General features: G+C 59.2%; 47 protein-coding genes and 1 pseudogene (1 of these 48 running past the window's edge). 22 read left to right on the plus strand and 26 right to left on the minus strand.

Going from position 1 to position 57671, the window contains the following annotated elements; translation table 11 throughout:
* The 7 genes and pseudogenes from EHO01S_RS19020 to gstA all read left to right on the plus strand — a co-directional run.
* Nucleotides 1-275, plus strand: a pseudogene (locus tag EHO01S_RS19020) (electron transport complex subunit RsxC); the annotation flags it as partial.
* Nucleotides 276-1313: an electron transport complex subunit RsxD gene (rsxD, locus tag EHO01S_RS00010; RefSeq protein WP_024522022.1), complete on the plus strand. Its 1038-nt coding sequence runs from the start codon at nt 276-278 to the stop codon at nt 1311-1313.
* 9 nt (nt 1314-1322) lie between these two features.
* A complete protein-coding gene (gene rsxG / locus EHO01S_RS00015) occupies nt 1323-1958 on the plus strand; it encodes an electron transport complex subunit RsxG (RefSeq protein ID WP_024522023.1) in 636 nt (211 codons plus the stop codon).
* Nucleotides 1955-2671 (plus strand): electron transport complex subunit E, encoded by a 717-nt coding sequence (locus EHO01S_RS00020; protein ID WP_024522024.1) that lies wholly within the window; start codon nt 1955-1957, stop codon nt 2669-2671. Before rsxG ends, EHO01S_RS00020 begins: the two co-directional genes overlap by 4 nt.
* Complete coding sequence (gene nth, locus EHO01S_RS00025; protein ID WP_024522025.1) at nt 2671-3312, plus strand: endonuclease III; 642 nt, start codon at nt 2671-2673, stop codon at nt 3310-3312. The genes EHO01S_RS00020 and nth overlap by 1 nt, the downstream gene beginning before the upstream one ends.
* 594 nt (nt 3313-3906) lie before the next feature.
* A complete protein-coding gene (gene dtpA / locus EHO01S_RS00035; RefSeq protein ID WP_024522026.1) occupies nt 3907-5373 on the plus strand; it encodes a dipeptide/tripeptide permease DtpA in 1467 nt (488 codons plus the stop codon).
* Between the two features lie 163 nt (nt 5374-5536).
* Nucleotides 5537-6142 (plus strand): glutathione transferase GstA, encoded by a 606-nt coding sequence (gene gstA / locus EHO01S_RS00040; RefSeq protein ID WP_024522027.1) that lies wholly within the window; start codon nt 5537-5539, stop codon nt 6140-6142.
* 81 nt (nt 6143-6223) lie between these two features.
* Here the strand turns inward: gstA and pdxY are convergent, their stop codons facing one another.
* The 5 genes from pdxY to anmK form a co-directional block, all read right to left on the minus strand.
* Nucleotides 6224-7090, minus strand: a complete 867-nt coding sequence (gene pdxY, locus EHO01S_RS00045; protein WP_024522028.1) for a pyridoxal kinase PdxY — start codon at nt 7088-7090, stop codon at nt 6224-6226.
* A 69-nt stretch (nt 7091-7159) separates the two neighbouring features.
* Nucleotides 7160-8434 (minus strand): tyrosine--tRNA ligase, encoded by a 1275-nt coding sequence (tyrS, locus tag EHO01S_RS00050; protein WP_035370125.1) that lies wholly within the window; start codon nt 8432-8434, stop codon nt 7160-7162.
* Nucleotides 8435-8572: 138 nt separating this feature from the next.
* Nucleotides 8573-9226, minus strand: coding sequence for a pyridoxamine 5'-phosphate oxidase (pdxH, locus tag EHO01S_RS00055; RefSeq protein ID WP_024522030.1), 654 nt, complete (start codon nt 9224-9226; stop codon nt 8573-8575).
* Nucleotides 9227-9460: 234 nt separating this feature from the next.
* Nucleotides 9461-9778, minus strand: coding sequence for an MliC family protein (locus EHO01S_RS00060; RefSeq protein ID WP_081702218.1), 318 nt, complete (start codon nt 9776-9778; stop codon nt 9461-9463).
* 3 nt (nt 9779-9781) lie between these two features.
* On the minus strand, nt 9782-10918 hold the full coding sequence (gene anmK / locus EHO01S_RS00065) for an anhydro-N-acetylmuramic acid kinase (RefSeq protein ID WP_024522032.1): 1137 nt from the start codon (nt 10916-10918) through the stop codon (nt 9782-9784).
* Between the two features lie 382 nt (nt 10919-11300).
* Here anmK and EHO01S_RS00070 point away from each other — a divergent pair, with 382 nt between their 5' ends.
* Nucleotides 11301-11768, plus strand: a complete 468-nt coding sequence (locus EHO01S_RS00070; protein WP_024522033.1) for an outer membrane lipoprotein — start codon at nt 11301-11303, stop codon at nt 11766-11768.
* A gap of 72 nt (nt 11769-11840) precedes the next feature.
* Here EHO01S_RS00070 and slyA read toward each other — a convergent pair whose 3' ends face one another.
* Entirely contained in the window at nt 11841-12272 is a 432-nt protein-coding gene (gene slyA / locus EHO01S_RS00075; RefSeq protein WP_024522034.1) for a transcriptional regulator SlyA, read from the minus strand.
* A 784-nt stretch (nt 12273-13056) separates the two neighbouring features.
* Between slyA and gloA the strand changes: the two genes are divergently transcribed.
* The 3 genes from gloA (at nt 13057) to EHO01S_RS00090 (ending at nt 15770) form a co-directional block, all read left to right on the plus strand.
* The gene (gene gloA / locus EHO01S_RS00080) at nt 13057-13464 is read left to right on the plus strand and encodes a lactoylglutathione lyase (protein WP_024522035.1); all 408 of its coding nucleotides are present in this window, start codon (nt 13057-13059) and stop codon (nt 13462-13464) included.
* Nucleotides 13465-13596: 132 nt separating this feature from the next.
* A complete protein-coding gene (gene rnt / locus EHO01S_RS00085) occupies nt 13597-14262 on the plus strand; it encodes a ribonuclease T (RefSeq protein WP_024522036.1) in 666 nt (221 codons plus the stop codon).
* Nucleotides 14263-14447: 185 nt separating this feature from the next.
* Nucleotides 14448-15770, plus strand: a complete 1323-nt coding sequence (locus EHO01S_RS00090; RefSeq protein WP_024522037.1) for a Na+/H+ antiporter family protein — start codon at nt 14448-14450, stop codon at nt 15768-15770.
* 99 nt (nt 15771-15869) lie between these two features.
* Here the strand turns inward: EHO01S_RS00090 and EHO01S_RS00095 are convergent, their stop codons facing one another.
* Nucleotides 15870-16214, minus strand: a complete 345-nt coding sequence (locus EHO01S_RS00095) for a Grx4 family monothiol glutaredoxin (protein WP_024522038.1) — start codon at nt 16212-16214, stop codon at nt 15870-15872.
* A gap of 510 nt (nt 16215-16724) precedes the next feature.
* Between EHO01S_RS00095 and EHO01S_RS00100 the strand changes: the two genes are divergently transcribed.
* Both EHO01S_RS00100 and sodB read left to right on the plus strand, forming a co-directional pair.
* Nucleotides 16725-17573 carry a C40 family peptidase gene (locus tag EHO01S_RS00100; RefSeq protein WP_024522039.1) on the plus strand — a complete coding sequence of 283 codons (849 nt, stop codon included), beginning with the start codon at nt 16725-16727 and terminating at the stop codon, nt 17571-17573.
* A 340-nt stretch (nt 17574-17913) separates the two neighbouring features.
* A complete protein-coding gene (sodB, locus tag EHO01S_RS00105) occupies nt 17914-18492 on the plus strand; it encodes a superoxide dismutase [Fe] (RefSeq protein ID WP_024522040.1) in 579 nt (192 codons plus the stop codon).
* A gap of 86 nt (nt 18493-18578) precedes the next feature.
* Here sodB and cydH read toward each other — a convergent pair whose 3' ends face one another.
* On the minus strand, nt 18579-18668 hold the full coding sequence (gene cydH, locus EHO01S_RS18765; protein ID WP_115314492.1) for a cytochrome bd-I oxidase subunit CydH: 90 nt from the start codon (nt 18666-18668) through the stop codon (nt 18579-18581).
* 355 nt (nt 18669-19023) lie between these two features.
* Here cydH and purR point away from each other — a divergent pair, with 355 nt between their 5' ends.
* Genes purR through EHO01S_RS00125 form a run of 3 tightly spaced genes read left to right on the plus strand, consistent with a single transcriptional unit; the run spans nt 19024 to nt 22281 of the window.
* Complete coding sequence (gene purR, locus EHO01S_RS00115; protein WP_024522041.1) at nt 19024-20049, plus strand: HTH-type transcriptional repressor PurR; 1026 nt, start codon at nt 19024-19026, stop codon at nt 20047-20049.
* A 2-nt stretch (nt 20050-20051) separates the two neighbouring features.
* Nucleotides 20052-21671 (plus strand): ABC transporter permease family protein, encoded by a 1620-nt coding sequence (locus tag EHO01S_RS00120; protein WP_024522042.1) that lies wholly within the window; start codon nt 20052-20054, stop codon nt 21669-21671.
* Nucleotides 21658-22281, plus strand: coding sequence for an ATP-binding cassette domain-containing protein (locus tag EHO01S_RS00125; RefSeq protein ID WP_024522043.1), 624 nt, complete (start codon nt 21658-21660; stop codon nt 22279-22281). The genes EHO01S_RS00120 and EHO01S_RS00125 overlap by 14 nt, the downstream gene beginning before the upstream one ends.
* Here the strand turns inward: EHO01S_RS00125 and punR are convergent.
* Complete coding sequence (punR, locus tag EHO01S_RS00130) at nt 22262-23176, minus strand: DNA-binding transcriptional activator PunR (RefSeq protein ID WP_024522044.1); 915 nt, start codon at nt 23174-23176, stop codon at nt 22262-22264. The genes EHO01S_RS00125 and punR overlap by 20 nt on opposite strands.
* A gap of 139 nt (nt 23177-23315) precedes the next feature.
* Between punR and punC the strand changes: the two genes are divergently transcribed.
* Together punC and cfa are read left to right on the plus strand one after the other, a co-directional pair.
* On the plus strand, nt 23316-24533 hold the full coding sequence (gene punC / locus EHO01S_RS00140; RefSeq protein WP_024522045.1) for a purine nucleoside transporter PunC: 1218 nt from the start codon (nt 23316-23318) through the stop codon (nt 24531-24533).
* A gap of 300 nt (nt 24534-24833) precedes the next feature.
* On the plus strand, nt 24834-25985 hold the full coding sequence (gene cfa / locus EHO01S_RS00145; protein WP_024522046.1) for a cyclopropane fatty acyl phospholipid synthase: 1152 nt from the start codon (nt 24834-24836) through the stop codon (nt 25983-25985).
* 67 nt (nt 25986-26052) lie between these two features.
* Here the strand turns inward: cfa and EHO01S_RS00150 are convergent, their stop codons facing one another.
* From EHO01S_RS00150 to EHO01S_RS00165, 4 genes are all read right to left on the minus strand, one after another.
* Nucleotides 26053-29208: a CusA/CzcA family heavy metal efflux RND transporter gene (locus EHO01S_RS00150; RefSeq protein ID WP_024522047.1), complete on the minus strand. Its 3156-nt coding sequence runs from the start codon at nt 29206-29208 to the stop codon at nt 26053-26055.
* Nucleotides 29209-29218: 10 nt separating this feature from the next.
* Nucleotides 29219-30508 carry an efflux RND transporter periplasmic adaptor subunit gene (locus tag EHO01S_RS00155; protein ID WP_024522048.1) on the minus strand — a complete coding sequence of 430 codons (1290 nt, stop codon included), beginning with the start codon at nt 30506-30508 and terminating at the stop codon, nt 29219-29221.
* A 98-nt stretch (nt 30509-30606) separates the two neighbouring features.
* On the minus strand, nt 30607-30954 hold the full coding sequence (locus EHO01S_RS00160; RefSeq protein ID WP_024522049.1) for a copper-binding protein: 348 nt from the start codon (nt 30952-30954) through the stop codon (nt 30607-30609).
* Between the two features lie 33 nt (nt 30955-30987).
* Complete coding sequence (locus EHO01S_RS00165) at nt 30988-32370, minus strand: Cu(I)/Ag(I) efflux RND transporter outer membrane protein (RefSeq protein WP_024522050.1); 1383 nt, start codon at nt 32368-32370, stop codon at nt 30988-30990.
* A 193-nt stretch (nt 32371-32563) separates the two neighbouring features.
* Here EHO01S_RS00165 and EHO01S_RS00170 point away from each other — a divergent pair, with 193 nt between their 5' ends.
* The 3 genes from EHO01S_RS00170 to EHO01S_RS00180 all read left to right on the plus strand — a co-directional run bounded on the left by EHO01S_RS00170 (nt 32564) and on the right by EHO01S_RS00180 (nt 35400).
* Nucleotides 32564-33247: a copper/silver response regulator transcription factor gene (locus EHO01S_RS00170; RefSeq protein WP_024522051.1), complete on the plus strand. Its 684-nt coding sequence runs from the start codon at nt 32564-32566 to the stop codon at nt 33245-33247.
* On the plus strand, nt 33237-34667 hold the full coding sequence (locus tag EHO01S_RS00175) for a Cu(+)/Ag(+) sensor histidine kinase (RefSeq protein ID WP_024522052.1): 1431 nt from the start codon (nt 33237-33239) through the stop codon (nt 34665-34667). The genes EHO01S_RS00170 and EHO01S_RS00175 overlap by 11 nt, the downstream gene beginning before the upstream one ends.
* Nucleotides 34668-35097: 430 nt before the next feature.
* Nucleotides 35098-35400: a PcoE/SilE family metal-binding protein gene (locus EHO01S_RS00180; protein WP_024522053.1), complete on the plus strand. Its 303-nt coding sequence runs from the start codon at nt 35098-35100 to the stop codon at nt 35398-35400.
* Between the two features lie 80 nt (nt 35401-35480).
* Here EHO01S_RS00180 and putP read toward each other — a convergent pair whose 3' ends face one another.
* Nucleotides 35481-36995, minus strand: coding sequence for a sodium/proline symporter PutP (putP, locus tag EHO01S_RS00185; protein WP_024522054.1), 1515 nt, complete (start codon nt 36993-36995; stop codon nt 35481-35483).
* Nucleotides 36996-37544: 549 nt separating this feature from the next.
* Here putP and putA point away from each other — a divergent pair.
* Nucleotides 37545-41492, plus strand: a complete 3948-nt coding sequence (gene putA, locus EHO01S_RS00190; protein WP_024522055.1) for a trifunctional transcriptional regulator/proline dehydrogenase/L-glutamate gamma-semialdehyde dehydrogenase — start codon at nt 37545-37547, stop codon at nt 41490-41492.
* A gap of 291 nt (nt 41493-41783) precedes the next feature.
* Here the strand turns inward: putA and htpX are convergent, their stop codons facing one another.
* The 12 genes from htpX to EHO01S_RS00250 all read right to left on the minus strand — a co-directional run.
* Nucleotides 41784-42671 (minus strand): protease HtpX, encoded by an 888-nt coding sequence (htpX, locus tag EHO01S_RS00195; RefSeq protein ID WP_024522056.1) that lies wholly within the window; start codon nt 42669-42671, stop codon nt 41784-41786.
* Nucleotides 42672-42895: 224 nt separating this feature from the next.
* Nucleotides 42896-44923, minus strand: coding sequence for an alpha-amylase (locus EHO01S_RS00200; RefSeq protein ID WP_024522057.1), 2028 nt, complete (start codon nt 44921-44923; stop codon nt 42896-42898).
* A gap of 341 nt (nt 44924-45264) precedes the next feature.
* A complete protein-coding gene (gene iolB, locus EHO01S_RS00205) occupies nt 45265-46080 on the minus strand; it encodes a 5-deoxy-glucuronate isomerase (RefSeq protein WP_024522058.1) in 816 nt (271 codons plus the stop codon).
* A 9-nt stretch (nt 46081-46089) separates the two neighbouring features.
* Nucleotides 46090-46980 carry a myo-inosose-2 dehydratase gene (gene iolE, locus EHO01S_RS00210; RefSeq protein ID WP_024522059.1) on the minus strand — a complete coding sequence of 297 codons (891 nt, stop codon included), beginning with the start codon at nt 46978-46980 and terminating at the stop codon, nt 46090-46092.
* 14 nt (nt 46981-46994) lie between these two features.
* Nucleotides 46995-48899 (minus strand): bifunctional 5-dehydro-2-deoxygluconokinase/5-dehydro-2-deoxyphosphogluconate aldolase, encoded by a 1905-nt coding sequence (locus EHO01S_RS00215; RefSeq protein WP_035370127.1) that lies wholly within the window; start codon nt 48897-48899, stop codon nt 46995-46997.
* Between the two features lie 12 nt (nt 48900-48911).
* Nucleotides 48912-50045, minus strand: a complete 1134-nt coding sequence (locus tag EHO01S_RS00220) for a Gfo/Idh/MocA family protein (protein ID WP_024522061.1) — start codon at nt 50043-50045, stop codon at nt 48912-48914.
* An 11-nt stretch (nt 50046-50056) separates the two neighbouring features.
* On the minus strand, nt 50057-51085 hold the full coding sequence (locus EHO01S_RS00225; RefSeq protein WP_024522062.1) for an ABC transporter permease: 1029 nt from the start codon (nt 51083-51085) through the stop codon (nt 50057-50059).
* Nucleotides 51082-52644, minus strand: a complete 1563-nt coding sequence (locus EHO01S_RS00230; protein WP_024522063.1) for a sugar ABC transporter ATP-binding protein — start codon at nt 52642-52644, stop codon at nt 51082-51084. The genes EHO01S_RS00225 and EHO01S_RS00230 overlap by 4 nt, the downstream gene beginning before the upstream one ends.
* A gap of 56 nt (nt 52645-52700) precedes the next feature.
* On the minus strand, nt 52701-53630 hold the full coding sequence (locus EHO01S_RS00235; protein ID WP_024522064.1) for a substrate-binding domain-containing protein: 930 nt from the start codon (nt 53628-53630) through the stop codon (nt 52701-52703).
* A 33-nt stretch (nt 53631-53663) separates the two neighbouring features.
* Nucleotides 53664-54650, minus strand: coding sequence for an inositol 2-dehydrogenase (iolG, locus tag EHO01S_RS00240; protein ID WP_024522065.1), 987 nt, complete (start codon nt 54648-54650; stop codon nt 53664-53666).
* A 278-nt stretch (nt 54651-54928) separates the two neighbouring features.
* Nucleotides 54929-56854: a 3D-(3,5/4)-trihydroxycyclohexane-1,2-dione acylhydrolase (decyclizing) gene (gene iolD / locus EHO01S_RS00245; RefSeq protein WP_024522066.1), complete on the minus strand. Its 1926-nt coding sequence runs from the start codon at nt 56852-56854 to the stop codon at nt 54929-54931.
* Nucleotides 56855-56865: 11 nt separating this feature from the next.
* Nucleotides 56866-57671: the 3' portion of a CoA-acylating methylmalonate-semialdehyde dehydrogenase gene (locus EHO01S_RS00250; RefSeq protein WP_024522067.1), read on the minus strand. 700 nt of this gene lie beyond the right edge of the window; the window shows 806 of its 1506 coding nt (coding positions 701-1506); its start codon lies beyond the right edge, outside the window; its stop codon occupies nt 56866-56868.

A 57671-nucleotide genomic window follows, 5' to 3' on the forward strand; every position in this document is an offset into this window, starting at 1 on the left:
CGGCGGCGCAAACCTCACGGACCGCAGAGCGGCTACAGGCCGCCTATGGCCAGGCACAGCCAGCGGCGGCTACTCCCGCCCAAGAGACGACCGAGCAAGCACGTCAGGCGGCCATCGCTACGGCAGTGGCACAGGTTAAGGCACGCCAGTCATTGAGCACCGCCGCGCCAACGACATCATCATCATCACCGACGGAGGCACAGAAAGCCGCCGTCGCGGCCGCCATCGCCCGCATTAAGGCACGGCAGTCGTCCGCAGCAGCCAGCGAGGAATAAATGGCCTTTAGAATCGCCAGTTCACCCTTTACCCATAATCGCCAGAATACGGCTCGTATCATGTTCTGGGTGGTGGCCGCAGCCCTACCCGGCATCGTGGCGCAGATCTACTTCTTTGGCTATGGCACCTTAATCCAGTTAACGCTGGCCATCATCACCGCCTGGTTGTGCGAGGCGTTGGTGTTACGCCTACGACGCCGCCCGCTCGCCACTCTCGGCGATAATTCGGCCTTGCTGACCGGCCTGCTGCTGGGAATCAGCCTGCCGCCTCTCGCCCCGTGGTGGCTGGCGGTGCTGGGTAGTGCCTTCGCCATCATCATCGCTAAGCAGCTGTATGGCGGCTTGGGACAGAACCCCTTTAATCCGGCGATGGTCGGCTATGTCATGCTGCTGATCGCCTTCCCGGTACCGATGACCAGCTGGCTACCGCCGCAGAGCTTGCTGGTGCAACCGATCGATATCAGCCACGCGCTCACGCAAATCTTCACCGGTCACGCCGCCGATCTGCATGCCTTATTCGCGGTCGATGGCATCAGCTCCGCCACCCCGCTCGATAGTGTCAAGACTGGGCTGCGTAGTGGCTTGAGCATGACAGCCATCTTCCAACAACCCATCTGGCAGGGCGAGCTGGCTGGCCTCGGTTGGCAGTGGGTCAACGCCGGCTTCCTGCTCGGTGGCTTAGTGCTGCTATTACGCGGCATCATCCATTGGCAGATCCCGTTGGGCTTTCTGGCTGCCATGGCGTTGTGCGCCGCCATCGGCCATACACTGGCACCGGGCAGCATCACGCCGCCGCTGATCACCCTATTCTCTGGTGCCACCATGCTGGGCGCCTTCTTCATCGCCACCGATCCGGTCACCGCCGCGACCACGCCACGCGGGCGGCTGATCTTCGGCCTCTTGTGCGGCCTGCTGGTCTGGCTGATCCGCAGTTACGGCGGCTATCCCGATGGGGTGGCATTCGCGGTGTTGCTGGCCAACATCTGCGTCCCGCTGATCGATCACTACACCCAGCCACGCGTCTATGGCCATCGCTAAGGAGTCGCTATGCTAACCACGATGCGCCGCCACGGCATCCGCCTGGCTCTGTTCGCGGTACTCGCCACCGCCCTGACCGCTGTCGTTCACCAGTTGACGAGCCGTACTATCGCGCAACAGGCCATGCGACAACAACAGCAGTTGTTCGATCAGGTGATCGCCCCCGGCGACTACGATAATGACTTGCAGGGGAGTTGCCGCCTGATCCGCGATCCCCGCCTCGGTGATGAGCGGCCACACCGTCTCTATCTGGCACAGCGCCAGGGACAGCCGGTCGCCGCGCTGGTCGAGGCCACCGCTCCCGACGGTTACGCCGGTGCCATTCGCCTCTTGGTCGGTGCCGATTTTGCCGGTAAGGTTCTTGGTGTGCGCGTCATCGAGCAGCATGAAACCCCAGGTCTCGGCGACAAGATCGAGCGCCGGGTTTCCGATTGGATCGACAGTTTCCGCAATAAGGTGGTGCATGGTGCCGCCGATCCGGCGTTCCGGGTGAAAAAGGATGGTGGCGAGTTCGACCAGTTCACAGGGGCCACCATTACCCCGCGCGCGGTGGTCAATGCCGTGCGCCGTTCGACCCTGGTCATCCAGGATAGCCGTCCTCAGTTGGCGAGCCTGCCCGCCTGTGGAGAAAGAGAAAGCGAATGAGTGAAGCAAAAAACCTGCTGATCAATGGGCTATGGAAGAACAACTCGGCCTTAGTGCAATTGCTCGGCCTATGCCCACTGCTGGCCGTCTCTTCGACGGCGACCAACGCCCTCGGGCTCGGTCTGGCCACCACCCTGGTGCTGGTACTGACCAATAGCGCCGTCTCGGCATTACGCCGTTGGGTGCCGAGTGAGATCCGCATCCCTATCTACGTCATGATCATCGCCTCGGTGGTCAGCGCGGTACAGATGCTAATCAATGCTTATGCTTTCGGCCTCTATCAATCCTTGGGGATCTTCATTCCCTTGATCGTCACCAACTGTATCGTCATTGGCCGGGCCGAGGCCTACGCCGCGCACCAGCCGATCGGGCTGGCGGCGCTGGACGGATTAGCGACCGGACTGGGCGCCAGCGCGGCGTTGCTGGTCTTGGGTGCCCTACGCGAGATCTTGGGCAATGGCACCCTCTTTGACGGCGCCGATCAGTTACTCGGCTCTTGGGCCAGCGTATTGCGACTCCAACTCTTCCAGAGTGACACCCCGTTCCTGCTGGCGATGTTACCACCGGGCGCATTCCTTGGCCTTGGATTTATGCTGGCAGGCAAATATGTTATCGATCAGAAGATGCGCCGCCGCCAGGCACTGCGCGCCGCCCAACACGCACGCCGTAGCGAAATCAGCGATGCGGCACAGCCAAACCACGAGCAGGCATAATGAATCAGGCAAAACGTATTGCGATCCTGCGGCGACTACAAGCCGCCAATCCGCATCCCACTACCGAATTGCGCTATACCTCGACCTTCGAACTGTTGATCGCCGTACTGCTATCGGCGCAAGCGACCGATGTCAGCGTCAACAAGGCGACGGCGACCCTCTTTCCGCAGGCCAATACTCCGCAGGCCCTGCTGGATCTCGGTGTCGAGGGGATCAAGCAACACATCAAGACCATCGGGCTGTATAACAGCAAGGCCGAAAATATCGTCAAGACCTGCCGCCTACTGCTGGAGTTGCATGGCGGCGAGGTCCCGGAAGATCGTCAAGCCTTGGAAGCCTTGCCCGGCGTCGGGCGCAAAACGGCCAACGTGGTGCTCAATACCGCCTTCGGTTGGCCGACCATCGCCGTCGATACTCATATCTTCCGCGTCTGCAACCGCACTCGCTTCGCCCCAGGTGATACGGTGAACGACGTCGAAGCACGCTTGCTCAAGGTGGTGCCGGCGGAGTTCGCGCTCAATTGTCACCACTGGCTGATCCTACACGGCCGTTACACCTGTATCGCGCGCCGTCCACGCTGCGGCTCCTGCCTGATCGAAGATCTGTGCGAGTATCGCGACAAGGTCTATCCTGAATCCTAATCTCCCTCGCTCAGGCCCCTGGCGGCCTGAGCGTCACGCCACCGGTGAACTGCCTATTGCCGCGCGTCTGACTGTGATCATGCTCGCCTTTTTACCTCTGCTCACCCTATTGCACGCCTCTTGCAGCGACGCAAGTTGTTTCGTTCGCATTATTTTGAACTAGATCACATTTAAGCGGTTAAATTCATTTCTCGAATGATACACCCTTGTTACTTAATTGGATGATTTTGGCAAAATATCATTATTTAGAGGAATAAAAGGCATTTTTAGCAATTAGCCAGATGATAACTCTATTTTTCACCAAAATAGAAAAATATATAACGAAAGACGTTTTGTGCAGCAATTCGGCAAAATTTTACATCGTAAAACCCATTTTATGCGCGAGTTCCCTCTGATTAACATTTGTAACATTATCGGATTATTCCAGAAGCCGTTTATGTAACAGGATATTACAAAGCTATTGTCATCCCATAAAATATCGTGAAGAGTACCTCTCTTCTCGTCACGTATAACAATGTAAATAGTGTGTTTTTTGAACATCACGCCGTGACTATTACCCGCTGCGCAGCGGGCGTGAATAACCAGAGGTAACTTGTGTCAAACGCAAACAACAACCCCGAAAGCGTCAGCCTAAACGCTTTCAAGCAACCCCGAGCCTTCTATCTCATCTTCTCCATCGAGCTGTGGGAACGTTTCGGTTACTACGGCCTGCAAGGCATCATGGCCGTCTACCTGGTCAAGATGCTCGGCATGAGCGAGGCCGACTCGATTACCTTATTCTCCTCCTTCAGCGCCCTGGTGTACGGCTTTGTCGCCATCGGCGGCTGGCTGGGTGACAAGGTACTCGGCGCCAAGCGCGTCATCATGCTCGGCGCCCTGGTCTTGGCCATCGGTTACGCTTTTGTCGCCTACTCTGGCCACGACTTGGCGCTGGTCTACGTAGGGATGGCAACCATCGCGGTCGGTAATGGTCTGTTTAAGGCTAACCCGTCTTCACTACTCTCAACCTGCTATGAGAAGAATGACCCGCGTTTAGACGGCGCTTTCACCATGTACTATATGTCGGTGAACATTGGCTCCTTCTTCTCGATGCTGGCCACCCCGTGGCTGGCCGCCCGTTTCGGTTGGAGCGTCGCCTTCTCCCTGAGTGTGGTCGGTATGCTGATCACCCTGGTCAACTTTATGATGTGCCGCCGTTGGGTCAAAGATCAGGGGTCTAAGCCTGACTTCGCCCCGCTGCAAGTCGGCAAACTGGTGATGACCCTGATCGGGGTCGTGATCCTGGTCGCTATCTCCACCTGGCTGCTGCATAACCAGACCATCGCGCGCTGGGCGCTGGCCATCATCTCTGCCTGTATCGTACTGATCTTCGCCAAAGAGACCTTCGCCCTGCAAGGCGGCGCGCGTCGCAAGATGATCGTCGCCTTCCTGCTGATGCTGGAGGCCGTGGTGTTCTTCGTGCTGTACAGCCAGATGCCGACCTCGCTGAACTTCTTCGCTATCCATAACGTCGAGCACAGCATCTTCGGTATCGCCTTCGAGCCGGAGCAGTACCAGGCGCTGAACCCGTTCTGGATCATGGTCGCCAGCCCGATCCTGGCGGCCATCTATAACAAGATGGGCGACCGTCTGCCGATGCCGCATAAGTTTGCCATCGGTATGGTGCTGTGTTCCTGCGCCTTCCTGGTCCTGCCGTGGGGCGCTTCCTTCGCCAACGACGCGGGCATCGTCTCCGTTCATTGGCTGGTGTTGAGCTACGCCTTGCAGAGTATCGGCGAGCTGATGATCTCCGGCTTGGGCCTGGCGATGGTGGCGCAGTTGGTGCCGCAACGTCTGATGGGCTTCATCATGGGCTCCTGGTTCCTGACCACCGCCGCGGCGGCACTGATCGCCGGTAAAGTCGCCGCGCTGACCGCCGTCCCGGGTGACGTCGCCGATCCGCACGCCTCACTGGCTATCTATAGCCACGTCTTTATGCAGATCGGTATCGCCACCGCGGTGATCGCCGTGCTGATGATGCTGACGGCGCCGAAACTGAACCGCATGACCCAGGGCGACTGATCGTCCCCCAACGCTTCGCCTAAGGCGCCCACCCGGGCGCCTTTTTTGTGCCCTGCTCACTCGCCTAACAAGAAATTATACCGTTTGCACAGACAGTGCCGAGGCGAGTGACTACGCTAAAAGGTGTTCTTTCTTCCCATAGGAAACGTCCAAGGAGCGAGCGATGAAGTTATTCTATAAATCAGGGGCCTGTTCACTCTCGCCACATATCGTACTGCGCGAGGCTGGGCTAGACTTCACCATCGAAAGCGTCGATCTGGCCAATAAGCGTACCGAGCATGGCGGAGACTATCTGCGCATCAACCCCAAAGGACAAGTGCCGGCATTGCTGCTGGATGATGGCACCGTGTTAACCGAGGGGGTCGCCATCGTGCAGTATCTCGCCGATCGTGTGCCGGATCGAAAGCTGATCCCGCCTGCCGAGAGTCTGGCGCGTTATCACGCCATCGAATGGCTCAACTATATCGCCACCGAACTCCACAAGGGATTCAGCCCGTTATTCAATCCCCGTCTGTCAGAGGAAAACAAGGCGGCGGCTCGAGCCGGACTGGAGAAACAGTTTCGCTACCTCGATACGACCCTCGGCGAACGCCCCTACCTGCTCGGTCAGGACTTTAGCGTCGCCGATGCCTACCTGTTCACCATCCTCTGTTGGGCCAAGGCGATGCATTTCGATCTGAACCAATGGCCGACGTTGGCGGCCTATATGGCGCGTATCGCCGCCCGGCCGGCGGTGGTGGCGACGCTGAATGCCGAAGGATTGGCGTAGATAGGCCAACAGTCGGTTACGCAAAATGCCAACAGGCCTCCCGCTGGGGAGGCCTGTTGATCATATGACTCGGCACGCGGCTTAACGGTGTAATGCCCGCGCGGGATAATGATGTTGCGGCTGAGCGATGCGATCCTGGGCGGCCACCAGCTGAAGCTCATATTCGCCCATCGCCTGCGTCGTCAGCATCACCTCGTAGACCGCCGCGGTGACATGCTCCAGTGCGCTCTGCAACGACTCGCCTTTCAGCAGATTGACCAGCAACAGGCCGCTGGTCAAATCGCCGACGCCCACCGGCTGGCGGGCCCCAAAGTCCACCAGCGGACGGGCGATATGCCAGGCTTCCTGGGCGGTGACCAGCAGCATTTCGAAACGGTCATGATCGTAACCGGCATTATGCAGGTGTTTAACCAATACGATGCGCGGCCCACGGGCGATCAGCTCACGCGAAGCCGCCAAGGCCTCATCGACGCTGGTGATGCGACGATCCGTCAACGTCTCCAGCTCCAACAGGTTCGGCGCCATGATGTCGCTACATGCTACCGCCTGTTGGCAGAAAAACTCCGCGACGCCCGGTGCCACGATACAGCCCTTCTCCGGATGCCCCATCACCGGATCGCAAAAATACCATGCTGCGGGGTTGCTCTGTTTCACCTGACGCACGATCTGTAGGATATGCTCGCCCTGTTGCGGTGAACCGATATAACCGCTCAGCACCGCGTCGCAGCGCTGAAGCTCCCCGATATCGGCAATCCCTTGCACAATCTCGGTCAAATGCGTCGCCGGCATCACGCTGCCAGTCCAGTGACCGTACTGAGTATGATTGGAGAACTGAACGGTATTCAGCGGCCAGACATTCGCCCCCATGCGGCGCATCGGGAAGACGGCGGCGCTGTTACCGGCGTGGCCAAACACCACGTGAGATTGTATGGAAAGGATATTCTTCATCGTATTTTTACTTATCTGCCCGGAGGCAGCCGTTGATTTGAGTGGGGGCCGGAGCCCCCTTTGCTGTGATTACTTCCAGCAGATCAGGCAATAGTTCTTCTTGCCACGACGCAGCAGCGTGTAGCGGCCGAACAGACGATCGCTGTCGCTGAAAGTGTATTCGGGATCGGCTTGTTTCTCGCCGTTAACGCTAACCGCATTGGAGGCGATGGTCTTCCGCGCCTGCCCACGGGACGGTTGCAGTTCGGCATCGACCAGCGCCTGCTGGAGATCGGCGCCAATCGTCAGCTCGACCATCGGCATGCCATCTTGTGCCAGTTGCGCGAAGTCGGCCTCGGTCATCTCGTCTAGGCTGCCGGAAAACAGACTGTGGGTGATACGTTGCGCCGCCTGCAACCCTTCTGCACCGTGCACCAGGCGCGTCACCTCTTCCGCCAGCACATATTGGGCACGCGGCGCCTTGCCACTGGTCTTGTCCTCCTCTTCCAGCGCATCGATCTCATCGAGGCTCATAAAGGTGAAGAACTTGAGGAAACGATACACATCGGCATCGGAAGTGTTGATCCAGAACTGATAGAACTTGTACGGGCTGGTCTTCTTCGGATCCAGCCATACCGCCCCGCCTTCGGTTTTGCCGAACTTGGTTCCGTCAGCCTTGGTGATCAGCGGAACCGTCAACCCCCAGACTTGCTGCTGGTTTAGCCGACGAGTCAGATCGATACCGGAGGTGATGTTGCCCCATTGATCGGAACCGCCGATCTGCAACTCGACGCCATGCATACGGTTCAGGCTGGCAAAGTCGTAACCCTGCAACAAGTTATAGGAGAACTCGGTGAAGGAGATGCCAACATCGTCGCGATTCAAACGCTGCTTCACCGCTTCCTTGTTAATCATCTGGTTAACGGAGAAGTGCTTACCGATATCGCGCAGGAAGGTCAGCACGTTCATGCTGCCAAACCAATCATAGTTATTGGCGGCGATGGCGCTGTTAGCGCCACAATCGAAATCCAAGAACGGTGCCACCTGATGGCGGATCTTCTCAACCCAGCCCTGCACCGTCTCTTCCGTATTCAGCTTACGCTCGCTCGCCTTGAAGCTCGGATCGCCGATCAGCCCCGTCGCCCCACCGACCAACGCCACCGGCTTGTGTCCGGCCAGTTGGAAACGCTTCAGACACAGCAGGGGAACCAGATGGCCCAAATGCAAGCTGTCTGCGGTCGGATCGAATCCGCAATACAGTGCGATCGGCCCCTGCGCCAGTCGCTCTGCCAACGCCTCTTCGTCCGTAACCTGGGCCACAAGGCCCCGCTCTTGCAATTGTTTAATCAGGTTGCTGCTTGCCATTAATAACTCCATTAATTTTACACACACCGTAACCCATGCCGAACGCTGCCGACAGGCCGATGCCAGGGCGGATTATAAACGCTATAGGATAAAGCGCCGGACGCCGTCACGCCAGCCTTTAACCGGGAAATTACGCCACTAGGGCGCTAAGCGATCGATCTGCCAGCCATCCTCGGCACGCTGGTACAGAAAACGGTCATGCAGGCGGTTTTCTCGCCCCTGCCAGAACTCCATGCTGTCGATAGCCACGCGATAGCCTCCCCAGAAACTGGGCAGCGGCACCTCGCCCTGTAAAAACTTCTGCTTCAGTTCGAGAAACTTGCCTTCCAGAATGCCACGCGTCGAGATGCGCGCCGACTGATGTGAAACCCAGGCGGCGATCTGGCTATCCTTAGGACGACTATGGAAATATTTCATCACTTCCAGCGTGGAGAGACGACGGGCGCACCCGGTCACGCTGACCTGACGATCCAGCATATGCCAGGGAAAGTGCAGGCTAATACGGGGGTTATCCTGCAACTGCTGTGCCTTATTGCTCCCCAGGTTGGTATAGAACACCATCCCTTGTTCATCATAATGTTTCAGCAACACGATACGCTGGTGAGGCTGCCCCGACTTATCCACTGTCGCCACACACATGGCGGTGGGATCGGCCAGACGGGCATCACAGGCCTGACGCAACCAACGCGCAAACAGATCCAACGGATCGGCGGTCAAATCCTGGCGCCGCAGACCACCACGCACATACTCGCGGCGCAGGTCGGCAATATCAAACTCGTTGTTTTCACTCATATTCAACCCCCTGACAGCGTAACTATCGTTATTCTGCCCCTTGGCCGTCACAATCTCAATCGCCGCCCGCCGTCAGCCCGGCTCGGCAACGCGTCCCACGTCGGTTCAGACGGATAAACGCCGCCCTTACCCAGATGTTCTCCGTGGGATGTTCTATTTTATCCATTTGATTTATATTAAAATAAAAACACCGTCCTCCACTGATTCGCGAGGACGGTGACAGCGGGACGGAAACTATAGGGACAGTGTAGCGGCAGGCTGAAGGAGGCAGTCATTTACGATGACATGACCGTCGCGCTCGATAATGGCCTCGTTCCCCGTCGACCAAAAGGTGTAGCGCCCATCACTGTAACGCACACCCGAAGCCGACAACGTTTGGCGCAGGGTCAAGGCCGAACCGTCCAGCACCATACGCACCAGGCGCAGTTTATTATCCTGTAGCACAGTCAAGGGAAGCGTGCCACAGCGGTAGTGCAGCGTTTGCCCTCCCTGAGCAAACAACTGGCAGCCCGCCAGCAGCAGCGCTGCACCAGCTAGCATCAGGTTACGCATCACTCACCTCCCTAGAGGCAACGGAGCTTCGGCGGAATTCGCCGGATAGATGGCGCCTAGCAAGGTCTGGCGATCGGCGCCGGTCACCGCCGGCAGGTTTCCCGGCAAACCAGAGAGCGTCCGGTAGGCCAACCAGGCGAAGGCCAAAGCCTCCATATCATCCGCGCTGACCCCGTACTTGTCGCTGAGCGCCACCTCGCACCCTGGTAACAGCGCGGCCAGGCGCGCCATCACCAGCGGATTATGGGCGCCGCCGCCACAGACCAGCAACCGCTCGCAGCCACCGGCTAACACGACTTGATCGGCGATGCTGCGGGCCGTCAGCTCGGCCAGCGTCGCCTGCACATCCTGCGCCGCGACCTCCGGCCAATGGCGAAGCTGGCGCTCCAGCCAGGCTAGGTTAAACCATTCACGCCCGGTACTCTTCGGCGCCGGACGCGCAAAATAGGGATCGGCCAACATCTGCGCCAACAGCGCCGCATGCACCCGCCCGCCACGTCCCCAAGCCGCGTCGGCGTCATAGGGGCGACCACATTGACGGCCGATCCAGGCATCCATCAACATGTTGCCCGGCCCGGTGTCGAAGCCACGTACCGCCTGCCCCGGCAGCAACAGCGACAAATTAGCTATCCCCCCGATATTCAGCACCATGCGGCGCTCCTCGGGGTGGGCCAACAGCGCCTGGTGAAAGGCCGGCACCAACGGGGCCCCCTGACCGCCATAGGCCATGTCTCGTCGGCGGAAATCGCCCACGGTGGTGATCCCGGTCAATGCCGCGACTCGGTTATTGTCGCCCAGTTGTAGCGTAAAAGCCGCCGGGCCGTCGGGCTGGTGCCAGACCGTCTGCCCATGACAGCCGATGGCCATGATCTCCTCGGGCGCTAGGCGCTGTTGCGCAAGCAGTTGATTAACCGCCTCGGCATACAGCGTACCCAAGGCGCGATCCAACTCCCCCACCGCTGCCAGCGTGGTCGCTTGTCCCTGGCACATCGCTAAGATCGCTGCCTTCACCGCCGCAGGCATCGGGTGGGTATAGCGCCCTTGGCGCGCTACCAGCGTCTCGTCGATAGCGGCCAATACCACATCGATCCCATCTAAGCTGGTACCGGACATGATGCCAATATAGCGTCCCGTTTTCATTTTCCGTTCCCCCAACTCTATTTCGTCACCCCGTGCTGTTACTGCGACAGCCTAACACTCAACCTATGGATTGCCTTAAGTTTTCGCAGAATCACTGCCTGATTGCCGCCAATTGCAGACAAATCCGACACACGCAAAAAATGGCAACACAATTTCCCGTTTCCGGCTTCTTAAGCCATCGATTTATCACTAGAATATCATCATACATGTCAAAGGCGTGGGCGGCGCTAACATCACCGTTTTAACACCGTTCAGTCATTTTGACATACACTGAAACAGTCACCAGCAACAACCGGTGTTCTACCCCGTGTGCGCGACGACGAGATTAGCGCGCACGCGCACGGGGAAGAACACGGGTAATGGTAATAAAAGGAATCCAATCATGATGAAGCGTCTTATTATTGTCGCCATGGCTACCGCCACCCTGGCTGGGTGTGCCAATACCAGCACCCTGTCTGGCGACGTGTACAGCGCCAACCAGGCGAAACAGGTGCAACAGGTTAGTTACGGAACCATCGTCTCCATTGAACCGGTGCGCATTCAGGCAGGTAATGAGGCTAACCTCATCGGAACCATCGGCGGCGCCGTTATCGGTGGTCTGTTAGGAAATACCATCGGTGGCGGAAGCGGCCGTAGCCTGGCGACCGCCGCCGGGGCCGTCGCTGGCGGCGTAGCTGGCAGCAGCATTGAAGGGGCGGTGAATCGGACCGATGGGGTGCAGTTGGTGATCAAGATGGATAGCGGCAAGACCATCGCCGTCGTCCAAAAGGCCGACCGGCAAGCCTTTCGCGTTAATCAACGCGTGATGCTGCTGAGCAACGGTAGCAGCGTCAACGTCTCACCGATGTAAGCATCGGCCAAAAAACAAAAAAACCGGAGGGATAGCTTCCGGTTTTTCTATTGTCGTTTGAGTTAAAATTAGTTACTTATTCTGTAAATGAATAATATTTTGCTCTAAACGCTCCACCAAATTGGTCAATAACGCGATCTCATCCGATGAGATACCGTCTAAGATTTCACTGCGCGTCAGCGAAATCACGCCGGTCACTTCTTTAATCACAGGCTCGGCATCGTCCGTCAGCTTAATACGTTTAGCACGACGGTCATTTGCACAGATATGCCGGGTAATCAGCCCTTTATCTTCCAGCTGATCCAGCGTTCTCACCAAGGACGGCTGTTCGATGCCGATCGCTTTGGCCAGTTGGATCTGTGATTGATCCGGCGGTAAGCGGTGAATGTTATACAACGTCACCCAATGTGTCTGCGTCAGCTCCAACGGCTTCAGTCGCTGATCGATCAACGCACGCCACACTCGTACCAACCGTGATAAATCCGAGCCCAATGTCGATTCCAATTTAATCTCCTTATAATGAGTGTGCTAATCCATAACCCCGATACACCTTTTCCAGATGCTCGCCGCATGGCCGGGCATGTTAGCCTGGCCGGCAAGGCGTGCGACTCGGTGTTCACGAGGCGCGTTAACGACAGAAAACTCGCCAGCGCGCTCAGGCGGTACAGCACAACACGCCAGTGCGACGTTGCCCTTCTCCTCGTGCCGGGTACATATCGGCCTATTCCTTTTTGTTGCAATCATCTCGGTAACTTACACAACCAACAAAGGCGTGAATAAACCAACGATTGCATGCGAATAATATTAACCAGTTAGCTAAACAATATAAAGCGAAATAATAAAAAAAGTCTTATTTATTTACGTGGTTCGTCTATTAAAAAACATACATATTGCAAATAAAGCCTGCATTCTGCGCATCATATGGTGAAAACATCACCACGCCTCGTTGCGGGTCCTCTAGAGGTATCTTAGAGCCATCCTGAGATGCGTTGACAATGGTGACGGTTCCCCCGGCAATAGTCGCAATGATTTATTGCTTTAATATACAATATAAACAATCAACATATATTTTTATCACATAAATTTGCGATGCATATAAAGAAATCGCCGAATGCTACTTAAAGCAACATTATAATGATTAACAAATATAACTAATAAAGATATGCTTATCTTTCCGCTTCAACGTCCGCGCGGCTTGAATGGCCGCGCAACGGTTAACCATTGCCAAGACGGCGGACGCTATGACACTATTGAAACGTCTTTTTAATCAGCCAGTGTTGAGGATACTATGCGCGTACTTCATACCATGCTGCGGGTCGGTGATCTGAAGCGTTCCGTCGATTTTTATACTCAGGTACTGGGCATGCGTCTGCTGCGTACCAGCGAAAACGAAGCCTATAAGTACTCCTTGGCCTTCGTCGGCTATGGCGATGAGAGCCAAGGCGCGGTGATCGAGCTGACCTATAACTGGGGCGTCGAGCACTATGAGATGGGGACCGCCTTCGGTCACATCGCACTGGGCGTCGACGACGTCGCCGCGACCGTCGAGCAGATCCGCCAAGCTGGCGGCAAAGTGACCCGCGAGGCCGGCCCGGTCAAAGGCGGCCATACGGTAATCGCCTTCGTCGAAGATCCCGACGGTTACAAGATTGAGCTGATCGAGAATCGCGCCGCCAGCCAGGGATTAGGCCGCTAATCCTCGCGTGAAGGATGGGCAGTTTTCCCACCAGCCGCCCATCCGCCGCCCTCCCCCGGTCACCCGGTGTAAATCTCGGTGAAATTTGCCATAATAGGCACTGCATTCAAAAATAAAGACACCAACGAACTCATGGCTGACACCTCTAACCTCAACGCGCTGAGCGCGCGTTTCCGTGGCTTTTATCCCGTGGTTATCGATGTAGAAACCGCCGGCTTCGACGCCAACCGCAACGCCCTGCTAGAAATCGCCGCCGTTACTCTGCGCATGAATGACGCCGGCTGGCTGGAAACCGACCAGTGCTTGCACTTTCACATCGAGCCGTTTGACGGGGCGATCCTCTCTCCCGAGGCATTGGCCTTCAATGGCATAGATCCGCATAACCCGCTGCGTGGTGCCGTGAGCGAATACGAGGCGCTGCACGCCATCTTTAAACTGGTGCGTAAGGGGATTAAGGAACAGGCCTGCAATCGTGCGGTCATTGTGGCGCATAACGCCCATTTCGATCACTCCTTCCTGATGGCCGCCGCCGAACGCGCCGGGCTGAAACGTAACCCCTTCCACCCCTTCGCCACCTTCGACACCGCCGCACTCAGTGGACTGGTGTTAGGGCAGACGGTACTGGCCAAGGCTTGCATCAGTGCCGAGATCCCCTTCGACAGCGATCAGGCGCACTCCGCCCTGTATGACACGCAGCAAACCGCCTTGCTGTTCTGTGAGCTGGTCAACCGTTGGAAACGCCTCGGCGGCTGGCCGCCGGCACACCTGACGCCTACGCCGGAAACCGATGACGCATAACCGACGCCTTTACACGCGATTCCTAGATGCCCGCCTACGCGGGCATTTTTGTCTTGGCCCGCCACGGCCCCCCACGCGGCAAGGGCACAAAATGTCACGACAGTGTATTTTTTTGTCGTAGCACGCACAGAAACATGCTAATAATCGTGCTACCGCCTTGAATGATTTTTAGGACATTGACGTCTATGAATGCTGTTGTTATTGCCGTTGTCGTAATGCTGGCGCTCAGTCTATTGCGCATCAATGTGGTGATCGCCCTGATCGTCGCCGCATTGGTCGCTGGAATAAGCGGGGGACTCTCATTAGAAACCACCCTAACTACCTTTAGTGGTGGATTAGGCGGCGGTGCCGAAATTGCGCTGAGCTACGCCATGCTGGGCACTTTCGCCGTGGCGATCTCCCGTTCGGGGATCACCGATGTGTTGGCTCAGAATGTGATCCGCCGTATGGGCCTGACTCCCAGCCGCCACCGTCTCTTCTGGTTTAAATATGGCCTGCTGCTGATCTTGACGCTGATTGCCATCTCGTCACAGAATCTTATTCCGATCCACATCGCCTTCATCCCGATCCTGATCCCCCCGCTGTTACATGTTTTCTCTCGTCTGCAACTCGACCGGCGTGCGGTGGCCTGTGTGCTAACCTTTGGCCTGATCACCCCCTACATGGTGCTGCCGGTCGGCTTCGGCGGTATCTTTCTGAATAATATCCTGCTGAAAAACTTAAACGAAAATGGGTTGCAGGTCAGCGCCTCACAGGTGCCGACCGCGATGCTGTTACCGGGGCTGGGGATGCTATTTGGCCTACTGCTGGCGCTGTTTTTCAGCTACCGCAAGCCACGTCGTTACAACGAGGGACGCATTCTGTCAGCCGAGCCGGAGCATAAGCGCATCAATCTCCGCGCCGTCTGGGTTGCGGTACTGGCGATCCTCGCCGCGCTCAGCGTGCAACTGGCGAGCAACTCCATCGTACTCGGCGCGTTAGTGGGGTTTGTGGTCTTTATCCTCGGCGGAGTGATCCATTGGCGCGACACGCAGGATGTCTTTACCCGCGGCGTCCACATGATGGCCATGATCGGCTTCATCATGATCACCGCCTCCGGCTTCGCCGCCGTCATCAAAGCGACCGGCAGCGTCGATACCCTGGTCAATGCCATCGAGGGTGCCATCGGCGATAACCGTGGACTGGCGGCCTTACTGATGCTGGTGGTCGGCCTGATCATCACCATGGGTATCGGCTCTTCGTTTTCGACTATCCCCATCATCGCTGCCATCTACGTCCCGTTGTGTATCGCCTTCGACTTCTCGCCGATGGCTACCATCGCCATCGTCGGTGTCTCCGGCGCGCTGGGTGATGCCGGTTCACCGGCCTCCGACTCCACCTTGGGGCCGACATCTGGCTTGAATATGGATGGACAACACGACCATATCTGGGACTCGGTCGTGCCGACCTTTCTGCACTACAATCTGCCGCTGCTCGCCTTCGGCTGGGCTGCCGCGATGATCCTCTGACAGCGGCTTAATGCGAAACAGTGTCAGCCCCCATGAAGCCGCATGCAGAAACCATGAAGGCGCCGTTAGGCGCCTTCATGGTAACCGTGGAAACCAGGGTTAGCCGTTATCTTGACCGTCTGCACCATGTCGTGCCGCGGCTTCTTTGATCAGGCTCTGCAACTCGCCGCGCTGATACATCTCCATCATGATATCGCAGCCGCCGATCAGTTCGCCTTCTACCCACAGTTGCGGGAAGGTCGGCCAGTTAGCGAACTTGGGTAACTCGGCGCGGATATCCGGGTTTTGCAGGATATCCACATAAGCAAAACGTTCGCCGCAGGCCGACAACGCCTGCACCGCCTGAGCAGAGAAACCGCAACTCGGCAGCTTCGGCGACCCTTTCATATATAAGAGGATCGGGTTTTCGGCGATCTGACGCTGGATCTTTTCGATGGTGGTCATTGTCTCTACTTCCTTTATTCAGTGTTAGGCCTGTCAGGTTATCATTATCGCCCAAGCGTATCCCCTGGGACAAGGCGCTAGGCACTGTGCGCCCCCCTTTCCCGCTATTGACTCCCTAGACGATCTCGCCCACAACGCGCTGGGCTGAGGTTATTGTAACGGCGGCGGGCGGTGGAAAAAAACACGCTATTTGTGGGGTTTCTGCGCCATCTAGCCGCCGACGCTGACGCTGACGCCCTCGACTCCCCATCCTCTCCCTACGGACACGGACACGGACACGGACACGGACACGGACACGGACACGGACACGGACACGGACACGGACAGAGCGAGGATGGGCGGTTTTTCCTCCAGAAAAAAGACCAGCTGACGCGAAATGCGCCAATTGAAATATTTACTCACAATTAGACGCTAATACGTAAACATCAGTACTGTTATCTTCGGCATTATTGAATTAATACTGTTGTTTCTAGGTTTTTATTTTAGTGTTTGGCTTGGAAGCGATTGATGATGCGTCTATTCGTTGCGCTTTTTGTACTGCTGTTTACCCAATGGTTTACCACCTCGGCAGCGGCCGCACCGGCCCATAAAATCACGGCCGATCAGCGGAAGTCTGCGGCGGCACACAGCCAACATGCCGATCGTAAGAAGCGTAAAAGCGAGCATAGCGCCAGCAAACAGCGAGTCACTACCCGCCACGTCCACGTTCAACGTAGCGCGCACCCACCAGCCCGCGTCGTCTCCTCTTCTCATGCCGTCCAGCCACCTCGGCACAATGCAGCGAGCCACAGTGCGCGGAGCCGCCATGCGGCGACATCACATGTAAGGCAGCGCACAGCAAAGAAACACTATGGCCGCCCCTCCGCACGGCAAATCGCGCATCATGCCACTCGGCGTCACGAGCAGGAGGATAGACACCCCCTGCGACTCAGTCAGCAACACAAGAAACGCTATCAGCACGCCAAACAAACGGCGATGAATAAGCTGATGCGCCAAATCGGTAAACCCTATCGCTGGGGAGGCAGCTCGCCCCATACCGGATTCGATTGCAGCGGCCTGATCTACTATGCCTACCAAGATCTGCTGAATATCAAGATGCCGCGGACGGCCAACGAGATGTATCATCTGCGCGACGCCGCGCCGGTCAAGCGCAACGAATTACAGCGCGGCGATCTGGTTTTCTTCCAGATCAATGGCCGCGGCGCCGCCGATCATGTCGGGGTGTATCTGGGCAACGGTAAGTTCATCCAGTCACCGCGTACCGGTGAGGAGATCCGTATCAGTTACCTCGGTGACGATTATTGGCAGAATCATTACCTCGGTGCGCGTCGAGTGATGACGCCGAAGACCATTCGCTGATCCCAGCACCCAAGCGCGCCGCGCCAGCAAAACGCGCGCGGCGATGCGGGTCTGCCGATAGATCCCCCCCGCCAAGGAACAACAGCCTCGTCTTCCCTTCGCGATACCTCATCTTTCGTCGGCACGCGCTCTGCCGGCGGCGTGCCCGCTGCTGCACATTTCGCCAGTCGATCGACTAAAATAGCGCTACCCCCTGTCTTTAACGCTAAAACTTGCTAGAATCACAAACCATAACAAGCAGACAACAAGATTTTTTCATTTTTATCTCACCGCGGGCGGACGCTCCGGCGTCGTGTCTCCGGTTCAACCGGCTTGTCACAAAAGCATTAAGGAGAGAGCTATGTCATTTGAATTACCTGCATTACCGTACGCCAAGAATGCGCTGGAGCCGCATATCTCCGCGGAAACCCTGGAGTACCATTACGGTAAGCACCACAACACCTATGTGGTTAACCTGAACAACCTGATCAAGGGCACCGAATTCGAAGGCAAATCGCTGGAAGCGATCATCAAAACCGCCAGCGGCGGGATCTTCAACAACGCCGCTCAGGTATGGAACCACACCTTCTATTGGCATTGCCTCTCTCCGAACGGCGGCGGCGAGCCGACCGGCGCGCTGGCCGAGGCGATCAATGCTGCTTTCGGCTCCTTCGCCGCTTTCCAGGAAGCGCTGACCAAGTCGGCTATCGCCAACTTCGGCTCCGGCTGGACCTGGCTGGTGAAGAAAGCGGACGGTAGCCTAGCCATCGTCAATACCTCTAACGCAGCAACCCCGCTGACTGGCGACGATAAGCCGCTGCTGACCGTCGACGTCTGGGAGCACGCCTATTACATCGACTACCGCAACGCGCGTCCGAAATACCTGGAAAACTTCTGGGCACTGGTTAACTGGGAGTTCGTAGCCCAGAATCTGGCCTGATCCCAGGCATCGGATGATAAAAAAGGCGCTCTCTGAGCGCCTTTTTTCGTGCTGCTAGCTCCTAACGCCAGCGCCTGGCATCCCGCTCAGTGCAGGGCGGCGATCAGCCCGGCGATGACGATCACCGACAGCGCCACCACCGTGGTAACCAGGGAATATTTCAGATCGCTTTCCATTTTGACACCTCTTGTTTTACGTTCTATATCAATTTTTTCCCATGGAGCAAACACACAAAATCTGTGTTAAATCATTTTTACATAAATCAGCCATTAAAACACGCGGAAAATCTTATGATTACATCCTGCGCAAATCGCCAATTAGTGCTTCCCCTTTTGCGTAAGATCGGCCAAAATTTGCGGTTTACTGCCGCGTGGCGACGTTATAATTTTAAACAAGAAACGACAGACGTCACCCTATTTGCGCAACCGTACCGGCACTATACTGCCGAGATCGCGCGTGGACGTCGTGACACGCAGGCAAACGATTAACAAACCGGCGACGCTCCGCGTACGCCCAGGAGTCATTTGTTTCATGGCAACGATTAAAGATGTGGCAAAACGCGCAGGCGTGTCGACCACCACGGTGTCTCACGTCATCAATAAAACTCGCTTTGTCGCCGACGAAACCAAAGCCGCCGTGTGGGAGGCGATCAAAGCACTACACTACTCTCCCAGCGCCGTTGCCCGCAGTCTGAAGGTTAACCATACCAAGTCTATCGGCCTGTTGGCGACCTCCAGCGAGGCACCCTACTTCGCCGAAGTTATCGAGTCGGTCGAAAACAGCTGTTACAGCCAGGGGTATACCCTGATCCTGTGTAACTCACACAACAACCTGGAAAAGCAAAAGGCCTATCTGGCGATGTTGGCGCAAAAGCGCGTCGACGGTCTGCTCGTGATGTGCTCAGAATACCCCGAAAATCTGCTGGAGATCTTGGAGGACTACCGCCATATCCCGATGGTGGTGATGGACTGGGGCACCCGGCGCAGCGACTTTACCGATGCTATCCAGGACAATGCCTTTGAAGGCGGCTATCTCGCTGGGCGTTACCTGATCGAGCGCGGCCATCGCGAGATCGGCGCCATCACCGGCCCGGGATCGCGCAACACTGGCGGCGGCCGCCTGCGTGGTTTCATCAAAGCGCTACAAGAGGCCAACATCACCCCGCAACAGGAATGGTTGGTCGAAGGTGACTTCGAGCCGGAGTCCGGTTATGCGGCGATGCAAAGCATCCTGGCGCAGAAACAGCGGCCAACCGCCGTGTTTGTCGGCGGCGATATCATGGCGATGGGCGCCATCTGCGCGGCGGATGAGATGGGGTTACGCGTGCCGCAGGATATTTCCGTCATCGGCTATGACAATGTGCGCAACGCGCGCTACTTTACCCCGGCATTGACCACGATTCATCAGCCGAAGGAGCGCCTCGGTGCTATGGCATTCGACATGCTGCTTGACCGTATCACCAGCAAGCGCGAAGACGCCAAGACCATCGAGGTCCACCCTAAACTGGTCGAGCGGCGCTCCGTCGCCGATGGGCCGTTTGTCGACTACCGCCGCTAAGCGTGTCTCGGCTGGCGCTCTTCCCGCTGCTGCTGTTGCTGGTCGGGTTATTGCCACTGGCGGCCATGGTGCCCGCTACGTGGCTGCCGTTGCAACAAGGTCATCTCGCTGACGCTTGGCAACAACTGCGACACTGGCCGGCGTTGGGCCATAGTCTAGCGCTCTCGCTGCTAAGCAGCCTCGGCGCCTCATGGGGGGCGCTGGTTCTGGGACTGGCGTTGGCCGGCCGGACGCTACAGCGCCGCCGACGCCATCGCCTGATCCCGGCGCTGCTCCTCGCCGCTCCCCACATTGCCCTGGCCACCGGTCTGTTGATGCTGCTGGCGCCGACCGGCCTACTGTGGCGCCTCTTGGCGCCGCTGTTCGCTTGGCGGCAACCGCCCGATCTCGCGCTGCCAAATGATCCCTATGCGCTAAGCCTGATGTTGCTCCTGCTGCTCAAGGAGACCCCTTTCTTCTATCTGCTTGCCCTGGCGCAGGCCGAACGCTGTGGCGCGATGCAACAGCTTGGTGTCGCCGCCGCCCTCGGTTACCCGCCGCGTCAAGGATGGTGGCGCATCGTGGTTCCCCAATTGTTACCCGGTTTACGCCTGCCGATGTTCTGTGTGTTGGCCTTCTCACTCTCGGCGCTGGATCTGGCTCTATTGCTCGGCCCGCAACGGCCCTATCTGTTTGCGCAACTGCTGTGGCAATGGATCAGCGATGGAGAGCAAGGGGGGCTGGCGGCGCTCGGCGCACTGCTATTATTGTTACTCAACGCGCTGGCCTTGCTGATCAGCTACGCCGGCGAACGCGCCTGGGTAAACGTTTGCCAACGCCCACCCCGTCGCCATGCGCGCCATACGGCAAGCCTGGTCGCCGCCTATTGGCCCGCGGCCTTCGGCCTCACGGCAAGCGCCTATCTGATGCTGCTGTTGATCTCCCTGGCACAGCGCTGGCCGTTTCCCTTACGCTGGCCGCAACACTGGCGCTATGACAGCTGGCTGTACAGCTTTCATGACTGGAGCACCCCGTTATGGCATAGCCTGTGGATCGCCCTGGTGGTCAATCTCTTGGCGCTTATCTTAGCGCTGGGCACCCTGGAGTGGTATGCCGCGCGGCAGCGGCACCCCGGTGCCTGGCTGCTGTTGCCGCTGCTACTGCCGCAGATGGGGCTGATCTTTGGCTTGCAAGTCTTCGCCGCCCGTTATCATTGGCTGGGCAGCTACCCACTGGTGATCTATGGCCAACTGCTGTTCGTCACGCCCTATTACCTGTTGACACTCTCCGGCCCCTGGCTGCGTTTCGATGTGCGCCAGATCCGCGTTGCGCTGGCTTTGGGGCAATCCCCCTGGCGAGCCTTTTACCGCGTTAAGCTGCCACAACTCATGCCGGCCCTCCTCGTGGCACTCGCCTTTGGCGTCGCGGTCAGCATCGGCATGTATCTCCCAACCCTGGGGCTGGGGGCTGGCCGCCTGCCGACCCTGGCCACCGAAACCGTCGCCTATGCCAGTGGCATCGATCGCCGTCTGGCAGCCATCGGCGCCCTGTGGCAAACCCTGTTGCCCTTACCGGCTTTCCTGTTAGCGCTCTGGCTACCAGTGCGCGGCGTACGAGGCGCCTCCCGCCATGACATCTCTTAAACTCGAAGACTTCTGCGTGACGTTGTCACATAAGCCACTGCTGCCCGCGCTCTCCCTGACGGTGGCCGCGGGAGAAGTCCTCACCCTGATGGGGCCAAGCGGCTGTGGTAAATCCACCCTCTTGGCCGGGATCGCCGGCCAGCTCCAGCCGCCGCTGCGCGCCCTAGGCGCGGTGTGGCTGGGAGAACGGCCACTCAGCCACCTCCCAGCTTGGCGTCGTGGGATCGGGCTGTTGTTTCAGGACGATCTGCTCTTCCCTCACCTGACCGTGGCGCAGAATCTCCGCTTCGCCCTCGCACCACAGGCCGCGGCGGACGCCGTCGCCCAAGCGCTCCAGCAGGCGGAAATGAGCGAGATGGCCAACGCGTATCCGGCGGCGCTCTCCGGCGGACAACGGGCGCGCATCAGCGTACTGCGTACCCTACTGGCCACCCCGCAAGCCCTGCTGCTCGATGAGCCGTTCTCACGCTTAGATGCCCCGCTGCGTCAACGTTTCCGTGCCTGGATCTATGCCCAGATCGCCCAACGCGCCATCCCCGCCATCCTGGTCACCCACGACGCGGCGGATGTCCCGGCTGGCGGGCGCGTTGTCACGCTGGCTGCGGCATGAGCCATTCCTGATTCATGGTGCGGGTGTCGCCGAGGTAGTCGAGTAACCAATCGAGCGCCGGCGAGCGGCTGTGATCTTGCCAGGTCACACAGCAGGCGCTATCGGGAAAGGATTGGCTCAGACGCAAGGCATGCAGACGTCCGGCGGCAATCAACGGATCGGCGCCGTGGGCCGGCATCAAGCCGACGCATAACCCGGCCTCTAGGCAGTCGATGGCGCAGGGCCAATCCGGCACCACGAGGCGGCGTTGATTGTCCAGCAGCCAGGTATCCCGCTTGGGTAGCGTCCGTGAGGTATCCTCAATGCTCAACGCCGGGAATGGCCGCAGCCGATCGTCGTCCAATTCGCCGTCGAAGCTCGCTAAAGGATGATCGGGACTGACCACGCAACGCCAGTGGAGGAAGCCCATGTCGCGGAAAGCATAACGTCCACCGGCGGGCACCGCCCGGGTGGCACCGATCGCCACCTCGACCCGGCCATTGATCAGCGCATCCCAGACGCCATTGAACACCTCGCTGTGGATCATCAGCTCCATGTCGGGGAAGTGACGGTAAAAATCCACCACCAGTTGCTGGCAACGTTGCGGGCGCACGATGCGATCGACGGCGACATGGAACTGACCGCGCCAACCGTTGGCGACCTGCTGACACTGGCGCCGGGTGGCATGCATTTTTTTGATAATAGCGCGTGCCTCATCGACGAAAAAGGCCCCGGCTTCGGTCAACTCCACGTCGCGATGCCGACGCTCAAATAGCGCTACCGCCAGCCAATTCTCCAATTGCCGCACGGTGTAACTCACCGCGGAGGGCACCCGGTGCAGTTCCTGCGCCGCCGCGCTAAAGCTACCGGTGCGCGCCACCGCGTCGACCACCTCCAGCGAATACTCTGACCACATGCGCTAACTCCTCAGCCACTGCTTTCAAAAATTTTCACCCATAATGCCAAATAATAGCGTTTCACAAGCGAGATGCCAGCCAATAAACTCTCAGCCGTCACATTCTCCGCCTGCAAAATATTCATAACGAGTCAAAATAATGAGAAGTAAATCAGGTTTCATGTTCTATCTGGCCGGCCTCAGTATGCTGGGATACCTGGCCACCGATATGTATCTGCCCGCCTTCGGCGCGATGCGCCAGGATCTGGGGGCCTCTGCCGGTGCCATCAGCGCCAGTCTGAGTATCTTCCTGGCCGGTTTCGCCTTCGCGCAACTGCTGTGGGGACCGCTCTCCGATCGCATCGGACGCAAGCCGGTACTGGTGCTGGGGCTGAGCATGTTCGCCCTGGCCTGCCTGGGAATGCTGTGGATCGAGAACACCAGCCAACTGCTGGTGCTGCGTTTCGTGCAAGCTATCGGCGTTTGCTCCGCCGCCGTCACCTGGCAAGCCTTGGTAATCGATCGCTACAGCAAAGGGGTCGCTAATCGCGTCTTCGCGACGGTGATGCCACTGGTTGCGCTTTCGCCGGCGCTCGCGCCGCTGCTCGGCGCTTGGCTGCTCAACCACTTCGAATGGCAGGCGATCTTCGCCATGCTGTTCCTGATCACCTTGCTGCTGCTGATCCCGACCCTGCGTCTGAAAGAGCATCGGGCGGCAGCGGCTAGCACCCGCGCGCCGAGCATCGGTTTTCTGCGTCTGATGCGCTCCAATATCTTTAGCGGTAACGTGCTGATCTACGCCGCCTGCTCCGCCGGCTTCTTCGCCTGGCTGACCGGCTCTCCCTTTATCCTCGGCGAGATGGGATACAGCCCGAATGATATCGGTCTGAGCTATGTGCCGCAGACCATCGCCTTTCTGCTGGGTGGATACGGCTGCCGCGCGCTGTTGAGCCGTATCGGCGGCTCCCTGCTGCTGCCTTGGTTACTGGTGATCTACTCGCTAAGCATGCTGGCGATGCTGGTGATGGCGCTCAGCTATCAGCCCGGTCTGCTGGCATTGTTAGTGCCGTTCTGCGTCATGGCGATGATGAACGGCGCCATCTATCCTATCGTGGTCGCCAGTGCCTTGACGCCGTTCCCGCATAACAGCGGCAAGGCCGCGGCACTGCAAAACACCCTGCAACTGGGCGTCTGCTTCCTGGCCAGCCTGCTGGTGTCGGCGCTGATCCATCTGCCACTGCTGGCGACCACCGCCATCATGGCCGCTACCATCCCGTTGGTGGTGCTAGGCTACTGGCTCAAGAGTGACAGTGTCACCACCATGCTCGAAAAACGTCGCGAACAACAGCGCGGTCAACACGCGCTCACCCGCCATTAATCTACGCCGCCGCATCGGCGGTGCATGCGGTGAAAAAGGCGGCACTTGAGCCGCTTTTCACCGCCGCCTATACTGGATGAGATATGACTTGGTTCATATTTCTTCTCTCCAGGTCACTATCATTTGCGTGTTCTGTGCGTGGCATCACATTAGCCGGAGCCCTATCGGAGCGCCAGACACGCATTTCCCTTTGTCCAGGGGTCGATCGGGCAAGGCGCCCCATCCGTTGGCACGATTCGAGTAGCTGTATGGCGTGCGTCTCGTTGCGCGCTGTTCATCAAGTTTGGCTAGGGAGCGACGATGAGTTCATCATGTATGGAAGCGGTCAGCGCACAGAATGATGCCTGGCAGCGTATCGCCAACGAGATGCTGGGCCGAGCCGGCATCACACTTAACGGCGATCACCCCTATGACATCCAGGTTATCCATCCGCACTTTTACCGCCGGGTGCTGCAACAAGGCTCACTAGGGCTGGGCGAAAGCTATATGGATGGCTGGTGGCAGTGCGAACGCTTAGACATCTTCTTTCATAAGGTGCTGCGGGCCGGGTTGGAGCGCCAACTGCCGCATCACTGGCGCGACACCCTACGCGTCGCCAGCGCTCGTCTGACCAATCTCCAATCCCGACGCCGCGCCTGGATGGTCGGACGCGAACACTATGATCTGGGTAACGATCTCTTCCGCCAGATGCTTGATCCCGCGATGCAATACTCCTGCGCCTACTGGAAACAGGCCGAAACCTTGGAGCAGGCGCAACAAGATAAGCTGCGCTTGATCTGCGAGAAACTCCAGTTGCGCCCAGGTATGAGCCTGCTGGACATCGGCTGCGGCTGGGGCGGCCTGGCGGCCTACGCCGCCCGCCACTACGGAGTCCGGGTCGATGGCGTGACCATCTCGGCCGAACAGCAGAAGCTGGCGGTCGAACGCTGCCAAGGCTTGGATGTCCGCATCCTGTTACAGGACTACCGCGATCTGAATGCACGCTACGATCGGATCGTCTCCGTCGGGATGTTCGAACATGTCGGGCCGAAGAACTACGCCACCTATTTCGCCGTCGCCCGGCGTAATCTGAAGGATGATGGGCTCTTTTTACTGCATACCATCGGTGCCAACCGCACCACGCCGGATGTCGATCCCTGGATCAATAAGTACATCTTCCCCAACGGCTGCCTCCCTTCGCTACGCCACATCGCCCAGGCCAGCGAACCGCTCTTCGTGATGGAGGATTGGCACAACATCGGCGCCGACTACGACCGAACCCTGATGGCTTGGCAGCAGCGTTTCCTCGCGGCCTGGCCGACGCTCCAGGCGCGCTACTCCGAGCGTTTCTTCCGCATGTTCAATTATTATCTGTGCGCCTGTGCCGGGGCGTTCCGCGCCCGCGATATCCAACTCTGGCAGGTGTTGTTCTCTCCGCACGGGATCGGTGGCGGCATGCGGGTCGCGCGCTAAGGGGGGCAGATACCCTCCTCATTTGTCCCAACCGGCGGCCCCGTAGGCCTCCGTTTTCTTGGCATGATCAAGGTGCCCGACGCATGGCGCGGCGCTGGCGCCGCAGCCAGATCAGCTTATAGGCCGCCGGAATGATAAACAGCGACAGCAGCGGCGCGGTGATCATTCCGCCGATCATCGGTGCAGCGATGCGGCTCATCACCTCCGAGCCGCTGCCGCTGCCCCACAGGATCGGCAACAAACCGGCGATGATCACCGCCACGGTCATCGCCTTGGGACGCACCCGCAGCACCGCGCCGTGATACAACGCTGCATCCAACGCCGCTGGGGTGAAGCGTGCGGGCTGGCTCAACGCCACATCATGCTCGATAGCTTGACGCAAATACATCAGCATCACCACGCCGAACTCGGCAGCCACGCCAGCCAAGGCGATAAAACCGGTGCCGGTGGCGACCGACAGATGAAACCCTTGCCAATAGAGGAACCAGATGCCGCCGACCAAGGCGAAAGGCAGACTCATCAGGATCAACAACGCTTCGTCTATTCGCCGGAAGGCCAGATAGAGCAACACAAAGATGATCACCAACGTCATCGGCACCATCAGCATCAGCTTACGGTTGGCCTGTTCCAACAGCTCAAATTGGCCGGAAAAGCTGACGCTGGTCCCCGGCGCCAGGGTGACTTGCTGCTGGATCGCCGTCTGCAAATCCGCCACCACCGACACCATGTCGCGACCACGCGCATCGATGTAGATCCAACTGGCCGGGCGGGCATTTTCGGTCTTCAACATCGATGGTCCGGAAACCACCCGCACCTCCGCCACGTCGCCCAAGGTGATCTGTTGCTGCAACGGTGTCAGGATCGGCAGTTGGCGCAACGCCGCGGGCGACTCCCGCCAGGCCTGGGGATAACGCAGCGCGATGGGGTAACGCGCCACCCCTTCGACGGTTTCCCCGATCATCGCCCCGCCGATGGCGGAAGAGACGAACAGTTGCACATCGGCGACTGTCATGCCGTAGCGCGCCGCCTGCTGGCGCTGGATCTGAATATCGATGTAACGCCCTCCCTCCAGACGCTCCGCCAGCGCCGAAACCACCCCGGGTACCGTCTTCGCCACCGCCTCGATACGCTGGGCCGTGGCGTCGATGTCGGCCAATACGGTCCCCGATACCTTGATGCCGATTGGACTCTTAATACCGGTCGAGAGCATGTCGATGCGGTTACGGATCGGCGGAACCCACAGGTTGGCCAACCCCGGTAAACGCACCGTAGCATCGAGTTCGGCGATGATCTTGTCCATCGTCATCCCCGCTCGCCACTGCGTTTGCGGTTTCAATTGAATGGTGGTTTCGATCATCTCCAGCGGCGCCGAGTCGGTCGCCGTCTCCGCCTTACCGCTCTTACCAAAGACGCTGGCCACCTCCGGTACCTGCTTGATCAGCTTGTCGGTCGTCTGTAGCAACTGCGCCGCCTGGCCGGGCGAGATCCCCGGCAGGGTCGAGGGCATATACAGCAGATCACCTTCGTTGATATTCGGCAAGAACTCGCCACCGACACGGTTCAGCGGCCAAATCACCGTGGCGATGGACAACGCCGCCAGCAGCAGGGTAAGGCGTGGCCAGCGCAGTACGATGAGCAACAGCGGGTGGTAGAGGCGGATCAGAAAACGATTCAAGGGATTACGGCTCTCCGGCGGGATAGTGCCGCGGATCCAGAAGCCCATCAGGATAGGGATGACGACGATCGCTAGCGCCGCCGCCCCGGCCATGGCGTAGGTCTTGGTGAAGGCTAATGGGCCAAACAGCCGCCCCTCCTGTCCTTCGAGGGTGAAGATAGGGATGAAAGAGAGCGTAATAATCAGCAGGCTGATAAACAGCGCCGGTCCGACCTCGACCGCGGCATCGGTGATCACCCGCCAGCGCGTGGCATTATCGATCGGGCTTGCGGGATGACGCTGCGACCACTCCTCCAGGCGCTTATGGGCGTTCTCGATCATCACGATCGCCGCATCGACCATCGCCCCGACCGCGATGGCGATCCCCCCCAAGGACATGATATTCGCGTTCAATCCCTGATAGCGCATGATGATAAAGGCGATGCACAGTCCCAGCGGTAAGGAGACGATCGCCACCAACGCCGAGCGCACGTGCCACAGAAACAGGGCGCAAACCAGCGCCACCACGACGAACTCCTCCAACAGCTTGAGGCTCAGGTTATCGATCGCCCGGTCGATCAGTTGGCTGCGATCATAGGTCGTCACCAACTCGACACCCGCTGGCAAACTGCTTTGCAGCGCGGCAAGTTTCGCCTTCACCGCGCTGATCACCTGGCGAGCATTCTCACCGGAGCGGAGGATCACTACCCCGCCCGCCACCTCGCCCTCGCCGTCCAGCTCGGCGATCCCCCGGCGCATCTCCGGGCCGATCTGGACACGGGCAACATCTTGCAGGTAGATCGGTACGCCATCTTGGCCACTTTGCAAGACGATGTGGTTAAAGTCATCGAGGGTACGCAGATAGCCGCTGGCTCGCACCATATACTCCGCCTCGGCCAGCTCTAGCGATGCGCCGCCCGCCTCCTGGTTAGCGGCGCCGATGGCCCGTTTCACCGCCGCCAGACTGATGCCATACTGCGTCAGCTTCAACGGGTCGACCTGAATCTGATACTGTTTTACCACCCCGCCGATCGAGGCGACCTCAGAGACGTTAGGAATGGTTTTCAACTCAAACTTCAGAAACCAATCCTGTAACGAGCGTAGCTCGGCCAGATCGTGCCCTCCGCGCTTATCCAACAGCGCATACTCGAAAATCCAACCGACCCCGGTGGCATCGGGCCCAATCTCCGCGCTCACCCCGGCTGGTAACCGCCCCTGCACCTGGTTCAGATACTCCAATACCCGTGAACGGGCCCAATAAAGATCGGTGCCATCGGCGAAGATCACGTAGACGTAGGAGGTGCCGAACTGAGAGAAGCCGCGCACCGTCTTGGCGCCCGGCACCGACAGCATGGTGGTGGTCAGCGGATAGGTTACCTGATCCTCCACCAGCTGCGGAGCCTGTCCCGGGTAACTGGTCTTGATGATCACCTGTACATCGGAGAGATCGGGCAGCGCATCCACCGGGGTGTTGGCGATCGTCCAAGCGCCCCACACGCTAAGGAATAGTACCCCCATCATCACCAAGAAACGGTTCGCTACCGAGCGTCGAATAATCCATGCAATCATGACCGTCTCCTCAATGCCCGGCGTGTTGTGCCGCGGCGTCATCCGCCGAGGCGGATGCCGCGGGACTGGCCTCCTCACTCGCCGGACGCATCCGTGCCAACGCGCCATTGATGCTGGCCTCCGAGTCGATCAGAAACAGTCCGTTAACCACCACCGACTCCCCCTCAGTCAGCCCGGCGGCGATCGCCGCCTGCTGCTGCGCCGTCTGCACCACCGCAACACGCTTCGGCAGGAAGCGTCCGTCCGCCGTCACCGTGATCACATGCTGCTCGGCACCGTTATCGACGATTGCCTGGGCGGGGATCAACAACCCGGCAGGGCTCTGCGTCTCAAGGCGTAAGGTGGCATTCATACCCGGCCTCAACCGACCGTCGGCATTGGCCACCGAGAGACGGATCTGCAAGGTACGCGTCGTCGGATCGGCGCTGGGCAGCGCACGCCAGTCGAGCACCGTGAAGCGCTGTTGCGGGTAGGCGGGCACCTCCAGTTCGAAACGGCTCTCCGCGTTCAGCTGCGCGGCCATCGCCTCGGGCAGCGCGACGCTGACCCAGACCGGATCGATGCCCTGGATCTGCGCCACCACCTTATCCTTGGAGAAGTTCATCCCGGCGCGCAGATCGAAGGCGGTGATCACCCCGTCGAGCGGGGCGCGCAGGGTGAAACGGGTCTGGATCCGGCGAGTAGTCCGTAAGCGCTGAATGTCCGCCTCTGGCATCCCACTCAGGCGTAAACGCTCCAATACCCCTTGGCGCTGCGCCTCCTGACCCGCGCCCGGCATCAGCAACAGGTATTCGCTCTGCGCCTCAACCCACGCCGGGATGGTGATGTCGACCAACGGACTGCCGCGCGTGATCCGATCGCCGTTAGTCAGCGGATAGACCTTTTCGACAAAGCCCTCCGCGCGCGCCTGCATGATCACGTATTGATACTCGTTAAAGCGAATGTTCGCCGGTAAGACACTGACGTTGGTCAACCTTCCTTGCCGCACCTTGGCCGTCTTCAGCCCCAGATTCTGTTGTTGCGCGGGATCGATGCGAACCCTCTGATCTGCGTCCTGCGGCTCCCCTTCATCGGCATATTTCGCCACCAGATCCATATCCATAAAGGGGGATTTACCCGGCTGATCAAATTTGACATCGGGCTTCATCGGGTCATACCAGAACAGGACGCGCCGCTCGGCCGGAGCCGGGGGGGGCGCTGCGGGTGGCGTCAGGTAAGCATACAGGCCGACGCTGATCAGCCCTCCCAGAATGAGGCCGCCGACAACGGCCGTGGCATATTTTATCGTTAGAGCGGGCATGACACTCCCCATTCGCTCGCCGGTCATTCACGACTGGCGCAGAGTCGAACGACCGGTTATTTCACAGGAAATAACCGGCGTAGATAACATGAAAATGTTCAGAGGGTATGGATAGCGATTAACTGCGAGCGCGCGCCTTGCTGAACAAAGGAAAACGTCACCTGATCGCCGACCTTTATCCCCGCCACTTGATTCGCCGCGCTAAAGGTAAAACGCATGGTCATCGCCGGCCACGCCAATTCGGGGATCGGTGGATGACTGATGGTGATCTTCTTATTTGGCAAATCGATCGCCTTCACCTCACCACGGGCCGTGATCTGCGCCGTCTCCGCTTGCTCGTTCGCCGCCGACTGCGCGTGCTGATGCTCGCCCGGCGTCGCCATTACCGGGACACTACCTGCCATGAGGAGCCCCGCACACAGGGCCATGTTGATCGCTGTTTTCATCACATTCACTCCATTGGATTAACGAGGCCGGCGTTATGCCTGCCAACCACCGCCGAGGGCGGCGAAAAGGGTTATTTCATTCGCTTGCTGCGCATAGCGCAGATCGAGCAGTGTCTGTTGGGTGGTAAATAACGCACGCTCGGCATCCAGTACCTCGATATAACTCAACGCGCCATGGGCATATAAGCCGCGGGCGCGCTGTAAGGTGGCCTCGAGCGCCGCCAGATAACGCTGTTGTGCCGCGAGTTGTTCGGCGAGGCTCTGGCGTGTGGAAAGGGCATCATCCACCTCCTTAAACGCCGCCTGGATCTTATTTTCATAGTTCACGATGGCCTGCTGCTGACGTAATTCGGCGAGTTGCAAATTGGCGCGATTACGCCCGGCGTTAAAGATCGGCAAGGTAACTTGGGGGACAAAACTCCACACGCCGCCGGCCGCGCTGAATAAACCGGCTAAATCGCTGCCGCTGCCATTCAATCCGCCACTCAGTGAGATCGCGGGAAAGAAGGCGGCGCGCGCCGCACCGATATTGGCATCCGCCGCTTGCAGCAGGTGCTCCGCCTCCATAATGTCAGGGCGCTGCAACAGGATGGTCGATGGCAACGGTAGCGGCAGCGCCACCGGACCGAGCGGACTGAGCAAACCACGTTGATCGCCGGGCGCACGGCCATACACGCCGACCAGACGCTGTATCGCGTGGTTGGCCTGCGCCAGCTCGCCCTCGCGGCGAGCCAAGGCCGCCTGGGTACTGTCTATCTGCCCACGCGCCTGCGCCAACGCCAGCAAGTTGTTGCTACCGACCCGTACCTGTTGCTCGATCAAGGAATAGGACTGACGATAGTTTTGCAGCGTCTCTTGGGCGATACGCAACTGAGCATAAGCCAACTGCTGCGTGAAATAGGCCTGGGCGACATTGGCGACCAACAGAATATGCAGCGCGCGTTGCGCCTGTTGACTGGCGAGGAGATTATGCCGCTCTCGCTCGCTCATCGATTGGAGACGACCGAACAGATCCAGTTCAAATCCCAACGCCCCCCCCAACTGATACTCCCGGCGACTGGCTCCTCCCTGGAGCGGCGCGCGATAATTAGCCTGTGAGGTGGCGTCAAGCTGGGGATAACGTGCCGCCTCCTGCAACGCCAGTTGCGTCCGCGCCAGACCAACATTAATCACCGCCTGCTGCAAATCGCGGTTATTACGCAATGCCTCGTCGATCAGTTGCTTCAGCTGTGCATCGTGGAAAAAATGGCGCCAACCCTGCTCTTGATAGGTCGCTGGTGCCGCGGCGCTGGCCGACGGTGGCGCAGAGAAATGTGCGCTGACCGGCGATGCCGGGCGACGATACTCCGGCGCCAAGGAGACGCATCCCGTCAACACCAATACCAGACTGACGCTTATTTGCTGTATCTTAACCATAACGCTGATGACCCAAACACGCCGATGAGGGTGGCGCCCCGCCGGCCGCCAAAGGATAAGCGCACCTTAACAAATCGATGCGCTTTGCCCGGTGACAGGCGAATGACAAAGCTGTCATTTTCCCGTTGCCCGATTGATCTCGCCTACAGGCCCTCTACAATGGCCGAGACGGCATGGCATAACGGAGCGCAGGGTGAAAATACTGATCGTCGAAGATGAGGCAAAAACCGGGAAATACCTGAGTAAAGGGTTGACGGAGGCGGGATTTGTCGTCGATCTCGCCGACAATGGCCTGACGGGATACCACCTGGCGATGACCGCCAGCTACGATCTGATCATCCTCGATATCCTACTGCCCGACGTCAATGGCTGGGATATCGTGCGCATGCTGCGCAACGCCAAGCAAGGGCTCCCGATCCTACTGTTGAGTGCCCTCGGCACCATCGAGCAGCGGGTAAAGGGATTGGAGCTCGGCGCCGACGATTACCTGGTCAAACCCTTCGCCTTCGCCGAGCTTTTGGCGCGGGTGAGAACCTTGTTACGCCGCGGCAACAGCCATATTCCCGCGAGTCAGTTTCACGTAGCCGATCTCACCCTCGATCTCCTCTCGCGGAAAGTGACGCGCAACGGCAAGCGCATCACGCTGACGAGCAAGGAGTTTACTCTGCTAGAGTTTTTCCTCCGTCACCAGGGAGAAGTGCTGCCACGCTCGCTGATCGCCTCACAGGTCTGGGATATGAACTTCGACAGCGACACCAACGCCATCGATGTGGCCGTCAAGCGTCTGCGCGCGAAGATCGATCTCGATTTCGAACCCAAGCTGATCCAAACGGTGCGTGGCGTGGGTTATCTGCTTGAGGTCGCGGATGCCTCCTAAACATGTACGGCGTCCCATCTCGCTGGCGGCGCGCCTGACCCTAGCCATCTCCCTGGCCACGTGTCTCGCCTTCGCCGTCTTCACCTGGATTATGATCTACTCTGTCGAGCGTCATTTCGCCGAACTGGATAACAGCACCCTGCAACAGGTACGCAGCAGCATCCTGCGCGTCTTGCAAGAGCCGCCCCACCCTGGCGTTCAACGCCTGGAAACGCTGAACCGCGTGCTGGCCGGTTATCAAAACATCAGCGTCGCGCTACGTGCCAGCGACCAGCGTTTTCTCTACCGCTCGGACGATGCCGCCAACCTCAATCCCGTCTGGCAGTTAGCGGCGTTACCGCGCTATCTGCAAAGCGGGCAAGTCTTTCTCTGGTCGAACGAGCGTCAACCGCGCGAAGCCTACCGACTGATCGTCAGTACCGTCGCGCCACCGGGCGAGACGCATACGCCATACACGCTGTTGATCGCCCTCTCTATCGACGTCCACCTGCACTACCTCGACCAGTTGAAGATGGATCTGATGTTCTGTGCGGCCTTGATCAGCCTGCTGATCATTTTCCTCGTGCTGCTTGCCGTGTACAACGGGCACCAGCCACTGCGCAAACTGAGCAGCAAGATCAAGACCATCACCGCGGAGAATCTCGATACCCGCCTCGAACCGGGCGCGGTGCCGATCGAGCTGCAACAACTCGTCCTCTCCTTCAACCAGATGCTCGCCCGCATTGAGGATGTGTTCACTCGGCAGGCGAATTTTTCTGCCGACATCGCCCATGAGATGCGTACCCCGATCACCAACCTGCTCACTCAGAGCGAGATCGTGTTAAGCCAGGCGCGTACGCAGCAAGAGCTGGAGGAGGTCATCTATTCGAATCTCGAAGAGTACCAGCGTATGGCGAAGATGGTGAGTGACATGCTCTTCCTGGCGCAAGCGGATAACCAACGCCTCAGCCTCGACTGCCGCGCACTCGATCTGCGCGAGGAGACCCTGAAGGTCTTCGACTTCTTCGAAGCCTGGGCGGAGGAGCGCCAGGTGACGTTGCGCTTCACGGGGAAAGCTGGCGCCGCCTGGGGCGATCCGTTAATGCTGCGGCGGGTCATCAGCAATCTGTTGTCCAACGCGATTCGCCATACTCCGCCGGGTCACAGCGTGCATGTACAACTCAGCGAGACTGACGACGCGGTGCAACTCTGCGTCGCCAATCCCGGCTCCCCCATCGCCCCGTCACATCTGCCACGCCTGTTCGACCGTTTTTACCGCGTCGATCCCGCCCGCCAGCGTAACGGCGAAGGGAGCGGCATCGGCCTGGCCATCGTCAAGTCGGTCATCGTCGCCCACCAAGGCCAGGTCTGGGTTAGTTCGGATCACGAGGCTACTCGCTTTAGCTTCTCTCTCGCCCACGCCGAGCACGGCGCGAGGTGATCCCCGTGTCGGCTCCCCTTCCCCTAAGGCGGCCCCTCCCGGTGGCGCAGATCGTCTCAGGGCAAAGATGTTGTCGGCCCAAAGGAGAGCGCTGCTCGCCCCACGCGAGATAGATGTCGACATACGCGACGCAAACCGCCGCATAGGCTTTAACGCCTTGTCTTCAGTAGCTCAACGACGCTTCGTCCCCTGTGCATGGGACATAACGGCGCACACGTAATCTCATGCCCGATGACATCATCGTCATTCTCTCGTCACGCGCGCCAGCGGCTCCCCCCGTTATACTGGGCCCCAGCGGAAGAGCATGGCTGGCCCTACGCTAGCCACCTTGCCGAACGGCGAGACGCTTTCCCGTCTCCGCCACCCTGTTGTTAGCACGCGCGATGCCGTAGGCATCGTAGGTTAATCTTACTGATATGGAGCCCTACCGATGAAACCCGTGATCTACACCACTCTACTCATGTTGGGCCTCAGCAGCGTAAGCTGGGCCAGCGACACCGTGGATATCCATCAACAGGTGGATAACGCCCAATCGGCGGCGCATCAGCGCCTCTCATCCGCCCCTAAACCGCCTGCGCCCGCGCTGGGGCACGCAATTACCGCCCTGGATGAACATCAGCGCGCCATGATCGCCCATCAGGCGATGGATAACGGCAGCGCCAGCGCACATCAACAGATCATCCAGTATCATAAAAGGCGGCATGACGCCGAAACGCAGCGATGTGGCGAGTAAGCGCGCGAGACGCGCGGGTCTCTCACACCCCCGCGCGTCGACCTCAGCGCCCGGTATCGACCGGGCGCGAGCATGGGGTGTTACTCCCACTCCGGCCGTAACCCAGGCGGTGTTGCCGAGCGGTAGTAGGCGTCCGCCTCGGCGAAACGCCGCTGTACCGCCGCCGACGGCGCACGATCTAACAGGCTAACCAGCACGATCCCCACGCCCGCAAAGAGGAAACCGGGGATAATCTCATACAGTCCCAACCAAGCATACTGCTTCCAGACGATCACCGTAAGGGCGCCGATAATCATCCCGGCCAGTGCCCCGTTTCGGGTCATGCGCCACCAGAGCACCGAACAGATCACCACCGGCCCGAAGGCCGCCCCGAAACCGGCCCAGGCATAGCTCACCAACCCCAGCACCCGGTTTTCTGGGTTAGCCGCCAACGCGATGGCAACCAGCGCCACCAGCAACACCATCGCCCGCCCGACCCATACCAGCTCCTGCTGTCCGGCCTGCTTACGCAAAAAGGCCTTATACAGATCCTCGGTAATCGCGCTGGAGCACACTAACAGCTGACAGCTTAAAGTCGACATTACCGCCGCCAAAATCGCCGACAGCAAAATGCCGGCGATCCATGGGTTAAACAACCACTGCGCCAACGCGATAAAGACCCGCTCGGCATTACGATCTACCTCGGCGGCCAGCGCAGGATGGTTATCGAAGTAGGCGATGCCGAAGAAACCGACGGCGACTGCGCCAAGCAAACAGAGGATCATCCAGGTCATACCGATACGCCGCGCATTGACCAGGCTATAGTGCGAGTCGGCCGCCATAAAACGCGCCAGGATATGGGGCTGGCCAAAGTAACCCAGCCCCCAACCAAGCAACGAAAGGATGGCGACCCAATCCAGCCCCTTCAGCATATCGACGTTCTCGATGCTTTTCTGCTGGATCACCGCCAGGGCCTCATGGAAACCGCCGACACCGATGATCACCATCACCGGCGTCAGGATCAGGGCGAAGATCATCAGACTCGCCTGCACCGTGTCGGTCCAACTGACCGCCAGGAAACCGCCGATGAAGGTATAGATGATGGTTGCCGCCGCGCCGGCCCATAGCGCCGTCGGGTAACTCATGCCGAAGGTACTCTCAAACAGACGCGCACCGGCCACGATCCCGGAGGCGCAGTAGATGGTGAAAAAGAGCAGGATCACCAGGGCGGAGATGATGCGCAACAGGCGGCTGTTATCGGCGAAACGGGCGGTAAAGTAATCCGGCAGCGTCAACGCATTATTATTCGCCTCGGTATGTACCCGCAGGCGTCCGGCTACCAGCCGCCAGTTCAACCACGCCCCGAGCGCCAGACCGATGGCGATCCAACTCTCCGAGATGCCGGCGATGAATACCGCGCCGGGCAGTCCCATCAGCAACCACCCGCTCATATCTGAGGCACCAGCCGATAGCGCCGTGACGAAGGGGCCGAGGCTACGTCCACCGAGAATGTAGTCGTCGAAATTCTTGGTCGAGCGCCACGCCAAAAAGCCGATCAGGATCATGCCCAAGATGTAGATACAAAATGTCACCAACATGGGTGTGCTCATTACCATACCCGCTCTCCCTGGAGTCTCGTCTGGCCCATCGGCGCCGCTATGGATAGCGCCGCCACGGCCTACTCAGCGCACCATTTCCGTCCGGTCTGCGCACCGTGAGTTGCTAGCGCCCAATCGTCACACTCAACCATTAAGCAACATACCATTTACATAAAAACACGGTAATGCAGAGCAAAAAGTGAAGGTAAACCGGACTAGATCACATTTATCTCGGTTGCACTTTTTTATTTTGGGATTGCGCGCACGGAAAATCGCCACAAATTATTATCCACAGTTTCTATAATGACATTATTTCCATAGAAAATTTCATTTTCAAACTTGCAAGCCAGGTCGCACTTAACAAGGTTGCACAAAGTTGCAACATGATGGATATTTTTGTGAAACAACTTGGCGTAATAAACCATCCACGCCGAATGATGGCTCCGATCCCGCTACCCCGCGTTAACGGCGGCCTATCCCGCAAACACTGACGCGAGGCCCCCGCCCCTGCGGTCGGCTTCCCGCATGTGATGAACACGCCAGACTGAGCGAAAAGGAGTGAATGAGATGGCAACGACCACCCTGGGAGTCAAACTCGATGACGCCGCCCGCGAACGTATCAAGGAGGCAGCCAAGCAGATTGACCGTACGCCGCACTGGCTGATTAAGCAGGCCATCTTCAGCTATTTGGATCGTCTGGAACAGGGTGAAGCGCCAGCGGAACTCCCAACAACCGGTCTCGAGCCCTTGCCGTCAGCAGAGACGACGACGGCAGCGCCGGAGACGTCTCAACCTTTCCTGAGCTTCGCCGAGCAGATCCTGCCGCAGTCGGTGTTGCGGGCCAATATCACCGCCGCCTACCGCCGTGCAGAAACTGATGCCGTACCGATGCTGCTCGAACAAGCCCGGCTACCGAGCCCGCTCGCCGAGCGGGCCTATCACCTGGCCTACCGCCTCGCGCAGCAATTGCGTGATCAGAAGGAGATTGGCGGACGGGCGGGGATGGTACAGAGCCTACTGCAAGAGTTCTCTCTCTCCTCACAGGAGGGCGTTGCGTTGATGTGCCTGGCCGAGGCGCTGTTGCGCATCCCCGATAAGGCGACGCGTGATGCGTTGATCCGCGACAAGATCAGCGGCGGGAACTGGCAGGCCCACCTCGGCCGTAGCCCGTCACTCTTTGTCAACGCTGCCACCTGGGGGCTCCTATTTACCGGCAAGTTGGTCGCCACGCATAACGAGACCCATCTCACCCACGCCCTGAGTCGCATCATCGGCAAGAGCGGCGAGCCGCTGATCCGCAAGGGCGTCGACATGGCGATGCGCCTGATGGGCGAACAGTTTGTCACCGGCGAAACCATCGCCGAAGCCTTGGCGAACGCAGAACGCTTAGAAGCCAAAGGCTTTAGTTACTCCTACGACATGCTGGGTGAAGCGGCGCTGACCCACGCCGATGCGCAGACCTACCTGCTCGCCTATCAACAGGCGATCCATGCCATCGGCAAGGCCGCCAATGGGCGGGGCATCTATGAAGGGCCGGGGATCTCAATCAAACTCTCCGCCCTGCACCCGCGCTACTGCCGCGCCCAATATGAGCGCGTGATGAGCGAACTCTATCCCACCCTCAAGTCACTCACCCTGTTGGCACGCCAATATGACATCGCAATCAACATCGACGCCGAGGAAGCCGACCGTCTTGAGCTGTCCCTCGATCTATTGGAGCGCTTGTGCCATGAGCCCGCGTTAGCCGGCTGGAACGGCATCGGCTTTGTGATCCAGGCCTATCAGAAGCGCTGTCCCTGGGTGATCGACTACCTGATCGATCTCGCCACACGCAGCCAACACCGGCTGATGATCCGCCTGGTTAAGGGGGCCTACTGGGACAGCGAAATCAAGCGCGCCCAAGTCGACGGGCTGGAGGGCTACCCGGTTTACACCCGTAAGATCTATACCGACGTCTCCTATCTGGCCTGCGCCAAGAAACTCTTAAGCGTACCTAATCTGATCTACCCGCAGTTCGCCACGCACAATGCCCATACCTTGGCCGCCATCTACCAGATGGCCGGTCAAAACTACTACCCAGGACAATATGAATTCCAGTGTCTGCACGGTATGGGCGAACCGTTGTACCAGCAAGTGGTCGGCAAAGTCGCCGATGGCAAGCTCAATCGCCCCTGCCGCATCTACGCCCCCGTCGGCACCCATGAGACACTCTTGGCCTACCTGGTACGCCGCCTACTGGAGAATGGCGCCAACACCTCCTTCGTCAACCGCATCGCCGATGCCAGCTTGCCATTAGACGAGTTGGTTGCCGATCCGGTCGCCGCCGTAGATGCACTAACGGCGCAAGAGGGGCGTCCCGGGCTTCCCCATCCGAAGATCCCGTTACCCCGCGATCTGTATGCGCCGGAAAGGGTTAACGCCGCGGGGCTGGATCTGAGCAATGAGCAGCGCCTCGCATCGCTCTCCTGCGCCCTACTGAACGTGGCCCATCAGCGGCTCGTAGCATTGCCACTGTTGGAGCAGCCTTGCAGCGAAGGCGAGCTGCGTCCCCTGCCGAACCCCGCCGATACGAGCGACATCGTCGGCTATACCCGCGATGCCAGCGAGCAGGAGGTTGAACAGGCCTTAGCGAATGCACAACGTCATACCCCTATCTGGAGTGCCACACCGCCACAGGTGCGCGCCGCCATCCTAGAGCGCGCCGCCACCCTGATGGAGCGCCAGATGCCGACGCTGATGGGAATTCTGATCCGAGAGGCGGGTAAGACCTTCGCCAACGCCATCGCCGAAGTCCGTGAGGCCGTCGACTTTCTCAACTACTATGCCGCACACATCCGCGCCAACTTCGATAACCAGACTCATCGCCCCTTGGGATGCGTCGTCTGTATCAGCCCATGGAACTTTCCGCTGGCTATCTTTACCGGCCAGATCGCCGCGGCATTGGCCGCCGGTAACAGTGTACTGGCCAAGCCCGCCGAACAAACACCACTGATCGCCGCCCAGGCCATCGCCATCCTACGTCAGGCTGGCGTTCCGGCCGGCGTGGTGCAACTCCTTCCGGGACGCGGTGAAACCGTGGGTAGCCAGTTAGTCCACGATCCGCGAGTGCGCGGCGTCATGTTTACCGGATCGACGGCGGTCGCCAAGTTATTACAACGCGCTATTGCCGATCGCCTCGATGCGCAGGGGCGGCCAATACCGCTCATCGCCGAAACCGGCGGCATCAATGCGATGATCGTCGATTCATCGGCGCTCACCGAGCAGGTCGTAAGTGACGTTGTCACCTCTGCGTTCGACAGCGCCGGGCAGCGCTGCTCGGCGTTGCGCATTCTCTGCCTGCAAGCGGAGATCGCCGACCCTACCCTGACCATGCTGCGCGGTGCCATGGCCGAATACCGCCAGGGCAACCCGGAGCGCTTAAGCTGCGACATCGGCCCACTGATCGACGCCGAGGCGCAGGCCGGTATCGAGCAACATATTCATGCCATGCAGGCCAAGGGGTACCCGGTATTCCAGGCGGTATATCACTCGCATGACGATACTCCGCCTCGCACCCAAGGTACCTTCGTGCCGCCCACGCTGATCGAGTTGGATAGCCTCAGCGCATTGCAGCAGGAGATCTTCGGCCCGGTACTGCATGTGGTGCGCTACCGCCGCGAGCAGTTGGATACCTTGCTGGCCCAGATCAACGCCTCAGGCTATGGTCTGACCCTCGGGGTGCATTCGCGTATCGACGAGACCATTGCCCACGTCAGCACGCATGCCCACGTCGGCAATATCTACGTCAACCGTAACATCGTCGGCGCCGTCGTCGGCGTGCAACCCTTCGGCGGCCAGGGCTTATCCGGGACCGGCCCCAAGGCGGGTGGACCGCTGTATCTCTACCGTCTCCTGGCCCGCAGCCCAGAAAACGTGTTGGCCTCCACCGCGCCCCCCGCCACGGCGCAACCGGACGACGACCTGGGCGTACTACCGTCGCCATTGCAAGCCCTGAGCGACTGGGCGGCCGATCGCCCGGCGCTGCAAACCCTCTGTCGGCGCTACGCCGATCAGTGCCAGAGCGCCCCTCGCCTGCTGAGCGGGCCGACCGGTGAACGCAACACTCTGATCTTCGTCCCACGTGAGCGGGTGTTGTGTATGGCGAGCAACGAGGGCGACGCGCTGATCCAACTGGCTGCGGCCATGGCGGTCGGCTGCCAGGTCGTATGGCCAGACACGCCGCTGCATAACGCGCTACAGCGAGATCTCCCGCCGACGGTAGCCGCACGCATCACGCTAAGCGCAGCGGATACACTGATGGCACAGCCATTCGACGCGGCGATCTACCATGGCGACAGCGATCAACTGCGTACCCTCAACAGGCAGATCGCCGAGCGCAGTGGCGCCATCGTCTCGCTGCAAGGCTGGGCCCACGGTGATACCCAGCTGCGGCTGGAACTACTGTTTCATGAACGTGCCTTGAGTATCAATACCGCGGCGGCTGGCGGCAACGCCAGCCTGATGACCCTGAGTTAACCCCACCTCGCGCTCCATCTTGGCGCGCCTCCCTGGCCGACGTCGCTAACGCTGGCGTCGGGCGAGCGGCACGCTGTTATACCCGCCGCCTCCCTAGCGCTCCCGCTCACGCTAGCGCTACCCCCTCAGCCGGTGATCCTTCCCCCATGAGACGCCTTTAGGCCGCGCCTCACGGATGACATTCCGTCCCCACGCGACCTGACCGTACACGTAAAAAAATACCGCTCCCATCCGGTGAGCGGTATTTTTGTCTTAGCTCGTCGCGTCACACCGAAGCGGAACGCGCGCGCATTACTTCAGGTACTGGCCGCTACGCAGCGCATCGATGCGCTTATCCAACGGCGGGTGCGATAGGAACAGCTCGCTGAAGGAGCGGTTGCTGCGCCCATTGATACAGAACGCCATCATGCTACCGGCCTCCTGCGGCTCATAGCTGGTCTTCAGGCGTTGCAACGCCGCAATCATCTTCTCACGACCGACCAACTTAGCAGAGCCGGCATCGGCGCGAAACTCACGGTAACGCGAGAACCACATGGTGATGATGCTGGCCAGGATACCGAACACCAACTCCAACACCATCGAGACCGCAAAGTAAATCATCGGGTTGCCGCTGCTCTCGCCCTCTCCTTCATCGCGGTTACCGGAAAGGAAGCCCGCCGCCACTTGAGCGATCAGGCGGGAGATGAAGATCACGAAGGTGTTCACCACCCCCTGCACCAGCGTCATGGTCACCATGTCACCGTTGGCGACGTGGCTGATCTCATGCGCCAGCACCGCCTCGGCTTCGTCGCGGCTCATGCTCTGCAACAGGCCGGTACTCACCGCCACCAATGACGCATCACGCCGCGCGCCAGTCGCGAACGCATTGATATCCGGCGCTTGGTAGATAGCCACCTGCGGCATGCCGATCCCCGCCTGCTGAGCCTGGCGGCGTACCGTCTCCACCAACCAGCGCTCGGTTTCATTACGCGGCTGTTCAATCACCTCGCCCCCAACGGAGCGCAGCGCCATCCATTTAGACATTAGCAGCGAGACAATAGAGCCGCCGAAGCCAAATAGCAGCGCCATGATCATCAGCCCCTGCACACTGCTGGACTGAATGCCTGTCAGGCTCAGTACCAGACCAAACACCAGCATCACTGCCAGGTTAGTCAACAGGAACAAAGCAATACGCATCATATCGTTGTCAATCCTCTCAAACATCTCGCCCCATGCGATGATCAGATGGTAAGGCCATCTGCGCCGGTTTCAAGGGCTGTGGCACGATAAGACGGCAAAGAAACAAAACTTTACATTTTCGCCACCTTCGGCGGTTACTTTTTACACGTCATCTGAAAAAATCAACGAGTTGCCCGCCGACTTGGCGGGCAAGATCAGGAAAGTTTTGTAACAAATCGCCGGTGCTACGTTCGTTTACCCGCCCAGACCACCATCACCCGATCCTGTCCATCGTCACGGATAAAGGCATACCCTTGCGGCCAAGGTACGGTGATCTGGCGTCCTTTACCGATGGCCGGATGACGAGCGCGGAACTGGCCGAGCTTCTGCCAATGCGCCAACGTAGCCGCCTCTTTGCCCGCCAGCGCCGCCCAGTTCATGTCCGAACGGGTTCCCTGCAACGGATCCGAGCCGCTCGGCCCTAACGGGCGCTCAGACTCATCACCATAGAAGATTTGTACCGCGCCTGGTGCCAGCAACAGCAATTCGGCGGCCCGGCTGCCGGCAGTGCGGAAGAGACGGGTGTCATGGGACGACAGGTAGCTAAGGACGTTGAAGGTTTGCAGCTTCTGCGCCATCTGCCGCCAAAGCGGATCGATAGTAGACAGACAATCCGCCGCCTGCTCGGCGTGATCCTGATAGTCAAAGTTGATCATCGCATCGAAACCGTGCCGATAGTAATCGCTGTACATCACCCCGTGCCCCCAGGCCTCGCCCGTCATCCAGAAAGGAGCATCATCCAACGCCTGCTGCGGATGGGCCTGTTTCCACGCTGCCAACGCGGCACTGGCCTGTGTCTTCAACTGCTGCCACGCCGCCGGCTCGACATGCTTCGCCGTGTCGACACGGAAACCATCGATGCCATACTCGCGTACCCATTGGCTAAGCCAATGGGTCAAGTAATCTCGCGGAGTATAACCGGGAATGGCCACGGCGCGCGTATCAGGCTTATTGCGGTAGAAGTTCGGCAAGCCGACCGCCTGCGTCGACTCGGTCTTCACATCCGGCAGGAAGGAGAGCGACATCGTGAAATCATTGAAACCGGGATTATCGTAGTCGCCGATATCGCTACGTACCCAGCCCTTGCCCCACCAACGCTCCCAGGCGGCACTGTCGCCAAAATCGATGTAATCGTTAAAGCTATGCCAAGTCTGGCCAGGGCCCGGCTTCCAATCCCCCCAGTGCCGCCCCAAGGTCTGCTGTACAGCCGCCCCCTTGAGGTACAGCGCGCCGAAGTGATACTGCTGCATATCGGCCAAGGTGGCGTAACCGGTATGATTCATCACCACATCAAACAGTACCCGGATGCCACGCCGATGCGCGCCCTCTACCAGGGCACGCAGATCCTGTTCGTCGCCCATGTTGGCATCCAAACGCGTCCAGTCCAAAGGGTAATAGCCGTGATAAGCGTAGTGCGGGAAGTCGCCTTTAGCACCGCCGCCAACCCAACCGTGGATCTGCTCCAGCGGCGAACTGATCCACAGCGCATTGACGCCTAAGCGTTGAAGATAGTCGAGCTTGGCGGTCAAGCCGCGCAAGTCACCGCCATGAAAGGTACCGATCTCCTGCATGCCATCTTTATGCCGACCATAGCTATTATCGTTGCTCGGGTCCCCGTTGGCGAAGCGGTCGACCAACACGAAATAGACCGTTGCATTATGCCAGTCGAAGGCCGCCGGCCCATGAGTCTTGGCCGATTCGAGCAATAGCAAGCCGTTGCTGCCCTCCGCCGGCTGCAAGGTGATCGTTCCTTGACTGACGCGCGCGATCTGGCCGCTGTAAAAATCGCGTACCAACGTCCCATCGGCAAAGGCGCTTGCCACCGGCACCGTCACCGCGTCCCCCGTCCAACGCGGACAACGCCGCGGCGTCACGCGCGTCTCCGCCTGTGATTGTACTGACAGGGTCAGTGTCGGCGTACCGGAGCGCAGATCGATACGCGCCTGATACACCCCGGCGCGGTAACGATGCCAGTCCGGTGCCTCTCCCTGACAAGGCGCCAACGAGAGTGTCTGATTGAGGCGGATCGCCGTGCTGGGCTGCCAACACTGTTCGCCCTGATACAGGCGCAGTGCGGCATGCCCCTTATCCAGGGCGTGACTGGCGCTGAACACCCCCTCCCCTGAAGCAGTAAAGTGGGAAAAGTCGGGGGAGTGCCAGTCGGCCCACACCACCCCGGGGAGCAATAATGCACAGAGGAAGGGATATTTCATCGTCGGCTCCTGTAACAGGGATTCGCTACAGTGTGCCAGTCGCCGCCCACGCTGTGCTCCTCCCTGTGTGGGGAGGACGACGGGGGTGGAGAGGAGAGCGGACACTCCCAACTTTACCGCCAGCCGCCCGACGGATGGGCGAGCACAAGGTCGAACTCGCCACCCGGCGAGAAAACGAAACGCCAATGAGGCGTCGTTTACTGGTTGTCAGCGCCCTGGCCCCATCAGACGGTCATGCGCGCCGACTCGGCACGAAGAGGAAAACCGACAGCGCTACTGCGCCATGCGTCGCCGCGCATAAGTAGGCGGTGGGCGGCGCGCGACGATCTGGGTGACGGTGCTCACTTACCTGGATAATCGTGGTTAATCCAGGCGTGATCCGCCTCCCAGCTAAACCTCCAGCGCCGCACCGGTCCGGCCATGACGTTAAGGTAATAGCTATCGTAACCCGCCATCGTCGCCACCGGGTGATACCCTCGCGGAACCATCACCACGTCGCGGTTGTACACCGCCATGCACTCATCAAGCGATCGATCGTCGGTATACACCCGCTGCATGCAGAAGCCCTGCGTGGGATTGAGGCGATGGTAGTAGATCTCCTCCAGGTAGCTTTCCTGCGGCGGGTTATCGCTATCATGCTTATGGCTGGGATACGAACTGCTACAGCCCTCTTGCGTCCACACCTCCACCACCAACAGAGTGTCGGCGGGCTTATCCTGCGGCAGAATATGGTGCACATAGCGCTGGTTATTTCCCTTACCACGCGCTTCGGCCGCGATATCCTGTGGCGTGATAAGCCGGGTTGGCCAATTACCGTGCCCTGGGGCGGTGCACACCGCCAGTTCTAGCCGAGTCATAGCCTGTATCTGTATGGCTTCGCCTGGCGTTACGTATACCGCCCACGGTTTTTTCCGCTCAAACGGGCTCATGCGTTCGCCGATCTCGGCGAAGCACGCACTCGACGTATTGATGCTGGCACGCCCGGCCACCAGTACCAGACAGCGCTCCTCGCTGAGCGCGGGCAGTGTTAACGTCTGCCCTGGGTTTAATTCATACGCGGCAAAGCCGACATAACGCCAGCCCGCGCGCGCCGGGGTAATGGCCTGGATACACCCCTGTGCGTCCGGCGGTCGCCGACGCGAGAGTAAACGCGACATATCCCCTCCTTAGATAAGCCCGGCCTCCCGCGCCAGACGGCTCAGGTTGTTATACCCTAGACAGGCATAGGTCAGCGGATGGGCGACAGCCGGATCCTGCTCGGCCTCGACCACCAGCCACCCTTGATATTGGCACGCCTTCAGTAGCGTCATGAGCGAGGCGAAATCGACACAACCATCGCCCGGCACGGTAAACACTCCGCTCAGTACGGCATCGAGGAAGCTGGTTTTACGGTTTTTCACCTGCGCCAGCACATCGGCGCGCACATCTTTGCAATGGACGTGATTAATGCGCGTCGCCCAACGCTGGGCAACCGACAACGGATTGGCCCCCGCAAAGGTCAAATGGCCGGTATCCAGCAGTAATCCTACCTCATCGCCGCTATGGCGCATCAGGTTATCCACATCCTCGGCGGACTCAATCACCGTCCCCATATGGTGATGGTAGGCAATCTGCACCCCTTGCCGCTGGGTATAACGGGCAAAGGCGGTCAGCTTCTCGCCATACTCCGTCCAGCGCGGCGCTGGGAAATGTGGACGCCGATGCACCGGCGTCCGCCGATCACCGTGGATACAGTGCGTCACCTCGGCAAACACCATCACCGTCGCCCCCAGCTCGCGCAGCAGCGTCAGGTGCGGCTGTACGGCGGCAATCTCCTCTTCCACGCTGCGCTCCAGCAGGCGTCCGGAGTACCAACCGGACACCAGCTGCAAATCGTGACGTTGCAGGATCGGGCCGAGCCGTTGCGCGTCGCGCGGAAATTTATTCCCCAGCTCAAAACCGGCGAACCCGGCCGCTTTACCCTCGCTCAAGCAGGTTTCAAGCGGCGTTTCCGCGCCGAGAGACGGAAGATCGTCGTTAGTCCATGTCAACGGGTTAATACCTAATTGCACAGCCATCATCTCCTCCTGAATCATGTTTGCCCGCGCTCACGCCACCAGGCGATAAGCTGCAAGTAGTTATCCCGAATGCGCGCCACCAACTGCGCATCGTCAATCTCCTGCTTCAACCACGCACGAGCGACATCGCCGAACAGCGTGCGCCCCACGGCAAACCCTTTCACCAACGCGTGAGCGGCGGCCGCGTTAAACCCGGCGCGCAACTGTTGCGCCGGAACATCGAGGCCAAGGATAAGGACACCGCGACAATGCGCATCACGTCTTTCAATGATGGCGCTCAGTGCCGACCATCCCGCGGATGAGAGCGGCGGGAGCTTCCACCAGTCGGGATACACGCCTAGATTGTAAAAACGGGAAATCGCCCGCAGATAGAGTGTGTCATTGTGTGGCATCTCGGCGGGTAAAATCAGCTCCAACAACAGCTCATGCCCTGATTGACAACAGGCGCGATAGACCTCCGCCACCTTCTGCTCCTGCGCGAGGCGCAGATCGTGGGCATCTTCCGGATGATAGAGAACCAAACACTTCACCACCTGCTCCTGCGGCCAACTGATGAGCTGGGTACCAATGTTACCGTGCTCCATCTCCAGCGGCCGCGATCCCGGCAACTCGATAGGTCGCCCAATCCACCAGCCCGCACCGGTTATGGCATTCAGCGTATCCAGGCCAAAGGTGCCGTCGCACAGCACCCCGGCCTTCCCCTCCAGCCCGGCACACGAAGCGGCTTCGCGGGCGGCCTGTAAGATCAGGTTTTTCAGCGGCGCTATGCGCATCAGGCTGGCGCCGCATTGCCGCGCCATCTCCTCAAACTGGCTACGGTGGTCAAACGCCATCACGCACAGCTCAGGCCACGCGCGGCGGCGGGTAGTCACCCGGTGCAAATGGCTAAGGCGCAGGTCAAGATCCGGGCGCGGCACGTCCCGTTCGCGAGCCAGGTAATCATCAAGCTCGATTTTGCTCGGCATGGCGGGGGCGCAACCGTGACGCGCAACCACCAGTGCCCCGCAGGCATTGGCATAGCGGCAGCTCTGCTCCCAGCCTTCATCGTTGAGGTAGCCGCGCAGCAGACCGGACATAAACGCATCTCCGGCGCCCAATACGTTGAGCACCGCAACCCGTACGCCGGTAACGGTCAGGCCGTCATCAAGCCGGGATGGAATCGCATCGCGATACACCGAGCAACCCAGTGCGCCGCGCTTGCACACCAGCGTCGCCGGGCTGACGCGCCTCACCAGCGTCAGCGCCTGTAACGTGTCAAGACTGCCGCCCGCGATGTGGAACTCCTCCTCGGTGCCGACGATAACGTCGAACAGGTGCAGCACCTCCTGTAGCTCACGGCTCACCCGCTCGGCGGCGATAAACCGTGTTTCGCCGTCACCCAGCGAGGTCAATCCCCAGAGCACCGGTCGGTAGTCGATATCCAGCACCGTACGCACACCGTGACGACGGGCGTAACCCAGCGCCGTCAGTACTGCCTCGCGGGTTTGCGGATGCGACAGGTGCGTACCGGTAATCGCCAAGCAGCGGGACGAGGCAATGTAGGCTTCATCCACATCATCGGGGGTAATCGCCATGTCGGCGCACTGGTCGCGATAAAAAATCAACGGGAAGGTATCCCGATCCTTAAGCCCGAGCAGCACCAGCGCCGTCAGCCGCGTTTTATCGACAATCAGATGGCTGGTGTCGCAGCCGACCTGGTTAAGCTCCTGACGCAGGAAGCGTCCCATATGCTCATCGCCAACCCGCGCCAGCATCGATGAGCGGAGTCCCTGACGCGCCGTACCGTAGGCGACGTTGCCGGACGAGCCCCCCAGGTATTTGGCGAAACTGGTCACATCCTCCAGCCGAGCGCCGATCTGCTGGCTGTAGAGGTCAACGGCAATCCGCCCCATGCATATCACATCAAACCGCTTTTCCACGTTGAGCCCTCGTTAAACAATGTCACTCACCTTCAGCCAGCGGCCCTCGCGATGAGAGAGGGCGATAGCGTCAAGCACCCGCGACACCTTCCAACCCTGTTCGAAATCCGGCCACATGGGCGCATCGGCAGCGATGCCATCCACCAGGTCGCGAACCTCCACCGTTTTTTGATCATTAAAGCCGATGCCGTGTCCCGGCCCGAGACAGAAGGCGGCATACTCCGGATGGGCGGGCCCGAGCAACAGCGTCCGGAATCCCTGGCGATTCGCCGGATCCGCATGCAGATACAGCTTTAGCTCCGCCATACGCTCTTGACTAAAGCTGAGGGCGCCTTGGGTACCGGTAATGACATACGTCAGCCCCATCTTGCGCCCACAGGCGACGCGCGAGGCCTCGATCACGCCCTGCGCGCCATTGGCGAAGCGCACCAGCGCGTGCGCCTGATCTTCGTTTTCCACCGCCACTCGCAGCGAGGAGCCGGCATGCGCGGGACGCTGCGCGACAACGGTTTTCAGATCGCCGCAGACCTGCTCAATGTCGCCGACCAGATAGTGCGCCATGTTGACGATATGGGCGGCCAAGTCGCCCAGCGCGCCGAGCCCCGCACTCGCCTTCAGGCAATGCCAGTGAATCGGAAGCAACGGGTCGGCCAGATAGTCTTCGTTGTGAGTGCCGTAAAAATGGATCACCTCGCCGATCTCGCCACGAGAGATAATCTCCTGCGCCAATTTGGCTGTCGGGTTCTTCATATAGTTGAAGCCGACCAGCGTTTTCACGCCAGCTCGCTGCGCCGCCTCCACCATTTCCCGGGCATCAACGGCATTGAGCGCCAACGGTTTTTCCGAGTAGACGTGTTTGCCGTGTCGGATCGCCTCCAGCGCCATCGCCTTATGCAACGAGTTCGGCGCACAGATATCCACCACATCGACCAGTGGATCGGCGACCAGTTCACGCCAATCGCCGGTGGCTCGCTTAAAGCCAAAAGCGCGCGCCGCCTCCGCCGCCAATTGCGGCGTGATTTCCGCCACCATTTCACGCACCAATTTGCCACGCAGGTTGAACACCACTGGCGCCTGTGCGTAAGCAATGGCATGCGCCCTGCCGATGTAGCCGCTACCGATTAAGCCAATACGAACCTCTTTCATCATCCGCTCCCTCACAATGCGCCACGACGGCTCTTGGCATAGGTGTCAAAGGCGACCGCCAGTATGATAATTAGCCCGGTAATAATTTGTTGGTAGTAGGCTGACACGTTCATCAGCACCAGACCGTTGATCAGGATGCCCATAATGATCGAGCCGATAATGGTGCCGCCGATGCGGCCATAGCCACCCATCAGCGATGTTCCGCCGATCACCACCGAGGCAATCACCCGTAGCTCAAACGCAATTCCGGCCACCGCCTCGGCACTCCCCAGACGCGCACTGAGGATAAACCCGGCCAGGCCCGCCAGGCAGCCAATCAGCACATAGACGCTCACCAATACGCGTTTGACATTGACCCCCGCCAGGCGCGCGGCCTCCGGGTTACCGCCGATGGCGTATACGAAACGGCCCCAGCGCGTTTTATGCAGCGCCAGATAACCGCCAAGGGCCACCAGCGCGAAGACCCAGATAGGGATCGAGATACCGAATAGCTCGCCACGGCCCCACCAGCGATAGCCAGGATCAAAACCGGCGATCGGCGCACCGTCGTTAATCACCAGCGTCAAGCCGCGCCAAATGGTCATCCCGCCGAGGGTGACGATAAACGGCGGTAGACGTAGACGGGTCACGCCGAGGCCATGCAGAAAACCAATCGCCGTTCCCATTCCCAGGCAGATCCCCAGCCCCACCAGCCAACTCAGGCCACCCCAGGCGTTTGGGTCGACCATGGTGAAGTTATCGCCTTTAATCACATACGCAGCGGTCATCGCGCAAACCGCCAGAATCGAGCCCACGGACAGATCTATCCCGGCAGTCAGGATGACAACGGTCATCCCCACCGCCATGATTCCGTAAATGGATACCTCAGTCAGGATGTTGAAAATATTGCGTTCAGAGAAAAAATTGCTGTTCTGCGACTGGAAGAACATCAGCAACAGGATCATAAAAATCAGCACCCCGAAGCGCTCGAAGAACGCGATGGGATCGAAACGGCCCGAGCGCGTTACCGCCGTCTGTGTTTTAGAGGTCATCTGCGTCATGGGAAACTCCGTTCTGCTGCGTCCAAGGCGTGGTGATTGATGGCCATCATCATCATGAGGCGCTCTTCGCTGGCGTCATCACCGTGAATTTCACCCGTCACCCGTCCTTCGCTAAGGGTCATAATGCGATCGGACACCGCCATCACCTCCGGGAGATCGGACGAAATCACGATCACCGCTACGCCTTGTTTCGCCATATCAAACAACACCTGGTGCACTTCTGACTTGGTGCCGACATCAATACCGCGCGTCGGCTCATCCACGATGAGCAGCCGAGGATTGAGCGCCATGCAGCGCGCGAGAATAACTTTCTGCTGATTACCGCCGGAAAGCTTGCGCACCGCCTGATCGCTGTTCACCATTTTGATCTGCAACGCCTGACGGTAAGTGGCAATCAACGCATCCTCTTTGCGTCTATTCACGAAATACCCCCAGCGCAGCAGCGAGGAGAGACAGGAGAGCGACAGGTTGGCGCGGATAGACAGTCCCAGTACCGCCCCCTCTTTTTTGCGGTCTTCCGGTACCAACGCCACCCCCTGAGCGAGGGCATACAGCGGGCTGCGCGGCTGATAGGGCACGCCATCGAGCTCAAACTGACCCGCGCTGAAGCTATCGGCGCCAAACAGGCAACGAGCCACCTCAGTACGCCCGGCGCCGACCAGCCCAGCGATGCCCAGCACCTCGCCGGCGTGCACCTGGAAACTGATGTCATGCAGCGCGATACCGTGTGGATCTAACGGCGGCTTTTCACGGCACAGCCCCTTCACCGCCAGACGAACGGGTTTATCTTCGTGGTGAGTTTCGCTGGGTGGTCGCCGGTTGAAGGCTACGTCGCGCCCGACCATCATGCGGATCAGTTGCTCGACGTTGGAGTCCGCCACCGCGCCGCTGCCGCTAAAGCGGCCATCTTGCAACACGGTGAATTTGTCGCAGAGCTGGAATACCTCGTGCAGACGGTGGGTGACATAAATAATGCTCACGCTGCGCGCCTTGAGCTCCCGCACCACCCGGTGTAGGCTCTCCACTTCGCTATCGCTCAGCGCCGCCGATGGTTCGTCCATAATGATCAGCTTGGCATTCAACGTCAGCGCGCGGGCGATCTCTACCATTTGCTGCTGCGCCACGCTTAGGCGCGCCACTGGCGTCGTCGGCGCGACGTGCAGTTGCAAGTAATTGAGAACCTCCTGCGCCGCCTGATTGAGTGCCTTTTCATCGACGATAAAACGGCGTTTACGCGGTTCGCGGCCAAGAAACATATTTTCCGCGATGGTCATATTGGGCAGCAGGTTAAATTCCTGATAGATGGTAATAATCCCCTTGTTCTGCCGCTCGACCGGTGAATCCGCCTGCGATAGTAGAGCGCCGTTAAACCAGATTTCGCCGCTCGTCTGCGGCTGCGCACCGGCCAACGCCTTCAGCAGCGTGGATTTCCCCGCTCCGTTTTCTCCCAGCAACGCATGGATCTCACCCATGCCAACGCTCAGTTGCGCGTTGCTCAATGCCCAGACGCCGGAGAAGCTTTTCGTCAAATGGCTGACGTTGAGTAAAGGTTGCGACATCGACCGCTCCTCTTTGTTCATCGTGGGCCGCCACCGCCGCGCTGGCCCTGGGGAGATCAGTGACCGGCCTCATCAATACGTTCGGCCTGCTGTAAGTTTTCCTGGGTGATCAGCGTTGGCGGATAGTCTGCGCCAACGATCGCGCGCGACTCACGCACCTTGGCAACCAGTTGGCTCATTGCCGTCTGAACCGCATAACCCGGACGCTGATCGGCCGTCACCGCCATCCAGCCGTCGCGCACCCGCGCCAAGGCCTCCGGCACCGCGTCAAAACCGGTTACGAGCACCTCTCCCGGGGTGAATCCCTGACTCTGTAGCGCCTCGATCGCGCCTAAGGCCATATCATCGTTGGCCGCCAGGATCACCTGCGGACGCTGGGGCAATGAGGGCAGGACACTCTCGACAATGCGCATTCCTTCGGAACGCATCCAGTTACCACTTTGATCAGCGACGATCTTGTACTTATCTCCCCCCGCCTTCAGGCTGTCGCGGATACCTTTACTCCGCTCGATGTTGGAAGAAGAGCCTGGCTGGCCAGTTAACAGAATAATCTGCGCACCGTCAGGGAATTGACGCTTAACAAAGTCGCCGATGGCCTGGCCGCCCTTATAATTATTGGCACCGAAGTGCGGTACCTTACGCTGGCTGTTGACAGAACGATCGAGGGTCACTACCGGCAACGTGGCTCGCTGGATCTCATCCACGGCACTGGCGACGGCGTTAACATCATTAGGCGAAACAATAAACCCCTGTGCGCCACGGGTGATGGCGTTTTCAAGATCCGCCACCTGTTTTGGCGAACTGCCCTGCCCATCCAGCACTTGCAATTGTATGCCCATCGTTTTGGCCGCTTTTAGCGCCGTGCGTTGCATGTGCACTTCAAACGGCATCGCCAGGTTTGGCGTGCTGAAAACGATCTGCTCGTTCTCGGCCCAGGCGGCTCCGGATGTCACGGCGATGAGGGTGGCAAAGATCAGCTTTTTCATGGTTATGTCTCTCTGTCGGGGGGATCACACGGCTTAGAGGAGGACCGTTCGCTGGCTGAGTAGCGATTCCAGCGCTTTATCCGCCAGATACAGCGCCCGTTCACCATCATCACCGCTGCATTCAGGAGCCACCTCGCCGCGCAGAACGGCAACAAAGTGCGCCCACTCCGCGGCGTAGGCCAGACCGTAGCGCTGCAAGAAAAAGTGTTCAGGCAGCGCGTGGGTCGCGCCGTTTGGACCATAGTGCTGCACCTGGTTTTCCAGAATATTGCCCACGCAGAGCAGCCCTTCGGAGCCGTGCAGCTCAAGACGCTGATCGTAGCCATAGGCTGAGCGGCGACTGTTGACGATGGTCGCCAGCGCGCCGGAGGCGTACTTAAGCACGATAAAAGCGGTATCGATATCGCCCGCCTCGCCAATGGCCGGGTCAATCAGATTGCTGCCCTGGGCGTACAGCGATACCGGCTCTTCCCCCATGATAAAGCGCGCCATATCGAAATCGTGGATGGTCATATCGCGAAACAGGCCACCGGACACCCGCACATACTCCAGCGAGGGCGGCGCGGGATCGCGGGAGATAATCATCAGCGATTCCGGCGTACCAACGCGCCCGGCCAACAGCGCATGTTTAACCTGACGGAACTGTGGATCGAAACGGCGGTTAAAGCCGATAAACAGTGGCACGTCATACTGCGTGACTACCCTCAAGCAGTCACGCACCCGCGCCAAATCCAGATGAATCGGTTTTTCGCAGAAGATGGCTTTGCCATGACGAGCGGCCTGCTCAATCAGATCGGCGTGGGTGTCGGTCGCGGAGGCGATCAGTACCGCGTGCACGTTAGGGTCGGTCATCGCCTCGTCGAGGCTCTGCTGGCGGGCCTGGTACTGCGTGGCCAGGCGCGCGGCGCATTCATGGAGGGGATCGACGACGGACCAGAGTCTAGTCTCTGGGTGACGAGCGATGTTAGCGGCATGTAGCTGACCGATACGGCCAGCGCCCAGTAAAGCGATGTTAAACATAGCGGCTCCTGGTACGAGTAACTACGGTGAACGAACACCCATAAATAGAACATTAATTTCATTTTCATTAAAAGTGAAAGTTATATTTTTGCGCCAGAGATAACACTTTTGCAAAAATCAGGATGATATGTGTTATCAACATCACAACATTTAGTGCATATTGTGGGACGTAAAGAGGAGAATGGCGCCAACGATAGCTGTTTGCTCCCACGCACTGTTGGCCGTGGGAGTGAAACAAAAGAGAAAAATGGAATAAGAATTTCGCGGTAATGGTAAACTCAATACTGTCGCGCGTTTTGCAACTGAGCCCGCGTCTGCTGCGCGGCGTCACGCACCGCCGGCGATGTCGCAACCTGCGCATCACCGGTACGCCACCAGGCGGCGTAGTCGTGCGACATGGTCTTCGGCAGTACCTTGATATCAAGCAGCGTCGGTCCGGGATACCCCCGAGACGCCATCAATGCAGTCAGCAGACTTTGCTCGTCATGCACCCGCCACGCACGACAGCCGTAGCTTTCGGCGTTCTGCGCGAAATCTACTGTCACCAGTGGACCGTCCAGTCGCCCGGTAAGCGGATTGCGCTGACGGTTTTCGGTGGCGAGGCTGTCCATGCCGTGTCCCATCTGCAAGTTATTGATGCAGCCAAACCCGGCGTTATCAAACAGCAGTACGGTGATGTTGATCCCCTCTTGCACCGCCGTTTGCAGCTCGGAGTGCAACATCATGTACGATCCGTCGCCCACCATGGCATAGACCGGCTGCTGCGGCATGGCAAGCTTCACGCCAACAGCGGCGGCAATCTCATACCCCATGCAGGAGTAGCCATATTCCAGATGGTAGCTGTCGGGCGTCTTCACCTGCCACAGCCGTTGTAAATCCCCGGGCAGCGATCCTGCGGCCCCCACCACGATGGCATTCTCTTCAATATGCTGGTTGATAAGTCCTAACACCCGCGTCTGAGTCAGATGGCTGCTAAGCGTCTCTGCATATTCCCGCAGTTGTCCGTCGAGATGCCCGGCAATTTCCGGCGCCTCGGCGGGCGACCACGTCCGCGCCCACAGGCGGCGGCATTCATCGCGCCAGGTCGTCATCGCTCGACACAGCTCGTCGCCCCACTGACTACGGTAATCGGCAAGCGCCGTCGTCAACGCCGTAAGCCCGCTACGGGCATCGGCCACCAGCGCCGTGGCGTCAAGCTTTAGCGCGTCGAACTCCGCGACGTTGAGTAGCAGGAAATCCACATCGGGATGGGAAAACAGGGTCTTCGAAGCGGTGGTGAAATCGCTTAGACGCGTGCCGACGCCGATCACCAGATCCGCCTGCGACGCCAGTTGGTTTGCCGCCAATCCGCCAGTCACGCCAATACCGCCGAGATTCAACGGATGATCGCTGGTCAGCGCCCCTTTTCCGGCCTGTGTTTCAGCGAACGGCAGTTGTAGCGTCTCGACGAACGCGCGAAACGCATCGTGCGCGCCCGAGTAACGCACCCCGCCACCGCACACCACCAGCGGCCGACGCTTACGGGAAATCAGCGCCTGAGCCTGCGCCAGACGCTGCCTATCCGGCGGACGCCGCTCAATAATATGCACCCGCTGAGCGAAAAAGCATTGCGGGTAATCCCAAGCCTCCCCCTGCACATCCTGTGGCAGACAAATCGTTACCGCCCCGGTGGCCGCGGGATCGGTAAGGGTGCGCATCGCGTTCAACATCGCACTCATCAGCTGTTCCGGGCGGTTAATCCGATCCCAGTAACGGGAGACCGGACGCAAGCAGTCGTTGGTACTAATACTCAAGTCGTGGTACTGCTCGATTTGCTGTAGTACCGGATCCGGTTGGCGACTGGCGTAGATATCTCCCGGCAATAGCAGCAGCGGAATGCGGTTTGCCGTGGCGGTGGCTGCCGCCGTTACCAGGTTGGCGGCGCCCGGTCCCACCGAGGTGCTGACGGCAAAAATACGTAAGCGCCGATGCTGCTTGGCGAAACCGGTCGCCATGTGCGCCATTCCCTGCTCGTTGCAACCCTGCATGATCTGTAGATGACCGGCATCCTGCGCCAACGCCTGCCCGATACCCAGCACGTTGCCGTGGCCGAAAATCGTCGCGATCCCCGCCACAAAAGGCATCACCTGTCCGTCGACCCAGACATACTGTTGATTCAGGAATCGGACCAGCGCCTGAGCCATGGTCATTCGTTCGGTTTTCATACCCCCTCCCATCATCCCAGCGTCGGCATGGCAAAGGCCGCGTCGCTAGCCTGTTGTCTTTCCGGCCAACGCGCGGTGACCGTTTTCATCCGGGTGTAAAAGCGTACGCCATCCTGGCCATGCACATTGAGCGGGCCAAAAATGGAACGCTTCCAGCCGCCGAAACTGTGAAAGGCCATGGGTACCGGAATCGGGACGTTAACACCGACCATTCCCGCCTGAACCTCATCACAGAAACGGCGCGCGTAACCGCCGTCGCGGGTAAAGATGGCGGCACCATTACCATATTGATGGCGGTTAATCAGCGCGACTGCGCTGTGATAATCGGCGACACGCACCACAGAAAGCACCGGGCCAAAAATCTCTTCTTGGTAAATATCCATGTCGGCAGTCACCCTATCGAATAGCGTAGGACCGACGAAATACCCCTGCTCATGTCCGTTAAGACGCAGACGGCGACCGTCAACACGTAACATCGCCCCCTGCGCTTCACCGCTGTCGATATAGCCCAACACCTTACTGCGATGAGCGGCGGAGATAAGCGGCCCCATCTCATTTTCCGGCACCTGATCGAGTCCCGGCCCGACCCGCAGCGCGGCAATCCGGCTCTCCAGTCGGGCGCATAGCGCATCGGCCACCGACTCCCCCACCGCCAACACCACGGAAAGCGCCATACAACGCTCGCCCGCCGCACCGTACGCCGCCCCCATGATAGCGTTGACCGCCATATCCATATCCGCATCCGGCATCAGGATGCAGTGGTTTTTAGCCCCGCCAAGCGCCTGACAGCGTTTGCCGTGCGCGGAAGCGGTCTGAT

The organism is Edwardsiella hoshinae NBRC 105699 = ATCC 33379, from assembly GCF_000474215.1.
GTDB classification, from domain to species: Bacteria; Pseudomonadota; Gammaproteobacteria; order Enterobacterales; family Enterobacteriaceae; genus Edwardsiella; species Edwardsiella hoshinae.

Coding starts and splice junctions, on each gene's coding strand:
- rsxD (WP_024522022.1), top strand. CDS start 276: ATGGCCTTTAGAATCGCCAGTTCACCCTTTACCCATAATCGCCAGAAT.
- rsxG (WP_024522023.1), top strand. CDS start 1,323: ATGCTAACCACGATGCGCCGCCACGGCATCCGCCTGGCTCTGTTCGCG.
- EHO01S_RS00020 (WP_024522024.1), top strand. CDS start 1,955: ATGAGTGAAGCAAAAAACCTGCTGATCAATGGGCTATGGAAGAACAAC.
- nth (WP_024522025.1), top strand. CDS start 2,671: ATGAATCAGGCAAAACGTATTGCGATCCTGCGGCGACTACAAGCCGCC.
- gstA (WP_024522027.1), top strand. CDS start 5,537: ATGAAGTTATTCTATAAATCAGGGGCCTGTTCACTCTCGCCACATATC.
- pdxY (WP_024522028.1), bottom strand. CDS start 7,090: ATGAAGAATATCCTTTCCATACAATCTCACGTGGTGTTTGGCCACGCC.
- tyrS (WP_035370125.1), bottom strand. CDS start 8,434: ATGGCAAGCAGCAACCTGATTAAACAATTGCAAGAGCGGGGCCTTGTG.
- pdxH (WP_024522030.1), bottom strand. CDS start 9,226: ATGAGTGAAAACAACGAGTTTGATATTGCCGACCTGCGCCGCGAGTAT.
- EHO01S_RS00060 (WP_081702218.1), bottom strand. CDS start 9,778: ATGCGTAACCTGATGCTAGCTGGTGCAGCGCTGCTGCTGGCGGGCTGC.
- anmK (WP_024522032.1), bottom strand. CDS start 10,918: ATGAAAACGGGACGCTATATTGGCATCATGTCCGGTACCAGCTTAGAT.
- EHO01S_RS00070 (WP_024522033.1), top strand. CDS start 11,301: ATGATGAAGCGTCTTATTATTGTCGCCATGGCTACCGCCACCCTGGCT.
- gloA (WP_024522035.1), top strand. CDS start 13,057: ATGCGCGTACTTCATACCATGCTGCGGGTCGGTGATCTGAAGCGTTCC.
- rnt (WP_024522036.1), top strand. CDS start 13,597: ATGGCTGACACCTCTAACCTCAACGCGCTGAGCGCGCGTTTCCGTGGC.
- EHO01S_RS00090 (WP_024522037.1), top strand. CDS start 14,448: ATGAATGCTGTTGTTATTGCCGTTGTCGTAATGCTGGCGCTCAGTCTA.
- EHO01S_RS00095 (WP_024522038.1), bottom strand. CDS start 16,214: ATGACCACCATCGAAAAGATCCAGCGTCAGATCGCCGAAAACCCGATC.
- EHO01S_RS00100 (WP_024522039.1), top strand. CDS start 16,725: ATGCGTCTATTCGTTGCGCTTTTTGTACTGCTGTTTACCCAATGGTTT.
- sodB (WP_024522040.1), top strand. CDS start 17,914: ATGTCATTTGAATTACCTGCATTACCGTACGCCAAGAATGCGCTGGAG.
- cydH (WP_115314492.1), bottom strand. CDS start 18,668: ATGGAAAGCGATCTGAAATATTCCCTGGTTACCACGGTGGTGGCGCTG.
- purR (WP_024522041.1), top strand. CDS start 19,024: ATGGCAACGATTAAAGATGTGGCAAAACGCGCAGGCGTGTCGACCACC.
- EHO01S_RS00125 (WP_024522043.1), top strand. CDS start 21,658: ATGACATCTCTTAAACTCGAAGACTTCTGCGTGACGTTGTCACATAAG.
- punR (WP_024522044.1), bottom strand. CDS start 23,176: ATGTGGTCAGAGTATTCGCTGGAGGTGGTCGACGCGGTGGCGCGCACC.
- punC (WP_024522045.1), top strand. CDS start 23,316: ATGAGAAGTAAATCAGGTTTCATGTTCTATCTGGCCGGCCTCAGTATG.
- cfa (WP_024522046.1), top strand. CDS start 24,834: ATGAGTTCATCATGTATGGAAGCGGTCAGCGCACAGAATGATGCCTGG.
- EHO01S_RS00150 (WP_024522047.1), bottom strand. CDS start 29,208: ATGATTGCATGGATTATTCGACGCTCGGTAGCGAACCGTTTCTTGGTG.
- EHO01S_RS00155 (WP_024522048.1), bottom strand. CDS start 30,508: ATGCCCGCTCTAACGATAAAATATGCCACGGCCGTTGTCGGCGGCCTC.
- EHO01S_RS00160 (WP_024522049.1), bottom strand. CDS start 30,954: ATGAAAACAGCGATCAACATGGCCCTGTGTGCGGGGCTCCTCATGGCA.
- EHO01S_RS00165 (WP_024522050.1), bottom strand. CDS start 32,370: ATGGTTAAGATACAGCAAATAAGCGTCAGTCTGGTATTGGTGTTGACG.
- EHO01S_RS00175 (WP_024522052.1), top strand. CDS start 33,237: ATGCCTCCTAAACATGTACGGCGTCCCATCTCGCTGGCGGCGCGCCTG.
- EHO01S_RS00180 (WP_024522053.1), top strand. CDS start 35,098: ATGAAACCCGTGATCTACACCACTCTACTCATGTTGGGCCTCAGCAGC.
- putP (WP_024522054.1), bottom strand. CDS start 36,995: ATGGTAATGAGCACACCCATGTTGGTGACATTTTGTATCTACATCTTG.
- putA (WP_024522055.1), top strand. CDS start 37,545: ATGGCAACGACCACCCTGGGAGTCAAACTCGATGACGCCGCCCGCGAA.
- htpX (WP_024522056.1), bottom strand. CDS start 42,671: ATGATGCGTATTGCTTTGTTCCTGTTGACTAACCTGGCAGTGATGCTG.
- EHO01S_RS00200 (WP_024522057.1), bottom strand. CDS start 44,923: ATGAAATATCCCTTCCTCTGTGCATTATTGCTCCCCGGGGTGGTGTGG.
- iolB (WP_024522058.1), bottom strand. CDS start 46,080: ATGTCGCGTTTACTCTCGCGTCGGCGACCGCCGGACGCACAGGGGTGT.
- iolE (WP_024522059.1), bottom strand. CDS start 46,980: ATGGCTGTGCAATTAGGTATTAACCCGTTGACATGGACTAACGACGAT.
- EHO01S_RS00220 (WP_024522061.1), bottom strand. CDS start 50,045: ATGAAAGAGGTTCGTATTGGCTTAATCGGTAGCGGCTACATCGGCAGG.
- EHO01S_RS00225 (WP_024522062.1), bottom strand. CDS start 51,085: ATGACGCAGATGACCTCTAAAACACAGACGGCGGTAACGCGCTCGGGC.
- EHO01S_RS00230 (WP_024522063.1), bottom strand. CDS start 52,644: ATGTCGCAACCTTTACTCAACGTCAGCCATTTGACGAAAAGCTTCTCC.
- EHO01S_RS00235 (WP_024522064.1), bottom strand. CDS start 53,630: ATGAAAAAGCTGATCTTTGCCACCCTCATCGCCGTGACATCCGGAGCC.
- iolG (WP_024522065.1), bottom strand. CDS start 54,650: ATGTTTAACATCGCTTTACTGGGCGCTGGCCGTATCGGTCAGCTACAT.
- iolD (WP_024522066.1), bottom strand. CDS start 56,854: ATGAAAACCGAACGAATGACCATGGCTCAGGCGCTGGTCCGATTCCTG.